This is a genomic window from Actinokineospora alba (assembly GCF_004362515.1).
Taxonomy (GTDB): Bacteria; Actinomycetota; Actinomycetes; order Mycobacteriales; family Pseudonocardiaceae; genus Actinokineospora; species Actinokineospora alba.
The window spans coordinates 748,126-805,796 of sequence record NZ_SNXU01000001.1; the positions used below are offsets into that span (position 1 = coordinate 748,126).

52 protein-coding genes (2 of these 52 only partly in view) are annotated in these 57,671 nt (G+C 70.6%); 21 read left to right on the forward strand and 31 right to left on the reverse strand.

Annotated features, from left to right (window positions below; genetic code table 11):
- A protein-coding gene (locus tag C8E96_RS03415; protein WP_091381614.1) for a WS/DGAT/MGAT family O-acyltransferase crosses the window boundary here: on the reverse strand, nucleotides 1-25 show its start. The gene continues 1,373 nt to the left of window position 1, outside the view; only the first 25 of its 1,398 coding nucleotides appear in the window; the start codon lies at nucleotides 23-25; its stop codon lies beyond the left edge, outside the window.
- Nucleotides 26-69: 44 nt separating this feature from the next.
- On the opposite strand from C8E96_RS03415, the gene C8E96_RS03420 reads away from it, so the two are divergent.
- Entirely contained in the window at nucleotides 70-852 is a 783-nt protein-coding gene (locus C8E96_RS03420) for a TrmH family RNA methyltransferase (RefSeq protein WP_091381612.1), read from the forward strand.
- Here the strand turns inward: C8E96_RS03420 and C8E96_RS03425 are convergent.
- The gene (locus C8E96_RS03425; RefSeq protein WP_091381610.1) at nucleotides 838-1,206 is read right to left on the reverse strand and encodes an HAD-IA family hydrolase; all 369 of its coding nucleotides are present in this window, start codon (nucleotides 1,204-1,206) and stop codon (nucleotides 838-840) included. The genes C8E96_RS03420 and C8E96_RS03425 overlap by 15 nt on opposite strands.
- Before the next feature lie 87 nt (nucleotides 1,207-1,293).
- Here C8E96_RS03425 and C8E96_RS03430 point away from each other — a divergent pair, with 87 nt between their 5' ends.
- Entirely contained in the window at nucleotides 1,294-1,764 is a 471-nt protein-coding gene (locus C8E96_RS03430; RefSeq protein WP_133794145.1) for an Rv3235 family protein, read from the forward strand.
- Nucleotides 1,765-2,050: 286 nt separating this feature from the next.
- On the opposite strand, the gene secA is transcribed toward C8E96_RS03430, so the two are convergent.
- The 8 genes from secA to ahcY form a co-directional block, all read right to left on the reverse strand.
- On the reverse strand, nucleotides 2,051-4,930 hold the full coding sequence (secA, locus tag C8E96_RS03435) for a preprotein translocase subunit SecA (protein WP_091381606.1): 2,880 nt from the start codon (nucleotides 4,928-4,930) through the stop codon (nucleotides 2,051-2,053).
- Between the two features lie 250 nt (nucleotides 4,931-5,180).
- The gene (gene hpf / locus C8E96_RS03440) at nucleotides 5,181-5,840 is read right to left on the reverse strand and encodes a ribosome hibernation-promoting factor, HPF/YfiA family (protein ID WP_091381604.1); all 660 of its coding nucleotides are present in this window, start codon (nucleotides 5,838-5,840) and stop codon (nucleotides 5,181-5,183) included.
- Between the two features lie 510 nt (nucleotides 5,841-6,350).
- Complete coding sequence (locus C8E96_RS03445; RefSeq protein ID WP_091381602.1) at nucleotides 6,351-6,992, reverse strand: ComF family protein; 642 nt, start codon at nucleotides 6,990-6,992, stop codon at nucleotides 6,351-6,353.
- 424 nt (nucleotides 6,993-7,416) lie between these two features.
- Nucleotides 7,417-9,147: an LpqB family beta-propeller domain-containing protein gene (locus C8E96_RS03450; protein ID WP_091381600.1), complete on the reverse strand. Its 1,731-nt coding sequence runs from the start codon at nucleotides 9,145-9,147 to the stop codon at nucleotides 7,417-7,419.
- Nucleotides 9,144-10,817 (reverse strand): MtrAB system histidine kinase MtrB, encoded by a 1,674-nt coding sequence (gene mtrB, locus C8E96_RS03455; protein ID WP_091381598.1) that lies wholly within the window; start codon nucleotides 10,815-10,817, stop codon nucleotides 9,144-9,146. The genes C8E96_RS03450 and mtrB overlap by 4 nt, the downstream gene beginning before the upstream one ends.
- A gap of 10 nt (nucleotides 10,818-10,827) precedes the next feature.
- On the reverse strand, nucleotides 10,828-11,505 hold the full coding sequence (mtrA, locus tag C8E96_RS03460; RefSeq protein ID WP_054056022.1) for an MtrAB system response regulator MtrA: 678 nt from the start codon (nucleotides 11,503-11,505) through the stop codon (nucleotides 10,828-10,830).
- 37 nt (nucleotides 11,506-11,542) lie between these two features.
- Nucleotides 11,543-12,184 (reverse strand): dTMP kinase, encoded by a 642-nt coding sequence (locus C8E96_RS03465; protein ID WP_091381596.1) that lies wholly within the window; start codon nucleotides 12,182-12,184, stop codon nucleotides 11,543-11,545.
- Nucleotides 12,185-12,477: 293 nt separating this feature from the next.
- On the reverse strand, nucleotides 12,478-13,968 hold the full coding sequence (gene ahcY, locus C8E96_RS03470; protein ID WP_091381595.1) for an adenosylhomocysteinase: 1,491 nt from the start codon (nucleotides 13,966-13,968) through the stop codon (nucleotides 12,478-12,480).
- 160 nt (nucleotides 13,969-14,128) lie between these two features.
- Here ahcY and C8E96_RS03475 point away from each other — a divergent pair, with 160 nt between their 5' ends.
- Together C8E96_RS03475 and C8E96_RS03480 are read left to right on the forward strand one after the other, a co-directional pair.
- On the forward strand, nucleotides 14,129-16,417 hold the full coding sequence (locus C8E96_RS03475; RefSeq protein WP_228770170.1) for an alpha/beta hydrolase family protein: 2,289 nt from the start codon (nucleotides 14,129-14,131) through the stop codon (nucleotides 16,415-16,417).
- Nucleotides 16,418-16,440: 23 nt separating this feature from the next.
- Entirely contained in the window at nucleotides 16,441-17,061 is a 621-nt protein-coding gene (locus tag C8E96_RS03480; RefSeq protein ID WP_091381590.1) for a DUF1345 domain-containing protein, read from the forward strand.
- Here the strand turns inward: C8E96_RS03480 and C8E96_RS03485 are convergent.
- From C8E96_RS03485 to C8E96_RS03520, 8 genes are all read right to left on the reverse strand, one after another.
- Entirely contained in the window at nucleotides 17,048-18,355 is a 1,308-nt protein-coding gene (locus C8E96_RS03485) for a glutamate mutase L (protein WP_091381588.1), read from the reverse strand. The genes C8E96_RS03480 and C8E96_RS03485 overlap by 14 nt on opposite strands.
- An 11-nt stretch (nucleotides 18,356-18,366) precedes the next feature.
- Nucleotides 18,367-19,890, reverse strand: a complete 1,524-nt coding sequence (locus tag C8E96_RS03490; protein WP_091381586.1) for an APC family permease — start codon at nucleotides 19,888-19,890, stop codon at nucleotides 18,367-18,369.
- 180 nt (nucleotides 19,891-20,070) lie between these two features.
- Entirely contained in the window at nucleotides 20,071-20,985 is a 915-nt protein-coding gene (locus tag C8E96_RS03495) for a cation diffusion facilitator family transporter (protein ID WP_091381584.1), read from the reverse strand.
- 39 nt (nucleotides 20,986-21,024) lie between these two features.
- Nucleotides 21,025-22,257 (reverse strand): mannose-6-phosphate isomerase, class I, encoded by a 1,233-nt coding sequence (manA, locus tag C8E96_RS03500; protein WP_091381582.1) that lies wholly within the window; start codon nucleotides 22,255-22,257, stop codon nucleotides 21,025-21,027.
- Nucleotides 22,258-22,300: 43 nt separating this feature from the next.
- Nucleotides 22,301-23,392: a phosphoheptose isomerase family protein gene (locus tag C8E96_RS03505; RefSeq protein ID WP_228770169.1), complete on the reverse strand. Its 1,092-nt coding sequence runs from the start codon at nucleotides 23,390-23,392 to the stop codon at nucleotides 22,301-22,303.
- Nucleotides 23,389-23,598 (reverse strand): Trm112 family protein, encoded by a 210-nt coding sequence (locus C8E96_RS03510; protein WP_091381580.1) that lies wholly within the window; start codon nucleotides 23,596-23,598, stop codon nucleotides 23,389-23,391. The genes C8E96_RS03505 and C8E96_RS03510 overlap by 4 nt, the downstream gene beginning before the upstream one ends.
- A gap of 68 nt (nucleotides 23,599-23,666) precedes the next feature.
- Entirely contained in the window at nucleotides 23,667-25,013 is a 1,347-nt protein-coding gene (locus C8E96_RS03515) for a phosphomannomutase/phosphoglucomutase (RefSeq protein ID WP_091381579.1), read from the reverse strand.
- Nucleotides 25,014-25,112: 99 nt separating this feature from the next.
- Entirely contained in the window at nucleotides 25,113-25,469 is a 357-nt protein-coding gene (locus C8E96_RS03520) for a DUF3499 domain-containing protein (protein ID WP_187220878.1), read from the reverse strand.
- Nucleotides 25,470-25,598: 129 nt separating this feature from the next.
- Between C8E96_RS03520 and C8E96_RS03525 the strand changes: the two genes are divergently transcribed.
- The gene (locus C8E96_RS03525) at nucleotides 25,599-26,060 is read left to right on the forward strand and encodes a metallopeptidase family protein (protein ID WP_091381575.1); all 462 of its coding nucleotides are present in this window, start codon (nucleotides 25,599-25,601) and stop codon (nucleotides 26,058-26,060) included.
- Nucleotides 26,061-26,233: 173 nt separating this feature from the next.
- Here C8E96_RS03525 and C8E96_RS03530 read toward each other — a convergent pair whose 3' ends face one another.
- Both C8E96_RS03530 and C8E96_RS03535 read right to left on the reverse strand, forming a co-directional pair.
- Nucleotides 26,234-29,566, reverse strand: a complete 3,333-nt coding sequence (locus C8E96_RS03530; RefSeq protein ID WP_228770168.1) for a glycosyltransferase family 2 protein — start codon at nucleotides 29,564-29,566, stop codon at nucleotides 26,234-26,236.
- 220 nt (nucleotides 29,567-29,786) lie between these two features.
- Nucleotides 29,787-30,098 (reverse strand): WhiB family transcriptional regulator, encoded by a 312-nt coding sequence (locus tag C8E96_RS03535; protein ID WP_091381571.1) that lies wholly within the window; start codon nucleotides 30,096-30,098, stop codon nucleotides 29,787-29,789.
- Between the two features lie 229 nt (nucleotides 30,099-30,327).
- Between C8E96_RS03535 and C8E96_RS03540 the strand changes: the two genes are divergently transcribed.
- From C8E96_RS03540 to C8E96_RS03560, 5 genes are read left to right on the forward strand one after another with little or no spacing between them, the layout of a single operon-like run.
- Nucleotides 30,328-31,077, forward strand: a complete 750-nt coding sequence (locus C8E96_RS03540) for a site-2 protease family protein (protein ID WP_091381570.1) — start codon at nucleotides 30,328-30,330, stop codon at nucleotides 31,075-31,077.
- Nucleotides 31,078-31,126: 49 nt separating this feature from the next.
- Nucleotides 31,127-32,128, forward strand: a complete 1,002-nt coding sequence (cofD, locus tag C8E96_RS03545) for a 2-phospho-L-lactate transferase (RefSeq protein ID WP_091381568.1) — start codon at nucleotides 31,127-31,129, stop codon at nucleotides 32,126-32,128.
- Nucleotides 32,129-32,130: 2 nt separating this feature from the next.
- Nucleotides 32,131-33,468, forward strand: a complete 1,338-nt coding sequence (locus C8E96_RS03550; RefSeq protein WP_091381566.1) for a coenzyme F420-0:L-glutamate ligase — start codon at nucleotides 32,131-32,133, stop codon at nucleotides 33,466-33,468.
- Nucleotides 33,465-34,004: an NUDIX hydrolase gene (locus tag C8E96_RS03555; protein ID WP_091381564.1), complete on the forward strand. Its 540-nt coding sequence runs from the start codon at nucleotides 33,465-33,467 to the stop codon at nucleotides 34,002-34,004. The genes C8E96_RS03550 and C8E96_RS03555 overlap by 4 nt, the downstream gene beginning before the upstream one ends.
- Entirely contained in the window at nucleotides 34,001-34,360 is a 360-nt protein-coding gene (locus tag C8E96_RS03560; protein ID WP_091381562.1) for a GntR family transcriptional regulator, read from the forward strand. Before C8E96_RS03555 ends, C8E96_RS03560 begins: the two co-directional genes overlap by 4 nt.
- Before the next feature lie 20 nt (nucleotides 34,361-34,380).
- Here C8E96_RS03560 and C8E96_RS03565 read toward each other — a convergent pair whose 3' ends face one another.
- From C8E96_RS03565 to C8E96_RS03575, 3 genes are all read right to left on the reverse strand, one after another.
- Nucleotides 34,381-34,944 carry a PadR family transcriptional regulator gene (locus tag C8E96_RS03565; RefSeq protein ID WP_091381560.1) on the reverse strand — a complete coding sequence of 188 codons (564 nt, stop codon included), beginning with the start codon at nucleotides 34,942-34,944 and terminating at the stop codon, nucleotides 34,381-34,383.
- Nucleotides 34,945-34,948: 4 nt separating this feature from the next.
- Nucleotides 34,949-35,338: a VOC family protein gene (locus tag C8E96_RS03570; RefSeq protein WP_228770167.1), complete on the reverse strand. Its 390-nt coding sequence runs from the start codon at nucleotides 35,336-35,338 to the stop codon at nucleotides 34,949-34,951.
- 87 nt (nucleotides 35,339-35,425) lie between these two features.
- The gene (locus tag C8E96_RS03575) at nucleotides 35,426-36,334 is read right to left on the reverse strand and encodes a DNA-3-methyladenine glycosylase family protein (RefSeq protein ID WP_133794147.1); all 909 of its coding nucleotides are present in this window, start codon (nucleotides 36,332-36,334) and stop codon (nucleotides 35,426-35,428) included.
- A 71-nt stretch (nucleotides 36,335-36,405) separates the two neighbouring features.
- Here C8E96_RS03575 and C8E96_RS03580 point away from each other — a divergent pair, with 71 nt between their 5' ends.
- Nucleotides 36,406-37,512 (forward strand): mannose-1-phosphate guanylyltransferase, encoded by a 1,107-nt coding sequence (locus C8E96_RS03580; RefSeq protein WP_091381557.1) that lies wholly within the window; start codon nucleotides 36,406-36,408, stop codon nucleotides 37,510-37,512.
- 79 nt (nucleotides 37,513-37,591) lie between these two features.
- Nucleotides 37,592-37,990 carry a hypothetical protein gene (locus tag C8E96_RS03585; protein WP_091381555.1) on the forward strand — a complete coding sequence of 133 codons (399 nt, stop codon included), beginning with the start codon at nucleotides 37,592-37,594 and terminating at the stop codon, nucleotides 37,988-37,990.
- Between the two features lie 555 nt (nucleotides 37,991-38,545).
- On the opposite strand, the gene C8E96_RS03590 is transcribed toward C8E96_RS03585, so the two are convergent.
- The 3 genes from C8E96_RS03590 to C8E96_RS33680 form a co-directional block, all read right to left on the reverse strand.
- A complete protein-coding gene (locus C8E96_RS03590; RefSeq protein WP_407642599.1) occupies nucleotides 38,546-39,400 on the reverse strand; it encodes a glycosyltransferase family 2 protein in 855 nt (284 codons plus the stop codon).
- A gap of 34 nt (nucleotides 39,401-39,434) precedes the next feature.
- Complete coding sequence (locus C8E96_RS03595; RefSeq protein ID WP_091382001.1) at nucleotides 39,435-40,565, reverse strand: glycosyltransferase family 4 protein; 1,131 nt, start codon at nucleotides 40,563-40,565, stop codon at nucleotides 39,435-39,437.
- 61 nt (nucleotides 40,566-40,626) lie between these two features.
- Nucleotides 40,627-41,718, reverse strand: a complete 1,092-nt coding sequence (locus C8E96_RS33680) for a glycosyltransferase family 4 protein (protein ID WP_091381550.1) — start codon at nucleotides 41,716-41,718, stop codon at nucleotides 40,627-40,629.
- A gap of 45 nt (nucleotides 41,719-41,763) precedes the next feature.
- Here C8E96_RS33680 and C8E96_RS33685 point away from each other — a divergent pair, with 45 nt between their 5' ends.
- From C8E96_RS33685 to C8E96_RS03615, 3 genes are read left to right on the forward strand one after another with little or no spacing between them, the layout of a single operon-like run.
- The gene (locus tag C8E96_RS33685) at nucleotides 41,764-42,675 is read left to right on the forward strand and encodes a glycosyltransferase family 2 protein (protein ID WP_091381548.1); all 912 of its coding nucleotides are present in this window, start codon (nucleotides 41,764-41,766) and stop codon (nucleotides 42,673-42,675) included.
- A 52-nt stretch (nucleotides 42,676-42,727) separates the two neighbouring features.
- On the forward strand, nucleotides 42,728-45,259 hold the full coding sequence (locus C8E96_RS03610) for a glycosyltransferase (protein ID WP_091381545.1): 2,532 nt from the start codon (nucleotides 42,728-42,730) through the stop codon (nucleotides 45,257-45,259).
- Nucleotides 45,252-46,328: a glycosyltransferase family 4 protein gene (locus C8E96_RS03615; protein WP_091381544.1), complete on the forward strand. Its 1,077-nt coding sequence runs from the start codon at nucleotides 45,252-45,254 to the stop codon at nucleotides 46,326-46,328. The genes C8E96_RS03610 and C8E96_RS03615 overlap by 8 nt, the downstream gene beginning before the upstream one ends.
- Here C8E96_RS03615 and C8E96_RS03620 read toward each other — a convergent pair.
- Nucleotides 46,325-46,591, reverse strand: a complete 267-nt coding sequence (locus C8E96_RS03620) for a nuclear transport factor 2 family protein (RefSeq protein ID WP_166657864.1) — start codon at nucleotides 46,589-46,591, stop codon at nucleotides 46,325-46,327. The two genes, C8E96_RS03615 and C8E96_RS03620, sit on opposite strands and share 4 nt — an antisense overlap.
- Nucleotides 46,592-46,709: 118 nt before the next feature.
- Here C8E96_RS03620 and C8E96_RS03625 point away from each other — a divergent pair, with 118 nt between their 5' ends.
- On the forward strand, nucleotides 46,710-47,159 hold the full coding sequence (locus tag C8E96_RS03625) for a MarR family winged helix-turn-helix transcriptional regulator (protein ID WP_091381540.1): 450 nt from the start codon (nucleotides 46,710-46,712) through the stop codon (nucleotides 47,157-47,159).
- Here the strand turns inward: C8E96_RS03625 and rfbD are convergent.
- Together rfbD and rfbB are read right to left on the reverse strand one after the other, a co-directional pair.
- The gene (rfbD, locus tag C8E96_RS03630; RefSeq protein ID WP_176926818.1) at nucleotides 47,149-48,054 is read right to left on the reverse strand and encodes a dTDP-4-dehydrorhamnose reductase; all 906 of its coding nucleotides are present in this window, start codon (nucleotides 48,052-48,054) and stop codon (nucleotides 47,149-47,151) included. The genes C8E96_RS03625 and rfbD overlap by 11 nt on opposite strands.
- Before the next feature lie 2 nt (nucleotides 48,055-48,056).
- The gene (rfbB, locus tag C8E96_RS03635; RefSeq protein ID WP_091381538.1) at nucleotides 48,057-49,034 is read right to left on the reverse strand and encodes a dTDP-glucose 4,6-dehydratase; all 978 of its coding nucleotides are present in this window, start codon (nucleotides 49,032-49,034) and stop codon (nucleotides 48,057-48,059) included.
- 159 nt (nucleotides 49,035-49,193) lie between these two features.
- On the opposite strand from rfbB, the gene C8E96_RS03640 reads away from it, so the two are divergent.
- The 3 genes from C8E96_RS03640 (at nucleotide 49,194) to C8E96_RS03650 (ending at nucleotide 52,778) form a co-directional block, all read left to right on the forward strand.
- Nucleotides 49,194-50,825, forward strand: a complete 1,632-nt coding sequence (locus C8E96_RS03640; RefSeq protein WP_228770166.1) for an LCP family protein — start codon at nucleotides 49,194-49,196, stop codon at nucleotides 50,823-50,825.
- Between the two features lie 67 nt (nucleotides 50,826-50,892).
- The gene (locus C8E96_RS03645) at nucleotides 50,893-52,080 is read left to right on the forward strand and encodes an LCP family protein (RefSeq protein WP_228770165.1); all 1,188 of its coding nucleotides are present in this window, start codon (nucleotides 50,893-50,895) and stop codon (nucleotides 52,078-52,080) included.
- Nucleotides 52,081-52,094: 14 nt separating this feature from the next.
- Nucleotides 52,095-52,778, forward strand: coding sequence for a TIGR03089 family protein (locus tag C8E96_RS03650; RefSeq protein ID WP_091381533.1), 684 nt, complete (start codon nucleotides 52,095-52,097; stop codon nucleotides 52,776-52,778).
- Nucleotides 52,779-52,793: 15 nt separating this feature from the next.
- Here the strand turns inward: C8E96_RS03650 and C8E96_RS03655 are convergent, their stop codons facing one another.
- The gene (locus C8E96_RS03655) at nucleotides 52,794-54,008 is read right to left on the reverse strand and encodes an MFS transporter (RefSeq protein ID WP_324187056.1); all 1,215 of its coding nucleotides are present in this window, start codon (nucleotides 54,006-54,008) and stop codon (nucleotides 52,794-52,796) included.
- Between the two features lie 65 nt (nucleotides 54,009-54,073).
- On the opposite strand from C8E96_RS03655, the gene C8E96_RS03660 reads away from it, so the two are divergent.
- Together C8E96_RS03660 and C8E96_RS03665 are read left to right on the forward strand one after the other, a co-directional pair.
- On the forward strand, nucleotides 54,074-54,946 hold the full coding sequence (locus C8E96_RS03660; protein WP_091381529.1) for a winged helix-turn-helix transcriptional regulator: 873 nt from the start codon (nucleotides 54,074-54,076) through the stop codon (nucleotides 54,944-54,946).
- A gap of 34 nt (nucleotides 54,947-54,980) precedes the next feature.
- Nucleotides 54,981-55,793 (forward strand): SDR family NAD(P)-dependent oxidoreductase, encoded by an 813-nt coding sequence (locus C8E96_RS03665; RefSeq protein WP_091381527.1) that lies wholly within the window; start codon nucleotides 54,981-54,983, stop codon nucleotides 55,791-55,793.
- Here the strand turns inward: C8E96_RS03665 and C8E96_RS03670 are convergent.
- Nucleotides 55,782-57,671, reverse strand: partial view of a molybdopterin-dependent oxidoreductase gene (locus tag C8E96_RS03670; protein WP_091381526.1) — the 3' portion only. Its footprint extends 69 nt past the window's final position; 1,890 of the gene's 1,959 nt are visible here — the last part of the coding sequence; the start codon falls outside the window, past its right edge; its stop codon occupies nucleotides 55,782-55,784. The genes C8E96_RS03665 and C8E96_RS03670 overlap by 12 nt on opposite strands.

The window sequence follows — 57,671 nt, forward strand, 5'->3', positions numbered from 1 at the left end:
CGAGGGCGGAGAGGCGCTCGGGCATACGACCGATCCTGACACATCGCGATGTCGCGGAGGTGACGTGCGATGCTGGTCGCTGTGTCCCGCGATTTCTCTGGCCCGTCCCCCAAAGACCGGTTCGTCACCGTGTACGGCCGCAAGCCCGTGCTCGAGGCGCTCGCCGACGACCGGCTCTCGGTCGACAAGGTGGTGCTCGCCGACAACGCGCACGGCGCCGCCGCCCGGGAGATCCTCGACGCCGCCCGACACCGCGGCGTGCCGGTCCAGCGGGCCACCGCGCAGCGGGTGAAAGTGTTGGCGGGCAACGGAAAGCAGGACCAGGGCGTCCTCGCCGACGTCGTCGCGCCGCGGATGCGCCTGCTCGCCGACGCCCTCGCGGGCCGCTCCGCGCCGCGCTCGGTGCTGCTCCTCGACGGCATCACGACGCCGGCGAACGTCGGGATGATCCTGCGCACCGCGACCGCCGCGGGCCTCGGCGGAATCGTCGTCCCCCGGCGCGGGGTGGCCACGATCGACCCGATGGTCGTGAAGGCGTCCGCCGGTGTGGCGTTCACCGCACCCGTCCTGCGCTGCGCCACCGCGGCCGAGGCGGCGGCGGACCTGCGGGCGGCGGGCTACACCCTCTACGGCATGGACGCGGGCGCCCGGCGCACGGTGTTCGACGCCGAACTGCCGCAGCGGGTGGCGTTCGTGCTGGGCAGCGAGACGTCCGGGGTGACCGACGACGTGCGGCCGCACATCAACCGGTGGGTGTCGATCCCCATGGCGGGCGGAGTGGAGTCCCTCAACGTGGCCAGCGCGGCGGCGGTGCTGTGCTTCGAACTGGTGCGGCGGTCACAGGTCCAGTAGGACCGCTAACTCGTCCATTGTGGACTCGACGGTCCGGTGGTGGATGCCGGTCATCCCGGCCTCGGCGGCGCCGCGCACGTAGCGGGCCACGTCGTCGATGAACACGCAGCGGTCCGGCGTCGTGTTCAGGGACTTGGCCGTCAGTTCGAAGATGGCGGGGTTCGGTTTGGCGACACCGACTTCCCCGGAGACGATCACCGCGTCGAAGAGGTCGGGGAGCCCGTAGGGCCTGCGGTCGGCGTTGGACAACAGGGCCGTACGCAACCCCTTGGCGCGGGCGGACCGGACGACGTCGACGATCGCGGGGTCGGTGAAGACTCCCGCGTAATCCACGACCAGGGCCTCGTACCTCACAGGTTCCGATACTGCCTTGGTTTGCCCGGGATTCACCACAAGTGGTGACGTGTGTCCTGTTTCGCCTACCGAGACGCTCTGTATCGCATGCGGATCAGTGCGTTGGCGGAATACGAACCGCCGCTGTGTGGCGAAGCCGAGGAGAACCGGTGGATCACCCCGGCACCCCGGCTGGTGTCAGTCGTTGCCGTGCCATCACCGACCCCGGGACTCGGGCGGGAGGCGCTCGGGCGGATGTTCGGGCTGGTGCTGGAGGCCCTGGACGGGCGGCGGCCGGTCGCCCAACTTCGGGGCACGATGTCGGCTGGGGTGTACGAGGCGATGGTGACCCGGGTTCGCTCGTCCTCGGGGTGGACGCATCGGCTGGCTTCGCTGCGGTCGTGTGCGGTTTCGGAGTCGGTTGTGGAGGTGTCGGCGACTGTGCGGGTGTTTCGGCGGGGAGCGCCGTGGCGGGCGGTGGCTGTTGTGGGGAGGGTGGAGTTGCGGGAGGAGGGGTGGGTGTTCACGTACTTGCGGGTGATCACTCCGGCTTCGTCGGCTGGTCGGCGGTCGGGCTGACCGCTTGGGGGTGCCTGTTTGGGTGGTTCGCCTTGATTTGGGGACCCCGCCAAATGGGCCTGTGCGGGTCAAAAGGCGAGGCGAAGGAACCTCACCCGCACCGCGAGTTTAGGCCCATTTGCCCCAAATCAAGGCGAACCACCCAAACAGGCCGTTGGGATCGGCCCGTTGCGAATCGGGGTCGTTGGGCAGCCGGGCACGCGGCCAGGACGAGGGAGTCCCACCAAACAACGGAGAGCCCCGCCTGATCAGACGGGGCTCTCCGCAAACAATCAGTGCAGATCAATCAGCGACGCGGCGGCTTCTTCTTCTTCGCCTCAAGCCGCGCTGCCTCGCGACGTTCGCGGCGGGTCGGGCCGCCCGGTGCCTCACCGGTGCCATCGCTGTGCGACTCGACGCCGCCGTCTTCGGCGGGGCCGCTGTAGCTCAAACGCTGCTGCTGCGGTGCGTCCAAGCCCTTGCCGCGGAGCGCGACCGGGACCTGTTCGGTCTTGGTCGCCGCCGCCGCGCGTTCTGCCTGGGCTCGCTCCTGGGCGGCGATGGCCCTGGCCTGGCGCTGCTCCAGCTCCGCCTGGCGGGCGGCGGCGGCCGGGTCGAGGGGCTGCTGGGCCACCGCGGGCAGGGCCGTGGGGGCCACATTCAGCTGCACCTGGGGGGCCGGTTCGACCTCCACCGGCAGGTTGAAGAGGAAGCCGACCGACTCCTCCTTCAACGCGTCCAGCATGACGGTGAACATCTCGAAGCCCTCGCGCTGGTACTCGATCAGCGGGTCGCGCTGGGCCATGGCGCGCAGGCCGATGCCCTCCTTGAGGTAGTCCATCTCGTAGAGGTGCTCGCGCCACTTGCGGTCGAGGACCGAGAGCATGACCCGACGCTCGAGTTCGCGCATGGAGCCCTCGCCCGCGCGGGTGTCGATGTCGGTTTCGCGGTCCTTGTACGCCTGGAGGGCGTCGGCCACGATCTCCTCCTGGAGGAAGTCGTGGTCCATGTCGCGGCCGGTGTTCTCCGCCTTGTCGACCAGCTCGTCCCAGGTGACCGTGATCGGGTAGAGCGTCTTGAGGGCGGTCCACAGCTTCTCGTGGTCCCAGTCCTCGGCGTAGCCGTCGGCGGTGGCGCCGTCGACGTAGGCCGTCACCACGTCGGTGATCATGTGCTCGATCTGCTCGCGCAGGTCTTCGCCCTTGAGGACGCGCAGGCGCTCGGCGTAGATCACCTTGCGCTGCTTGTTCATGACCTCGTCGTACTTGAGGACGTTCTTGCGGATCTCAAAGTTCTGCTGCTCGACCTGGGTCTGCGCGCTGCGGATCGCGCGGGTGACCATCTTGGCCTCGATCGGCTGGTCCTCGGGCACCTTGAGGGTGTCCATGACCCGCTCGACCATGCCCGCGTTGAACCGGCGCATGAGCTCATCGCCCAGCGACAGGTAGAAGCGGGACTCGCCCGGGTCGCCCTGGCGGCCGGAGCGGCCGCGCAGCTGGTTGTCGATGCGGCGGGACTCGTGGCGCTCGGTGCCGAGCACGTACAGACCACCGGCGGCCTGCACCTCGATCTTCTCCGCCTTGACTTCCAGCTCGGCCTTCTCCAGCGCCGCGGGCAGCGCGGCGCGCCACTCGTCGGGGGTTTCCACCGGGTCGAGGCCGCGGGCGCGCAGCGCCTCCTCGGCGATGTGCTCCGGGTTGCCGCCGAGCACGATGTCGGTACCGCGGCCCGCCATGTTGGTCGCGACGGTGACCGCGCCCCGGTGGCCCGCCTGGGCGACGATCTGCGATTCCTTCTCGTGGTGCTTGGCGTTGAGGACGTTGTGCGGAATCCCCATCTTGACCAGCAGCTTCGACAGGTATTCCGAGCGCTCGACGCTCGTGGTGCCGACGAGGACCGGCTGGCCCTTCTCGTGCCGCTCGGCGATGTCCTCCGCGACCGCGAGGAACTTCGCCTCCTCGGTCTTGTAGATCAGGTCCGCCTGGTCCTTGCGGATCATGTTCCGGTTGGTCGGGATGGGGACCACACCGAGCTTGTACGTGGTGTGGAACTCCGCCGCCTCGGTCTCGGCGGTACCGGTCATGCCGCCGAGCTTCTCGTAGAGCCGGAAGTAGTTCTGCAGGGTGATCGTGGCCAGCGTCTGGTTCTCGGCCTTGATCTCGACGTTTTCCTTCGCCTCGATCGCCTGGTGCATGCCCTCGTTGTAGCGGCGCCCGGCCAGGATGCGGCCGGTGAACTCGTCGACGATCAGGACCTCGCCGTTGCGGACGATGTAGTCCTTGTCCTTCTTGTAGAGCTCCTTGGCCTTCAGCGCGTTGTTCAGGTAGCCCACCAGCGGGGTGTTCGCGGCCTCGTAGAGGTTCTCGATGCCGAGCTGGTCCTCGACCAGCGACACGCCCTTCTCGGTGATGCCGACGGTGCGCTTGCGCTCGTCCACCTCGTAGTGGGTGTCCTTCTTCAGCATCGGCGACAGCCGCGCGAACTCCTGGTACCAGCGCGAGGACTGGTCGGCCGGGCCGGAGATGATCAGCGGCGTGCGGGCCTCGTCGATCAGGATGGAGTCGACCTCGTCGACCACGGCGAAGTGGTGGCCGCGCTGGACCATGTCGTCGAGGGACCACGCCATGTTGTCGCGCAGGTAGTCGAAGCCGAACTCGTTGTTCGTGCCGTAGGTGATGTCGCAGTTGTAGGCCTCGCGGCGCTCCGCCGGGGTCATGTCCGACAGGATCGCGCCGACGGTCAGGCCGAGGAAGCGGTGCACCCGGCCCATCCACTCGGCGTCCCGCTTGACCAGGTAGTCGTTGACGGTGATGACGTGGACGCCCTCGCCCGCGAGCGCGTTGAGGTAGGACGGCAGCACGCAGGTCAGGGTCTTGCCCTCACCGGTGCGCATCTCGGCGACCTGGCCGAGGTGCAGGGCGGCGCCACCCATGAGCTGGACATCGAAGTGCCGCTGGCCCAGGACCCTCTTCGCACCCTCCCGCGCCACGGCGAACGCCTCGGGCAGCAGGTCGTCGAGGGTCTCGCCCTCGGCGTAGCGCTTGCGGAACTCCTCGGTCTTGCCGCGCAGCTCGTCGTCGGTCAGACCGGCGACGTCGTCCTCGAGCGAGTTGATGTGCGCTGCGATGTTGCGCAGTCGCTTGAGCATCTTGCCCTCGCCCGCGCGCAGAATTCGGGACAGCACCATCCGGTCGACCTCGCTAGCTGATAGTCGTGCGCCCGCTGCGGACGCTCCTGTACGTCATCGTAGGCAACCGACGCCGCAGCGTGCACCGACGCTTGTCGGCAGCGCGCAGGGTACCCGGCTCGGCTCCACCCCCGGACAAACGGCTCAGCACCCTCGAAGGTTCCGCAGCCGGACCGTGAACGTTCCCAGACACGCCGGTGCCCCGGAGCCGACACGCTCCGGGGCACCGATCGGTCGTTGGCGGGCCGGATCAGACCAGCTTGATCACGCCATAGTCGAATCCCCTGCGGCGGTACACGACGCTGGGCGTCCCGGAGTCCGCGTCGGCGAAGAGGTAGAAGTCGTGTCCGACCAGTTCCATCTCGTAGAGGGCCTGGTCGACGGTCATGGGCTTGGCCGGGTGCTCCTTTTCCCGGACTACGCGTCCTGGCAGATTGTCGGCAGCCTGGTCCTCCCAGCGCTGCTGCTCGGGGAGTTCGGGCATCCCCTCGAATTCGGGCGCGTCCAGCACGGCGAGCTGCGCCGCTCGCCTGCCGTTGGTCTCGCGCGGGCCGTTCATGACGGCGGATGTCGCCTCGGCGACCGAGGCCGGGCTGCGTCGCCCGTGGTGAACCCGCCTGCGGTCGTGCGATCGGCGAAGCCGGTTCTCGAGTTTTGCCACGGCTTGGTCCAGTGCGGCGTAGAAGTCGCCCGCACTCGCCTCGGCGCGAACCGCCGGGCCCTTGCCCATGCCGGTGATCTCGACCCGCTGGCAGTTCTTCGACTGCCTGCGGTTGGGCTCATGGAACAGCTCCACGTCGAAGCGGATGACCTTGCGGTCGTACCGCTGCATGCGGGTCAGCTTGTCCTCGACGTGCACTCGGTAATGCTCCGGCACCTCGACGTTACGGCCCTTAACCACGATGTCCATACACGACCTCCCTCGCTGCTTGCGAGCTTTGGATCCGCCGAAACTTGGGCGCCGGTATGTCTGGATTCGACGTCCAGAACGGGAGGCTGACCTGGGGAGAGACGTCTCCGGGAGGTTCAGCGCTCCACCGGCGCCAGGGTCATGGGCTGATCGCCTCCTCCCTGCGAACGGGAACGCTGATAGCGCTGAACGCTAGCTCGGGTTTCGGTTCTGCAACAGCCCCCGAGGCGGGGGACATCCCTGAGCGACCGAGAATCACCGCGTGCGACGACCCCGCAGGTAGCCAAGGCCCTTGGTTCCGACACGCCGCCGGATGGGTGGTGCAACGTTCACCCACCTGGCGCAAAGTGGCCCACTGAGCGGCGTAGAAGGTTGCTGCGAACGCTTGAAGCGCACGTACCTCCGATGGAGTCTCGGCTCGGTTCGCGTAACGCCTCATACATGGCCAACGGCTGTCGGCGCGGCTTGGTTCCCGGACCCAGTTTCACCCGTGTGGGTGTATTGCTCGGCTCAGACCGTGGCGGTGAAAGCGAGGATGGCGGTCACCGGAATGTCTGCTTTGTCGAGAGCGCGCACGCAGGCTGCCGCTGTCGCACCGGTGGTGATCACGTCGTCGACGAGGATCGTGGGGGTGCCGGGCGGGGGTGCGTTGCGCGGTTTGACCGTGACGGCGCCGCGGAGGTTGGCTGCTCGCTGGTTCCTTGTCAGGCCCACTGAATCCCTGGTTCCTGTCACTTGGAGGGCGGGCGCGACGTGGGCGTTCATGCCGTGCCTCGCTAGCTCCCTCGCGGTGTGGGTGGCGGCTCTCAGCATGTGGTTGCCGCCTCTCCTCGCTGCTGCTGATGCTCTGGAGGGGGCGGGGATGAGCCAGACGTCTTCGGCCCATGGTGGGCCGTCCTCCGCAAGTCGGATTACCGCTTGGGCGAGGGATTTGCCGAGGACTTCGGCTAGTTCGCGTCTGTTGTCCTTGTATTGGAGGACGAGTCTTCTGGCTGGGCCCGCGTAGGGGGATAGGGCGTAGGTGGGGGTGGTGAGGGTGCTTCTTTCTATGGATCTGAGGGTTGTGGTTCGGGCGCAGTAGGGGCACCAGCGGGTGTTGGGGGCTTCGCAGCCTGCGCAGGTTTTGGGGAGGATCAGGTCTAGGAAGTTCATGGGTTGACGATCGCTTCTTGGACCGTCAGGAGTGGTGCATCTCCGCTGGGTTGTCCACAGGCTCCGCCGTCGGCGCCCAGGGGGCGGGTCTCCCTCTGGCTTGATTGTTTAACTCTCGGTCGGCGGTATCAAGGGCGGCGCAAGCGCCGTCGCTGCGCGATCGGCAAGCCGACCCTTGACACCGCCGACCGAGAGTTAAAAGCGGCCAGGACGAGGGAGCAGGGGGAAGTGCAGGGATTAAGAGCATCGTGGGGGTTTGCTCGTCCGGGGTTGGTGCGCGGGACGGGTGGGGGTGCGGTGTGGGAGTGCGTGTGCGGTGGGGCGGTGGCATACGAGTGGCCGGATCGGGGCGTTCTTCGGACGTCCTGGTTGATCCGGTGGGGCGGCCGTGGCCTTAAGGGATGGGCTCGGCAGGGGTGTTCTGTCAGCCGGGGAAGAAGGGTTGTGAGCCGGGGCCCTGGCTGTGTTGGTGGGCCTGCCAGACCTTCCCGGCCTCCTGCGTCGACCACATGCCGGAGCCGTCGGTGACGATCGCTGGTCTGCTCGGTGCGGCCGTGATGGCGGTGACGGGGAGGGTCAGGGTGGAGCTGTTGTACGGGTTCACCGTCAGGCCGTCGATGGGCAGGCTCGCCACGGGCATGGTGTTCACTTCGGTGGCGACGATCAGGGCCACCTTGTTGAGCCAGTCGACGCTGATGACCTCTTTGACCTTTCCGCCCTGCAATGTGCGCGGGAGGCGGATGGCCACGGCGTCGTTGGTGCGGACTACGGAGGCGACCTTGACCTCGCCGTTGACCACGGCGGCCACTCGGACGCCGTCGCGGGACAGGCGGAGTTGGGTGATGGTGCCGCCGTCCGCCGTCAGCTCCGACGCGTCCACTGAGAGGTCTTCCCAGGTGCCCTGGGAGGTTCTTACGGCTCTCACCACCACGGTCCCGTCCAGGACTGTCCAGACTTCGCCGCCGCCGTTGGCGTCGCCCAGCAGCCAGGTGGGGCGGGTCAGGGTGGCCGCCGGTGGGAGATCGATGTCCGGGAGGTCCGCGTTGATCTTGCCGATGCGCAGGCCCATGCCCTTGGGGGTCCGGTGCACCACCGCGAGCTGGCTGCCGTCTAGGGACTGGGCGGCGCTGACGATGTCGTAGGCGCCCGCGCCCGCCGGGCCTTCGATGGGTTTGCCGTCGCGCATCGAGCGGATGGTTCTGCCCGCGACCACCAAGCCCAGCAAGTCCGGTTTCGGGTTCGCCAGGACGTCGTACGAACCGACGTCGGCCTGGCGCCAGTCGCCGTGTTGGGGGACGAGTTCGCGGCCCTCGGTGTTGAGGCGCAGGGGGCTGGTGGTGACCTCGGAGACCGACTTGACGATCTGGGCGGCCATCCGCTGGCGGTCCTCGATCGACTTGTCGACCTGGGTCAGGTTGATCAGGACCGCGCCGTCGTTCTCGCGGACGACGTTGGTGCGCAGGTCCACGCCTTCGAGCTGGCTGCGGACCGCGCCCTTCAATGAATCCGACGGGCCCGCCAGCAGCAGGCGCATGACCCGGCCCTCGATGCCCTCGCTCGGCTCGATTTCCACGTAGCGGGGGTCGGAGACCATGACCCGCTGCTCCGGGTCGAAGAACTGCAGGTTGACCCGGCGGTAGGCGGCGTCGAACTTTGTCTGCTCGATGACGAGCACATCCGGCGGCGTCGAGATGCGCCACTGGCCGTCGGGCTGGCGGCGCACGACGATGCGGTACTCCACCGGCTGTACCAGCGGGTAGAACGCTCGGTCGGCGATGAGCCTGCCGATCTGCGTCGCCGTCAGCAGCACGACCTTTTCCTGGGCGTCGGCGCCCGGGACCAGCTGGTTCTCCTGTACCGGCGCGGGCGGGGTCTTGATGCCGTCCTGCAGGATCGTCAGCCGCTCGGGATTGCGCGGCCAGTGCTGCTTGGCCTCGTCGGTGAGGTAGGTCCGGGCCGCGTCCGGGGTGCCCGCGCGGAAGACGAACTCCTGCACCAGCGACAGCGGGTCAAGGTCCGGCGTCGGCTTGCGGACCTGCCGCTCCTGCGGGCCCGGGGCGTCGAGAACCACCTTCGGCGGGGTGCGGTCGGGGATGTTGGCACAGCCGGTGAGCAGGCCCGCGAACACCATGACGACTACGAGCAAGCGGTTCACGGCGAGACCTCCTCCGGCACGCTCTGCGGCGGCGGCGCGGCGGTCGACGGCTCGACCGGGGGCAGCGGCAGCGGACTGTTCGAATATTCCTCGTCCTGGCGTCGGGGCAGCGTGAGCCGGAAACAGGCCCCCTCCCCCGGCTCGCCCCAGGCGTCGAGGCCGCCGCCGTGCAGGCGCGCGTCCTCCAAGCTGATCGCCAGGCCCAGGCCGGTCCCGCCGGTGTGCCGGTTGCGTGAGGGGTCGGCCCGCCAGAAGCGGTTGAAGACCAGTTCGGCCTCGCCGGTGCGCAGGCCGACGCCGTGGTCGCGGACGGTGATGGCGACGGCGTCGTCGTTGGCGGCCAGGCACAGCTCGACCGGCCTGCCCTCGCCGTGGTCGATGGCGTTGGCGAGCAGGTTGCGCACGATGCGCTCGACCCGGCGGGGCTCGACCTCGGCGACGATCTCCTCGTCGGGCAGGTCGAGGACCACCTCGGAGCCGGAACGCCGCGCGATGACCCGGACGGACTCGACCGCGCGCCGGGCGATGGCCCGCATGTCGGCGTACTCGGACACCAGTTCCTCGACGCCCGCGTCGAGCCGGGAGATCTCGAGGAGGTCGGCGAGGAGCGTCTCGAACCGGTCCAGTTCGTCGACGAGCAGCTCGGTCGAGCGGGCCAGGCCCGCCGGGAACTGCTTGCGTGAAGCGTGCAGGACGTCGGCGGCCATCCGGACGGTGGTCAGCGGGGTGCGCAGCTCGTGGGAGACGTCGGAGGTGAAGCGGCGCTGCAGCTGGCCGAACTCCTCGAGCTGGCGGATCTGCCGCTCGATGCTCTCGGCCATCTCGTTGTAGGACTGGGCCAGCCGGGCGACGTCGTCCTCCCCGGCCACGACCATGCGCTCGTCCAGTTCGCCGTCGGCGAACCGCTCGGCGGCGCGGGCGGCGCGGCGCACCGGGAGCACGACCTGGCGGGTGACCAGGTTGGTGATGCCCGCGAGCAGCAGCATCAGCACCATGCCGCCGACCAGCAGAGTGCTCTGCACGACGCCGATCGTGCGCTGCTCGGCGGTCAGCGGGTAGAGCATGTAGAGCTGGACCGCCGGTGAGGCGCTGGTGACCGGGGCGCCCACCATCAGGAACGTGACCGCCTCGCCGCCGCGGTCGACGGTGAAGATCTGCGAGACGGTGTTGTTGTTGCTCGACAGCACGAACTCGCGCAGCGACTTCGGCACGTCGTCATACGGCCCGGCGACGTCCGGGCCCGCCGCGGTGGAGCCCAGCGAGTCGCTCACCAGCACGGGCTCGAACGCGCCTGCCGAGCCCGAGGCGGACTGCTGGTCGGGCGCGATCGTGGTCAGCTTGTTGAGCGCGCCCTTGAGCCGGTTGGTCACGTCGGACGTGGCGCTGATGCCGACGAGTTCCCGCTCGGCGATCTGCACCGCGGCCCGGGTCTGCTCGACCGCGGCCGTCTCCTTGGCGCCGACGAGCCGCTCGGTGATCTGGCTCTGCAGCACCATGCCCAGGACGAACACGACCGCCGAGCCGAGCGCGAGCGTGCTGACCACGACACGCAGCTGCAGCGAGCGGCGCCACAGGTCGCCGAACGCGGCGGAACGGCGCCTGCCCGTCGCGACGAGCCTGGTCGCCGCGACGACGAGCGCGCGCAGCTGCCGGGTGAGGAACGCGCTCAACTCAGCGCTCTCACGGAGGGCCCGCCTTGTAGCCCACACCTCGGACCGTCAGTACGACCTCGGGGTGCTCCGGGTCGCGCTCGACCTTGGAGCGCAGGCGCTGGACGTGCACGTTGACCAGGCGCGTGTCGGCGGCGTGGCGGTAGCCCCACACCTGCTCGAGCAGCACCTCGCGGGTGAACACCTGCCGCGGCTTGCGGGCCAGGGCGACGAGCAGGTCGAACTCCAGCGGGGTGAGCTGGATGGCCTTGCCGTCGCGCAGGACCTCGTGGCCGGGGACGTCGATGGTCAGGTCGCCGATGCCGAGGGTCTCGGCGGGCTCGGACTCGGTGCGGCGCAGCCGGGCGCGCACCCGGGCGACGAGCTCCTTGGGCTTGAACGGCTTGACGACGTAGTCATCGGCGCCGGACTCCAGCCCGAGGACGATGTCGACGGTGTCGCTCTTGGCGGTCAGCATGACGATCGGCACGCCGGACTCGCCACGGATCGCCTTGCACACGTCGATCCCGTTCATGCCCGGGAGCATCAGGTCGAGCAGCACCAGGTCGGGTTTGAGCTCACGCAGCGCGGGCAGCGCACGGGAACCATCGGCCACCACGGCGGTGTCGAAGCCCTCGCCGCGCAGCACGATGGTGAGCATCTCGGCCAGAGCCGGGTCGTCGTCCACTACCAGCACACGTGCCTTCATGTGCACATCGTCGCATTGCGCACGGTCAGCGCGTGGATCAGGGCTCAAGCAGGGTCGCGGCGAGGGCGGCGAAGTCGGTGTCGGCGGTCCCGTCGAGGACGTGCCACGGGGAGAGCCAGCCCTTCGCGGCGAGCCCGTCGTAGACCGCCGCGCAACGCGCTTGGAGCCCGCCGTCGGCCTCCCACTTGTCCCGCGCGCGGTCCTCGGTCTTCTCGCGGTGCTCCGCGCGGGCGACCGCGAGCTCGGCCGGAACCCGCAGCAGCAGTTGCGCGTGCGGGACGGGCAGGGCGAACCGGTCGACCTCGAGGGCCCGGACCCACTCGACGAACTCGCCGTCGGCGTCCTCGTGCAGGCGGGCGGCGCCGTAGGCGGCGTTGGAGGCGATGTAGCGGTCGAGGAGGAGGACGTCGGAGGTGTCGAGGGCGAACTGCAGGTCGGCGGCGGCACCCTGACGGTCGAGCGCGTAGAGGACGGCGGTGCCGTAGACGGACTCGCCGAGCTTGCCGAGCCTGCCGTGGAGGCCGTCGTGGACGAGATCCGCGGTGACGGACTTGCCGTAGCGGGGGAACGCCCTGCTGATGACCTTGGCTCCGCGCTCGGTGAGAGCGGCGGTCAGCTTCTCGGCCAACGTGCGCTTGCCCGCGCCGTCCAGCCCCTCGATGACGATCAGTCGACCCACGCCGGAAACCCTACGTGGCCTGCGGTGTCGGGATCGTGTCAGCCCCGCTGTCGCCACGCTGAACCTGGACGCCGGTGGACGAGACGTTCCCCGTACCCCAGTCGTGGAATGTCCCCTCCACCGGCGTCATCCGCCCGCGGGCGGCAGGTGCTCTGGCCCACCCCTCGCTCAGGCCAGAACTTTGCATGATCGCTACGGCGGCCCGCCGCGTTACACCTTGATCGGGTTTTTCTTCCGGACAGACGCCGGCCCCGGCACGCGGGTCGCGTGTCGGGGCCGGAAAGCGCCGTGACTCAGTAGCGGTAGTGCTCCGACTTGAACGGGCCCTCGACGTCGACGTCGATGTACTCGGCCTGGTCCTTGGTCAGCTTGGTGAGCGAGCCGCCGAGTGCCTCCAGGTGGATGCGGGCGACCTTCTCGTCGAGCTTCTTCGGGAGGCGGTAGACCTCGTTGTCGTATTCCTCGCGCTTGGTGTACAGCTCGATCTGCGCGATGACCTGGTTCGAGAAGCTGTTCGACATGACGAACGAGGGGTGGCCGGTGGCGTTGCCCAGGTTCATCAGGCGGCCCTCGGACAGCACGATGATCGAGCGGCCGGTCGGGAACACCCACTCGTCGACCTGCGGCTTGATGTTGATCCGCTTGACCCCCGGGTAGCGGGTCAGGCCCGCCATGTCGAGTTCGTTGTCGAAGTGGCCGACGTTGCCCAGGATCGCCTGGTGCTTCATCCGCGCCATGTGGTCGACGAGGACGACGTCCTTGTTGCCGGTCGTGGTGATCACGATGTCGGCCTTCTCGATGACCTCGTCGAGGGTGCGCACCTCGTACCCGTCCATCGCCGCCTGCAGCGCGCAGATCGGGTCGATCTCGGTGACGATCACCCGGGCACCCTGGGCGCGCAGCGACTCCGCGGAGCCCTTGCCGACGTCGCCGTAGCCGCAGACGACCGCGACCTTGCCGCCGATCAGCACGTCCGTGCCGCGGTTGATGCCGTCGACCAGCGAGTGCCGGATGCCGTAGCGGTTGTCGAACTTCGACTTCGTCACCGAGTCGTTGACGTTGATCGCCGGGAACAGCAGCGTTCCCTGGGCGGCCATCTGCGTGAGCCGCAGCACGCCGGTCGTGGTCTCCTCGGTGACACCCATGATCTGGGAGCCGATCTTCGTCCACTTGCCCGCGTCGGCGGCGAGCGAAGCCTGGAGCAGCTCGAGGAAGACGTTCCACTCCTCGGGGTTCGCCTCGTCCGTGCCGGGCACGACACCGGACTTCTCGAACTCGGTGCCCTTGTGCACGAGCATGGTGGCGTCGCCACCGTCGTCCAGGATCATGTTCGGGCCCTGGCCGTCGGGCCAGGTCATCATCTTCTCGGTCGCCCACCAGTACTCCGGCAGCGTCTCGCCCTTCCAGGCGTAGACCGGAACACCCTTGGGCTCCTCCTCGGTCCCGTGCGGGCCGACGACGACCGCGGCGGCCGCGTGGTCCTGGGTGGAGAAGATGTTGCACGAACACCAGCGCACCTCGGCGCCGAGGTCCACCAGTGTCTCGATCAGTACGGCGGTCTGCACGGTCATGTGCAGCGAGCCGGAGATGCGCGCGCCGCGCAGCGGGTACACCTCCGAGTACTCGCGGCGCAGCGCCATCAGGCCCGGCATCTCGTGCTCGGCCAGGCGAATCTCCTTGCGGCCGAATTCGGCCAACGAAAGATCGGCTACCGCGAAATCAATGCCGTTGCGGGTCTGCGCGTAGCTCGCCCCGGTAGTGGTCCGCGTGTCTTCTGCGGTCATCGAGTGAATCCTCCAGACTCTGGTTCCAGCCGAACACTACCGTTGTGGGCAGTGGCGGGGATCGCCCAAAGGGCTGTTCGGCGTATATAGGCGACCTGGGAGAGAAGTGCTGCTGACTGGCACGGAAACGCGCGTTGTCGAATTACGCGTGCACGGGAACATGGGCACCAGTGCCGAGTCGCTGGTTTCCGCCGTCGCCGCGGTCGACGTGGCCGGAGACGGGGTGGGCCGCATCGTGCGCCCGGCCGACCGGCTGCTGCGGCCGGCGCCCGGGCCGGTGCTGCGGGCCGAGGGCAGATCCGTGCCGCGCATTGTCGAAGGATACGTCTGGGGCGCGATGACCTCAGGCGGGTGGGCGAAGGCGACGTGGGCGCTGCTGTTCCCGTTCTCGCTGGCCAACGTCGCGCACTGGATGCTGCCGCCGATCCCGAGCGGGAGCCGGGTGGGCACGCTGCTGGGTGTGCTGAACCGGTCGCTGCTGCGCTTGGCCGCCGTGCTGCTGACGATGCTGCTGGTCGGGCAGGCCGCCGTGGTGAGTCTCGACCTGCTGGCCGCGCAGTGCCTCGCGCCGGGTGCGGACTGCCTGACGTCGGTGCCCGACCTGGTGCGTGAGACCTACCCGATGCGGCAGGTCGCGGGGCTGCTGCCGGTGCTGCTGGCGGTCCTGGTGCTGCACCGCATCTCGGGTGTCGCCTGGGAGACCGCCGACTCGCCGAACCCGCCCGCGGCGCGGCCGAACACCAAGGTGGTCCTTCCCGGGCGCAACCTGGTCGCCGACCCGGACACCCCGGCCCTGCGGACGCTGCACCTGGTGTCGGCGCTGGGCACGGTGGCGCTGCTGGCCCTGGGCGGGCCGTTCGCGATGCCCGCGCAGCAGTCCGACCGGGTGCTCTGGTTCGGCGTTCTCGGCGTGCTCGGCTTCTGTCTGCTGGCGGTGCTGACCCTCGACGATCCGCGCGGCGCCGTGCCGGAGCGCGCGGGAAAGCTGCTGCGGGCGGTGCTGGGCCCGGTGAGCCGGGCGGTGCTGCTGGCGGTCGGCGTCATGCTGGTCCTCGGCGCGGGGGCGCTCGTCGAACTGCCCGCGACCGGCCTGCCGGGTGCGGGGGCGACCGTCGAGGCGGTGGCCGGGGCGCTCATCGGCGCCGTCGTGCTGCTCGGGGTGCTGTTGGTGCCCGCCGCCCTGATCGCCCGGCGCACGTGGTCGGGACTGCCGCGCGACCTGCGGCCGTGGGCGGGCGGGTGGATGTCGGCGCCGGTGCTGGCGGTCGCGGGGCTGCTGGGTGGCGGTTTCGGCGCGGGGCTGGCGATCTCGGTGCGCAAACTCGTCGGGACCGAGGGGATCCGGCTGCCGCCCGGGTATGAGCAGGTGACGCTGCTGTGGGGCGCGGGCGCGGCGATCGGTCTCGTCGTGGCGCTGCCGGTGGTGGCCTGGGTGGTCATCAGGTACCTGCGCAGGCGCGGGCAGCACGAGGTCGACCTGCTGCACCAAGGCAGGCCGCGCGACCGGGTCCGCGCCGACCGCGCGTGGCACACCGCCACGTGGCAACGCCGAAACCTGCACCGCCTGCTGCTGACGGGGGCGAGCGTCCTGGCGCTCGGCGCGGGCATCGCGGTCACGACCCGCGTTCTCGGCGTGCAGCCGCCGGTGTGGATGGAGCCGTTCTCCGCGGTCGGGATCGTCGCGCTCGGCCTGCTCGCGGTGTCGCTGCTGCGCGCGGTCTACACCGCGGCGACGGACCCGGCGCTGGGCAGACGGCTGGGCGTGGTGGCCGACCTGGCCTGCTTCTGGCCGCGTGAGGCCCATCCGACGGTGCCGCCGTGCTACGCGCTCAAAGTCGCCCCGGAGCTGGCGGCGCGGGTGAGCTACCACCTGCGGGACCCGAACACGCGGGTCGTGCTGACCGGCCACAGCCAGGGCGGGCTGCTGGTGGCGGTCACCGCCGCGCGGCTGCTGGAGTCGCTCAACGAACCGGAGCGACAGCGGGTCGGGATCGTGACGGTGGGCTCGCAGCTGCAATGGGCTTACTCGCGCGCGTTCCCCGCCGTGGTCCCCCACAGCTCGCTGAGCACGCTCGCGGGCGAACTCGGCACCCGCTGGCGCGCCCTGTGCCGCGGCACCGACGCGGTCGGCGGCGCGGTGACGACGTGGGGCAGGCAGGTGTGCGGCGACCGGCTGCTCGGCACAGGTTTCCGCCCGGACGGCACGGTCGGACCGCTGCCCGCGGCCACGCGAAGCCCGACGGGCGCCTTGGTTCTGGGCGGCGACCACTGGCTGCCGGACCCGATGCGCGGCCCGTTCCCGGCGCGGCGGTGGGCGGCGGGGGTGCTCAAGCACGGCAACTACACGGCGGACCCGGAGTGGGACCGCGCGGTCGCGATGGCTGCGGGGCTCGACCCGGAGGAACCGGAATCGTCGGGTCTGCCCTGGCCGAGCGCCGGGACGCGCTGAGGCTTTCCCTGGAAGGAGCGGTCTTGGCGACAAAGGTGTCATTCCTGGTGGCCCGGCTGATCGAGGGCGCGCTGATCGTCCTCGGCGTGCTCGTCTTCGTCTCGGACAACATCACCTACATCGCGCTGTGGGATCTGCTCGCCTTGGTCTACCTGGGAATCCGCGTCGCACGCCTGATCCGCGACAAGCGGGCCGGGGCGGAGAACCTCGACTGGCTGCACAGCATCCTGGGACGGCGGGCGGGTTCGTTGTTCACGCTGTTCACGAGCCTGGTCGGGATCACCGCCGGGCTGACCATCGTGATCGGCACCGAGGACGCGGACACCGCTCTGGTGGCGAAGGTGGTCGCCGTTCCCGCCGTACTGCTCGCGTGGGCGATCCTGCACTTCGGCTACGCGGAACGCTACGCGCAGGCCTACTACGCGGCGCTGCCCGAGCGGATCCTGGTGTTCCCGGCCACCGAGCAGCCCAGGTTCCTGGACTTCGCCTACTTCTCGTTCACCGTCGGCACTTCGTTCGCCGTGTCCGACGTCGAGACGCGGACTCCCGCGGTGCGGCTGCGGATCCTTGCCCACAGCGTCCTGTCGTTCATCTACAACACCGCGACCCTGGGTATCGCGGTCGGCGTGATCACCGGGAAGTGACCTGGACCAGGCTGGACTCCAGCAGCCGGTCGGCCGCCTCGCCACGCCCCACGTCGGTGAGCAGTCCGGCGGGTGCCAGGACGTAGTCGCGGTCGACCACCACCCGCGCGGTGCGCAGGACCGGCCGCAGAATCGGGTCGGCGCGCAGTGTCTCCTCCACCCGCGCGAGCCCATCGGCGGTGGCGTGCCGGAAGACGCCGCCGGAGAGCACCAGCAGGCCCGCGCCGCGCGGACCCAGTTGCCCGTCGACCAGCCTCAGGTGCCGCCGGACGGCGAGGATCGCCGCCAGCGACGCCAACCGCAGGTCCACTTCGGACTCTTCATCGGTCGACGGGATGAAGTCGACGTCGGCCGCCCGGTGTTTCGCCGCCGCGGCAAGGTCTTCCGAACCGCTGACCAGCCGTTCCACGACCGCCTCGGCGACGATCCCGGGCGCCGACCAGCGCATGCCGATGTCACCCTCGACCGTGCGCCGGTCCGCGGGCAGCGCCACCGTCGTGACCCGCTCACCCTCCACAGTGGACACTGCGGAGTACACGTCGGTCGTCGCGCCACCCACGTCGACGACGAGGACCGCGCCCTGTTCCTCCTCGCGCGCCAGCACTCCCGCGAGCCGCGAGACCCCGGTGAGCACCGCGTCCGGGGTGACCGTGCGGACCAGCGACCGGAACCGCGGCCCACGGGAGAGCCCCTTGCCGCCGATCACGTGACTCAGGAATGCCGCCCGGATCGCCTTGCGTGCCGGTCCGGGGGCCAGCTCTCCCACGTCGGGCAGGACGTTGTCGGTCGCCACGACGCTGCGGCCCGCCAGCAGCGCCAGCGCCTCATCACGTGCTTCGGCGTTGCCCGCGAGCACGATCGGCACCGTGATCCGGTTGACCGCCAGCTTGCGCGCGTTGTGCAGCAGCACCCGCTGGTCGCCGCCGTCGGTCCCGCCGACCAGCAGCACGATGTCCGGGCGGTCCGCCCGCAGCGCCCGGATTCCGGCGCCGTCGAGGTCGCCGCTGGAGACGTGGACAACCTTCGCGCCTGCCGAAAGAGCCACCCGGTAGCCGGCTTCGGCGCTCACCAGCCGCTCCTGGCCGACGACCGCGAGCCGCAGGCCCCCACCCGCCGACGAACACGCGAGCACCTCCGCCTCCGCCGCGCCGAGGGCCGACGTCACCGCGGCGACGCCGTCGAGCACCTCCGGGGGCGTCGTCTCATGCTGGGCGGTCCCCAGCAGGTCGCCGTCGGGCGACACCAGGGCGCCTTTGGTCCACGTCGAGCCGACGTCCAGGCAGAGCAGGGGCACGAGCGCGAATCCTACTTGTCGACGAGCTCGCGCTTCCCGAGCACGGAATTGCGCCTGCTGTAGACGAAGTAGACGACCACGCCGAGCGCCATCCAGATGCCGAAGCGCAGCCAGGTCAGGACGGTCAGGTTGAGCATCAGCCACAGGCACGCGCCGATCGCGAGCAGCGGGACGAGCGGCACCCACGGGACGCGGAACGCGCGCGGCAGGTCGGGCCGGGTGCGGCGCAGGACGATCACCCCGGCGGAGACCAGGATGAACGCGAACAGCGTCCCGACGTTCACCATCTCCTCGAGCTTGTCGGCCTCGAAGAACGTCGCGGCGATCGCCACGAGGGCCGCGACCGCGATGGTCGCCCGCGCGGGGGTGCCACGGCTGCCGGTGTGCGCGAGGCCGCGCGGCATCAGGCCGTCGCGCGACATCGCGTAGATGACCCGGATCTGGCCGAGCATCAGCACCATGACCACCGTCGTCAGACCGGCGAGCGCGCCGACGGAGATGACCTGGGCGGCCCAGTCGACGTCGTTGAGGGCGAACGCCGTGGCCAGGGTCTTCTTGTCCTCGGTGCCGTCGGGCTTCACCGTGGTCGCCAGCTGCTGGTAGGACACCATGCCGACGAGCACCAGCGACACGGCGACATAGAGCACGGTGACGATCGCGAGCGACCCGAGGATGCCGCGCGGCACCGACCGCTGCGGGTTGACTGTCTCCTCGGCGGTGGTGGCCACGATGTCGAACCCGATGAACGCGAAGAACACCAGCGACGCGGCGGCCAGCAGCCCGAACCCGCCGAACGCGCTGCCCTCGTGGCCCGCGATCAGCGAGAACAGCGACTGCTCCACACCCCCGCCCGACCCGTCCGTCGGCGGCCGCGCCTCCGGGATGAACGGTGTGTAGTTGGCCGCCTTGACGAAGAACAGCCCCAGCACGATCACGAACAGCACGATCGCGACCTTGATCCCGGTGATCACCATGCTGACCCGCGAGGACAGCTTGGTGCCGATGCCGAGCAGCATGGCCAGGGTCACCACGAGCAGCAGCGCACCCCAGTCGACGGCGAAACCGGCGATCTTGACCACGGTCGCCGTCGTCGCCGAAGAGTCGAAGCCGACGACGTAGCCGAGGACGGTGTTGAGGTACACCGACCACCCCTTGGCCACCGCCGCCGATCCGACCGCGAGTTCCAGCACCAGGTCCCACCCGATGATCCACGCCATGAACTCGCCGAACGTGGCGTAGGAGAACGTGTACGCACTGCCCGCGACCGGCACCGTCGAGGCGAACTCGGCGTAGCACAGGGCCGCGAGCGCACAGGCGATCGCGGCGAAGACGAACGCCAACGAGGTCGACGGGCCCGCGAGGTCACCGGCCGTGCGGGCGGTGAGCGTGAAGATCCCGGCACCGATGACGACAGCCACGCCGAAGACCGTGAGGTCCCAGGTGGAGAGGGTGCGGCGGAGTCTGGTGTCGGGATCGTCGGTGTCCGCGATCGACTGCTCCACCGACTTCGTGCGCCACAAACCGGTCCCAGGCATGCCCACGAGGCTAAGCCGGCGCGAATGCGGTTGCAGGATGGTGGGTCCGGCTTGTGATTCTGGCTACGGGCTTTGCGGGGGGCCGGTCGGGCCGTTCAGCTCCGCCCACTCCCACCCAAACGCAACGGGCCCACGAAAGCGCCCGTTGCGTTATGGCGGTCGAACTACCCCGACCCCGGGTTAGACGGGGGCGCGGTAGAGGTCGGGCTCGAGGTAGATCAGGCGGGCAGCGGGAACGGCGGCGCGGATGCGGGCCTCGGCCTGGTCGATGGCCTGGGCGATCTCGGCCAGGGTCAGGTCCGCGGCGAAGCCGATCTTGGCGGCGATGAGGAGCTCGTCCGGCCCGACGTACTGGGTGCGGATGTGGATGACCCGCTCGATCTTGCCGCTCACCAGGCTGGCCTCGATCGTCTCGGACTCCGACGCCGTGGCGCCCTCGCCGATCAGCAGCGACTTCATCTCGATGATCAGGATGATCGCGATGATCCCGAGCAGCACGCCGATGCAGATCGTGCCGATCGCGTCCCAGACCGGGTCTCCGGTCAGGACCGTCATGCCGACGCCGAAGAGGGCGAGGACGAGGCCGAACAGGGCGCCCGCGTCCTCCAGCAGCACGACCGGCAGCTCCGGGGTGCGCGACTGGCGGATGAAGCCCCACCAGGTCGCGTCGCCCTTGACCTTCTTGGACTCCACGATGGCCGTGTAGAACGAGTAGCACTCCAGGCCGATCGCGACCACCAAGATGATCACCGCGACGATCGCCGACTTCAGCGGCTCCGGGTGGCTGAGCTTGTGGATGCCCTCGTACAGCGCGAACGCCGAACCGAGGGTGAACAGCATCAGCGCGACGATGAACGAGTAGAAGTACCGGTCGCGGCCGTAGCCGAACGGGTGCATCTTCGTGGCGGCGCGCTGGGAGGTCTTCTGCCCGAGCAGCAGCAGGCCCTGGTTGGACGTGTCGGCCACGGAGTGCACGGACTCCGCGAGCATCGACGACGATCCCGTCACCAGGAAGCCGACGAACTTCGCCACGGCGATACCGGCGTTGGCGAACAGCGCGGCCAGAATCGCCTTGGTGCTACCCCCTGCGGACACGGGCTCTCCTCAAACTAAGTCCGGTATGTCGGGATGAGACTAAAGCGTGTCGTGCGCCGGTGACTCGGCACCCACGGTCGCGATGAAAATCTGTGCCCGACCCGTCCCATCGGGACGCACCTTCAGTTCCGGGTCGGCGGCGGGCACCCAGATCGAGTGACCCCGGGCCAGGGTGATCTCGCCGCTGTAGCCCCGCACCGTGACAGCTCCCTCGGTGCAGACGACGATCTGCGGACGCCCGCTCGGCATCGCCACCTCCGCCCGGTCGTCGTCGGGCCATTCGATCCTGGACAGCTCGAACTCGGCCGCGTCCGTCCGGTACGTGCGCAGCTCGCCGTCGTGGTCGCCCGTCGTGACCGGCATGTCGCCGCAGCGGAAGTCGAGAACCCGCAGCAGTTCCGGGACGTCGACGTGCTTGGGGGTGAGCCCGCCGCGCAGGATGTTGTCCGAGTTGGCGAGGATCTCCACACCGGTGCCATGCAGGTAGGCGTGCAGGTTGCCCGCGGGCAGGTAGATCGCCTCACCGGGCCGCAGGACCAGCCGGTTGAGCAGCAGTGCCGCCAGCACACCGGAGTCGCCGGGGTAGCGCTCGCCGAGTTCGAGCACCGTCTGGCATTCCAGGGTGAACTCGCCGTGCTCCTTCATGTGCCGCACGCACGCGTCGAACAGGTCCGGCAGCAGGCTTTCCAGCGAGGTCTGCGGCAGCGTGATCCACGTGGTGAACAGCGCCCGCAGACCATCGGGGTCAGGCTGGTCGCTCAGCAGGTCGATGTAGGGCGACAGGCTGGGGGTGCGCACGGCGTCGAGGAGGGCGACCGTGCGGTGCGGGTCGCGGAAGCCCGCGAGCGCGTGGAACTCGGTCAGCGCGCACACCAGTTCCGGCTTCGCCGTCGGATCTGGGTAGTTGCGTTCCCCCGCGTCACGCGCGATGCCGAGGGCCTCTTCGCGCGCGTACCCGTCTGCGGCCTGCACGGCCGACGGGTGGGCCTGCAGGCTCAGCGGCTCCTCGACGGCGAGGATCTTGAGCAGGAACGGCAGCTTGTTGCCCCAGCGGGCGGCGTTCTCCGCACCGAGCTGGCGCTCCGGGTCGGCTTCGATGCAGTCGATCAGCGAGACGTCCGTGCGCGCCAGGTGCGACGGGTCGCCAGGGTGGGCGCCCATCCACAGCTCCGCCTCCGGATGCGGTGCGGGCACCGGCTTTCCGAGCAGCTCGGCAATGATCGTGCGCGACCCCCAGGCGTACGGGCGCACAGCATTGCGCAAAAGCTCCACTACGACTCCATCCTCATTCCACCAAGAACTCGCCTGATCCGAATCAGGCGTTAGTGGGCGCGTACGGCCCCGATCCCCCCGCGGTACCCGCCGCCAGGCCGAGATAGAGCGCGGCGAACTCGAATCTGAGCGCGAGCACGGCGGCGAGCGTCGGCTCGTCACCGGTCACCTCTTCGGCGATGGAAAGCAGGTCGGCCCCGGGCAGCGTCGCCGCGGCGTGGGCGCGCGCCGGGTCACCGGGGACCGAGCGGACCGCCAGGAGCAGCACGCGCAGCGCGGCGGCGGGGCCGTCGACGTCGTCCGGGTCGGCGAACACGTCGCGGCCGGAGGTGGCGGCGACGGCGGCGCGGTGCAGCGCGGTTCGGCTCATCGCCTGCGGGTAGCCCGCGACGTCGCACACCGCCTCGGTGTGGGTGGCCAGGACCTGCGCGGCGTGCCTGCCCACGGCGGACGCGACCGGGTCGAGTCCCCACAGCAGCGGCGTGTGGTCGGCCAGCCGCAGCGCGAGCGACTTGGCCGGGTTGACGAACGACTCGTGCTGCATGTGGTCGCGCTCGGCCTCTTTGTCGAGCTCATCGGCGAGGGCGTCGATGTCGACCTTGAGCAGGCCCAGCGAACGCAGCGCGAGCAGACCCGACGTGAGCGCCTTGGCGAACCCGAACCCCGGCGGCACGCTGATACGCGGGGTGATCAGCACCGCCTGGCCCGCCGCGGCGGCGGCGACCGGCCCCTCCTCGGGGGCGGTCAGCACGATACTCGCGCCGAAGCGGCCCGCGCGGGCGATCGACTCGGCGAGCACGGACTCACCCGCGTCGTCGGTGTGCGCGATCACGACGTCGAGCGGGCCGATCCAGTTCGGCACCTGGTCGGTGACCACCAGCGGCGCCGGGCACGACGGCAGCAGCAGCGCGGCGAGCAGATGCGACACGGCCGGACCCAGGCCGGGCCGGGTGACCAGCACGATCGCGCGGGGCTTGAACCCCTCCAGCTGCTCGATCTTCGCCTCGGCGGCGGCATCGGCGGTCGCGCGCACCTGGGCCCCCGCGAGCGCGGCGGCCCGCAGCAACCCGTGCGTGTCGACCTCGGCCAGCCGGACGGCGTCGTCCAGCAGGCTGTCGTCGGGCAGCGCGGTCACTGGTCCGCCGGCTGCTCGCCCGGCTCGATGGCCTCGTCGAGCAGCAAGACGGGGACGCCGTCGTCCACTCGGAACTGGCGACCGCACTCGGTGCAGGTCAAGGCGTCGGCGTCGGGGTCGGCGGGCGTGCCGACGACCAGTTTGGCGTGGTCATCCGACGGGCACGCGAGGATGTCGAGCAACTGCGGGTCCAGGTCGACTGCCATGGTGGTCCTCCTCGTGGTCTGAGTGTCCCAGGGCGGGGCGGCTCCCGCTCGGTCAAGATCAGCGCCGGTCAGGCCCGCACGATGGCCAGCACCTCGTCGCGCAGCGCGGCCACCGCGGCGTCGTCGGCGGCCTCGACATTCAAGCGCAGCAGCGGCTCGGTGTTGGACGCGCGCAGGTTGAACCACGCGCCGTCCGGCAGCTGCACGGTCAGGCCGTCGAGCTCGTCGAGCTCCACACCGTCGCGTCCGCCGAACTCGGCCTTGATCGCGGCGAGCCGGTCGGCCTGGTCGGCGACGGTCGAGTTGACCTCACCGGAGGCGGCGTAGCGGTTGTACTCGCGGGTGAGCGCCGAGAGCGGGCCGTCCTGCTCGCCGAGCGCGGCCAGCACGTGCAGCGCGGCCAGCATGCCCGTGTCGGCCTTCCAGAAGTCGCGGAAGTAGTAGTGCGCCGAGTGCTCGCCGCCGAAGATCGCCCCGGTGCGCGCCATCTCCTCCTTGATGAAGGAGTGGCCCACGCGGGTGCGGACCGGCTTGCCGCCGTGCTCGGCGACGATCTCGGGGACGGCCTTCGAGGTGATCAGGTTGTGGATGACCGTGCCGCCCGGGTCCTTGGCCAGCTCGCGCACCGCGACCAGCGCGGTGACCGCGCTCGGGGACACCGGCTGGCCGAGCTCGTCGACGACGAAGCAGCGGTCGGCGTCGCCGTCGAAGGCCAGGCCCGCGTCCGCGCCGACCTCGACGACCTTGGCCTGCAGGTCGACGATGTTCTTCGGGTCTAGCGGGTTCGCCTCGTGATTCGGGAAGTTGCCGTCGAGCTCGAAGTACATCGGGATGATCTCGATGGGCAGGCCCTCGAACACGGTCGGGACGGTGTAGCCGCCCATGCCGTTGCCCGCGTCCACCACGATCTTGAGGGGACGGCTGCCGGAGAGGTCGACGAGCTTGCGCAGGTAGACGGCGTAGTCGGCGAGCAGGTCGCGCGTCTCGACGGCGGCGGTCTTGCCGGAGCTCGGGGTCTGCGCCTCGACATCGCGGCGGATGTCGGTGAGGCCGCTGTCCTGGCCGACCGGGGAAGCGCCCGCGCGGCAGAGCTTGATGCCGTTGTACTTCGCGGGGTTGTGGCTCGCGGTGAACATCGCGCCGGGCAGGTTCAGGCTGCCGGAGGCGTAGTAGAGCATGTCGGTGCTGGCCAGGCCGATGTTGATCACATCGACGCCCTCGCCCGCCGCGCCCTCGGCAAACGCCTCGGCCAAACCGGGGGACGAGTCGCGCATGTCGTGACCGACGACGATGGTCGGACCGCCGACGAGTCGGGCGAACCCGGCTCCGGTGGCTCGGACGAGGTCGGCATCGATCTGCTCGCCGACGACGCCGCGGATGTCGTAGGCCTTGAAGACGCCGGACAGGTCACGCACTGATGCTCCCAGGGGTCGGATCGGCGGCGCTGCGCTGCCACCTACGATGCCTCCGGCAGCCTACCGGCGGGGAACATCCCGGCAGTACCGACCGCGAAATCAATCGTTGACTGGGTCCGGGAGGACGCGGAGGTGGCCGCGGCGGAAGCCCATGCCTGGGTCGGGGGGCTCGATGGGCCGGTCCACGCGACCAGCCTCGCGGACGGCCTCCGCCAACGCCGTCAGGTCGTCCACCGTCGGCTCCGGCAGGGCGAACTCGCCGTCATGCCGGACGACCTCCCACCCGCGCGGCACGGTCAGCCGCAGGGCGTGCTCCTCGCACAGGTCGTAGCTGTGCGGTTCGGAGTAAGTGGCCAGTGGCCCGACGACGGCGGTGGACTCCGCATAGGCGTAGGTCAGCGTGGCGACGGCCGGGTTGAGACACCCGGTTCGCGAACACCGTCTCACGCTCCGCACGATCGGTGACCATAGCGCCTCCGAGGGTTCGCACGACGCAGACGCGCCCACGACACGCCCTCCTACCCGCCGTCGTCGCCGCGGGCACGCCCAATCGGCGCAGTGGGGCGACCGCGTAACCTGCTCTCCGTGGTGACAGCTCGCAGTTCCCGGCGGCGCGGACGACGCAACCGCGATCGACATGGCCGCGGTCTGCGCGGTCCGCTGTTCCCGTCGACCCTGCCCGCGGCCAGCACGCGCGCGGAGAAGTTCGACGCGCTCGTGCTCGACGCGCTGGAACCGATCGAGGCCCGGTGGCGCACGGAGCTGACCAAGCTCGACGTGGCCGTCGACGACGTGCCCGAAGTCCCCGACGGCACCGCGCCCGACGGGGTGCTCGCCGACAGCGGCGTGCCGCTCGCGCGCCTGGTGGCCGCCGGTGTCGACCGGCGCGGACAGCCGACCCGCGCCCGCATCGTCCTGTACCGCAGGCCCCTGGAGGCCAGGGCGAAGGACGGCGCCGACCTGGCCGACCTGATCCACGACGTCCTCGTCGAGCAGGTAGCCAACTACCTCAACCTCGACCCCGGCGTAATCGACGGCGAATCCTAAGCTTCGCGAGTCGCCCGCTCCGGCAAGTGAGTCGCCCGCTCCGGCAAGTGAGTTCGACCTTCGTGAGTCGCGAATGTCGAACTCACTTGCCTGGCGGGGCGACTCACTTGCCTGGCGGGGCGACTCACTTGCCTGGCGGGGCGACTCACTTGCCTGGCGGGGCGACTCGCGGGTTAGTCGTCTTCTCTGCGGCCGGGGATGGCTGTCAGGAGGATGAAGAGGACTACGGCGCCCTGGGTTAGGAGCAGGACGCTGCGTAGGGCCGTGGGCTGCTCTATCCGGACCTCCGCTTCGCGGGTCGGGATCACGATGGCGACGAGGTGGCCCCAGGCCCGCACGATCGCGGCCTGCTTGCCGTCGACCGTCGCCTGCCAGCCCGGTTCCTCTTCGGCCGCCACCACCAGCAGCCTGCCCTGCGGACCATCGGAGACCCGCACCGCGACGCTGGGTGGCGCGGCGTCGACCGGGACCACGCCGCCCGCGTCGAGCCGGGTCGGGGGTTCGCCGCCGGTGACGGCCGCGCGGGCCAGTTCCGGTGAGAGCAGCGCGGCCGATCCCGCCGCCGGCTGCAGCCGGAGCACCGGCCGCCCGTCGGAGGTCTCCGGGGCGTCGGCGACGAGCTCACCCGCCAGCCTGCGCAGTTGCTCCCCCGCGACCCGGTCCGGCGGGACGACGAACAGCACACCGCCCGCGGCCGCGCGGACCACCGCGGACCGAACGGTCGGCGAGTCGGCGGCGCGCAGGTCCGCGTCGAGGTCGGCCAGCCGCAGCGGGGCGGCCGGGGTCGGCGCGTAGTCGTCGTCGCCGAAGCGCGGCGCGCGGGCGGCGATCTGGCGGACCGGACCGTCGGTGGCGCTGACCAGGACCGACCGCCGGGTATCGGCAAGTTCGTGGACGACGGTGTTCGGCAGCGCCATCCCGCCGCCCTCGCGCAGCGGACCTTCCCGGCCGGGGATCATCGCGTTGGCGACGAGGGCCGCGAGGATCAGCACGCCCACCACCGCCGCGGGCCGGGCGAGCGGACTGCGCGCGGCGGTCGGATCGGTTCGGCAGAGCCCGAGCATCGCCCACAGCAGTCCCCAGCCGACGATCAGCATCGGCGCGCCCGCCCAGCCGTGCGCGGGTTCGGTGGCGCCCAGCGGCGTGGCCGCGACGACCCGGACGAGCGCCACGGCGAGCACACCGAGCAGCGCGAAGGCCAGACCGGGCAGCGCACTGCGGTGCGGCCGGATCAGCAGACCGGCCAGGACCGCGAGGACGATCGCCCCGCCGACGTAGGGCCAGGCACCGGGTCCCCCCGCGTGGAGGGTGAGGAGCTCGGTCACCGACGCGGCCTGGTTCTCGATCAGCGTGCCGACGCCGTGCAGCACGACGGCGGGATGTTGGATCACCACGGCGGGCCACGGCAGCAGCAGCGCCAGCGGCATCAGCACCAGCAGGAACAGCGCCGCGCCGCGACGGGTTCCGTTGCCCGGCACCAGCACGAAGCCTGCGAGCGCGACGACCACGATCACCAGGTGCACCAGCGGCGCGAAGGCGCCGATCACGGCGATGCCCAGCGCCGTGCCCGCGGCGGTCGACAGCCAGGCCCGCCCGCCCGCGCTGGTGCGCCTGCGAACCAGCAGCGAGGCGATCCCGGAGACGACGAGCGGCAGCAGGACGTGCACGACGACGACGTCGAGCCTGCCCTGCGCGACGGCGGCCGTGGCGGGCGGGAGCAGCGCGTAGCCGAGCGCCAGGAGTGCGCGCACCCAGCGGCGCACCGGGGCCCGGCGGGTCGCGACGTAGGCGGCGAGACCGGCGAGCGGAAGGTCGGCGAGGAAGAGGAACGCGACGGCGGCGGGCGGCCCGCCGAGCGGCGCGAAGAGCGCACCCAGGGTGCCGACGACGGCCAGGGCGGCGGGAGCGGGTGCGGCGGTGCCGCCCGCGACGCCGTGCCAGGTGGCCACGTAGTCCGCCCACGTCTGGCCGAGGTCGCCGACCGGCAGCAGCCTGCCGCCCGCGAGGTCGTTGCCCCAGCGCGCCGAGTTGACCACGACGGCGAGCGCGATCAGGCCGAGCACGAGCAGCAGCGGTGGGGAGAGCGCGATCTGGCGCAGCACCGCGCCGCGGTTGACGTGCACGAGCATCAGGTCGCCCGCGGGCTCCGGGCCGCTGCCGTCGCGCGGCACCGGCGACGGCCGTGGCCGGGGACTCGGCCGGAGACCGCCCGGCACGTCGTCCGGGACGGCCACCGGCACCGCGATGGCGTCCGACGGCCTGCGCAGACCGGCCCGCTTGGGCCTGCCCAGCGCGCCCGCCGGGAGCCCGTCGGGGCCTAGCGGGATCCGGGGCGCCTGGCCTGCTTCCGGTGGGGTCCACACGACACCGGGGTCGGGCAGCCTGCCGAGCGCGGCGTCGGCGGCGACCCGCCTGCGGACCATCGTGGACAGCACGCCGCGCACGGCGTTGCGGAATCTGGTCAGCCTGCTGGTGAACAGCCCGCGGACGCTGCCGCGGCCCGCGGTGGCCGACCGCGCCGCGCGGGCCGCACGCAGCCGCGCGCCGCCGCCGAGGAGGTAGCCCACGGCGCGCAGTTCGGCCTGGCTCTCGGCGAGCCTGCGCTGCATCGCGAATCCGAGCGCGCGCAACAGGCACAGCGTGGCCAGCCTCGGCACGCCGATCAGGAACGACAGGGTCGAGCAGTTCACCAGGAAGGTACGCAGCCCGTGGGCGCGGTCGATCGCGCGCGGCGACGGGCCCACGACCGAGCGCGCGTCGACTCCGCGCAGGTCGCGGGCCGCGGCGCGGACATGCCGGATCCGGGCGGCCGGGACACAGAGGACGACTTGCCCCGCCCGGTTGACCCGCCAGCCGAAGTCGATGTCCTCGCGCATCATGGGGATGGCGCGGTCGAAACCGCCGAGCCGCTCCCAGACTTCGCGGCGGATCAGCATTCCGGCCGACGACACGGCGAGCACCTCGGTGCTCTGCTCGAACCGCCGACCGTCGTCGGCCGTCCGGCCCAGCGCGTTCCAGTCCACTTCGGACGGACCGATGCCGGTCTGCCGGTGGCCGGACGCATCCGTCGACAGGCCTGCCTCGATCACCAGACGCGGGTCCTGCCACTCGACGGCGAGCGGGCCGAGCACCCCCGCCGACGGCGACATCTCGGCGGCCAGCAGCAGCGTGGCGAGGCACTCCGGGTCGGGCGCGGAATCGTCGTGCAGCAACCAGATCCAGCCACCTGGGTCGCCCCAGCGCTGCACGGCGTGGTCGACCGCGGCGTGCACGGCGTCGCTGAAGCCGGTGTCGCGGTCAAGGGTGATGACGCCGTCGAGGATGCGATCCGCGCCTTGGGCCGCCGCGGCGAGCACGGTCGCCGTCTCGTCGCTGGAGCCGGTGTCGACCGCGATGATGTGCCGCGGTCTCGGCGTGGAATGGCGCAGCGCGGAAAGCGCCAGCCGCAGCCATTGCGCGCCGTCGTGACACACGAGCACGGCCAACACGGGTGCGGTGCGCAACACGGGGGCACCACGACTCAGCACCTGCCGCGACCGAGGAGGCACGACTGTGGACACCTCCCGTGGCATCGCGTGCGGACGAGCCGGTGGTCATGACGTTCGGCCACCGGTCACACACCGTACGATGCCACCGCGCGAAACCCGCGCAACCCAGCACAAATCGTTGCGCGTCCGGGTCAGGCACGCGGGGCGTGGATACCCGGGCGTCGAGACGCCCGGGTATCTACATCGCCTTTTTCAGACGCCTTCGCTCCCGTTCGGACAGACCGCCCCAGATGCCGAAGCGCTCATCATGTGCAAGGGCGTATTCGAGGCACTCGGATCGAACCTCACAGCCCAGGCAAATGCGCTTCGCCTCACGAGTCGATCCGCCCTTTTCGGGGAAGAACGCCTCCGGGTCGGTTTGCGCGCACAAGGCGCGCTCCTGCCACTCTTGTTCATCGGCCTCGTCGAAGAATCCGGCGAACACGTCCAGTTCCTCGGTCGGACGCTCGCCCCACTCCACGACGCGACCCCCGTCACTCAATCCCTGCATATCGCCCGCCTCCTCGCCTTCCGCACTCCCCGGCTGGCGGATGCCGTTACGCCGTCCCCCGGCGAATGACATCGATGTGATTACACCCGTGTCATGGCGGCGGGTCAAGCGGTGCCCCCAGGTGGGTGATGGGTTATGAGCAGCCTGTACCCGTTCGGGTACCGGCTGAAACTGTGCGCGTTCGCGGGGTGGCCAACACGCAACCGACGAACATTGCCACACTGGGTGTGTGCAGAGATCAGCGGTTCGCCCCTCGCCCATCTTCCTCGGCCTGATCGGTGTCACCATCGGTGGCGCTTTGCTCACCCTGGTGGAGAACCAGGCCGCCATCAACGCAGGCATCGTGCTGCTGGTCCTGGGCGGCTGGGTGGTCTCGCTGTGCCTGCACGAGTTCGGCCACGCGCTCGTCGCGTTCCGCGGCGGCGACCGCGAGGTCTATTTCAAGGGTTATCTCACACTCGATCCGCGCCGGTACACCGATCCGGTCCTGAGCCTGCTCATGCCGGTGCTGTTCCTGGCGATCGGCGGCATCCCGCTGCCCGGCGGCGCGGTCTGGATCAACCACCACGCGTTGCGCTCCAAGGCAGTGGAATCCACTGTCTCGCTGGCCGGACCGGCCGCGAACCTGATCGCCGGGATCCTGCTCGCGCTCTCCGTCGAGATCTTCGAACCCGCGCCGATGATGGCCGCGGGACTGTCGTTCCTGGCGCTGCTGCAGTTCGCGGCGTTCGTGCTGAACATGCTTCCGGTGCCCGGCCTGGACGGTTGGGGCGCGATCGAGCCGTTCCTGTCCTATGAGGCGCGCAGGTTCGGCGCGAAGGCCCGGCCGTGGGCGCCGCTGTTCCTGTTCGCCGCGCTGATCGGCATCCCGGGCGTCAGCCAGGCGTTCTGGGACGTGGTCAGCTCGCTGTACGCGGGTGTCGGCGGCAACGAACTTCTGGCCTATTACGGCCAGGACGCTTTCTTCTTCTGGCGCTGAACACTCCCGACCCCATCGGGGTCACCCGACCGTGCGAGGATCACTGACCGTGAAGGTTGCCGTAGTCGTCGGCGGAGTCGGCGGAGCCCGATTCCTGCTTGGCGTGAAGAAACTGCTCGGACTCGACCCGGTTGGGCCCGCCCCCGAGGGCTCCCCGCACGAGATCACCGCGGTGGTGAACACCGCGGACGACATCTGGCTGCACGGCCTGCGCGTCTGCCCGGACCTCGACACGTGCATGTACACCCTCGGCGGCGGCATCGACACCGAGCGCGGCTGGGGCCGGGTGGACGAGACCTGGGCGGTGAAGGCGGAACTCGCCGCCTACGGCGCCGACCCCGACTGGTTCGGCCTGGGCGACAAGGACATCGCCACCCACCTGGTGCGCACCCGGATGATGCGCGCGGGCTATGAGCTTTCCGACATCACCACGGCGCTGTGCGACCGCTGGAAGCCGGGAGTGCGGCTGCTGCCGATGACCGACGACCGGGTCGAGACCCATGTCGTCATCGACGAGCCGGGCACGGGCGAGCGCAAGGCGGTCCACTTCCAGGAGTGGTGGGTGCGCTACCACGCGGAGCCGAAGGCCCGGTCGATCGTGGCGGTCGGCGCCGACGAGGCCGCGCCCGGTCCGGGGGTGGTCGAGGCGATCAGCGAGGCCGACATCGTGCTTCTCGCGCCGTCGAACCCGGTGGTGAGCATCGGCAGCGTGCTGTCGGTGCCGGGGCTGCGCACGGCGCTGCGCAAGACCGAGGCCCCTGTGGTGGGGATCTCCCCGATCATCAACGACGCCCCGGTGCGCGGGATGGCCGACGCGTGCCTGAGCACGATCGGCCTCGACGTGTCGGCGGAGGCCGTCGGCAGGCACTACGGCTCGCGCGGGTGCTCCGACAACGGCATCCTCGACGGGTGGCTCGTGCACTCGGGCGACACCGCCGACGTGCCGGGCGTGCTGGTCCGCGCCGTGCCGCTGCTGATGTCCGATGTGGACGCCACGGCCGCGATGGCGCGCGCGGCGTTCGACCTCGGCGGAATCAGCACTGGAGAGTAGAGATGGACGGCATCGAACACGGCGCGCGCGGGTCGGTCGAGATCCTGCCGGTCCGGGGGCTGCCCGAGTTCCGGCCCGGCGACGACCTGACCGGGGCGATCGTCGCGGCGGCGCCGTGGCTGCGCTCGGGTGACATCGTGGTGGTCACCAGCAAGATCGTGTCCAAAGTAGAGGGTCAGCTGGTGTCGGTCCCGTCCGACCCGGAGGCCCGCGACGCGGTCCGGCGCAAGCTGGTGCTCGACGAGGCCGTGACCGTGGTCGCGCAGAAGTTCCGGTCGCTGATCACGCAGAACCGGCTGGGCATCGTGCAGGCGGCGTCGGGGATCGATTCGTCCAATGTGGCGGGCGACGAGCTGGCCCTGCTGCCCGCCGACCCGGACGCCTCGGCCCGCGCCCTGCGCGGCGGGCTCCGGGAGCGCCTCGGTGTCGAGGTGGCTGTGGTGATCACGGACACGATGGGCCGGGCGTGGCGGATCGGGCAGACCGACGCGGCGATCGGGTCGTCCGGGCTGCGTGTCCTGCACTCCTACGCGGGTCAGATCGACTCGCAGGGCAATGAGCTCTCGGTCACCCGGGTCGCGGTCGCCGACGAGGTCGCCGCGGCGGCCGACCTGGTGAAGGGCAAGCTCGGCGGCGTGCCGGTGGCGGTCGTGCGCGGCATGGAGATCGGCGACGAGACGTCCACCGCGCGGGACCTCCTGCGTCCGGTGGAAGAGGACCTGTTCCGACTGGGCACCGAGGAGTCCATCGCCCAGGGCAGGCGGGAAGCGGTGCTGCTGCGCCGTTCGCTGCGCGAGTTCTCCGGCGAACCGGTCGACCCGGAGGCGCTGCGCCGCGCGGTGGCCGCCGGGCTGACCGCGCCCGCGCCGCACCACACCAAGCCGGTGCGCTTCGTCCGGCTCGCCGAGCACCGCGACGCCCTGCTGGAGGCGATGCGCGAGGCGTGGAAGGCCGACCTGCGCGCCGACGGCAAGTCCGAGGAGTGGATCGAGCGCCGGGTCACCCGCGGCGAACTGCTCTTCGAGGCGACGGAGATCCTGCTGCCGTTCCTCGTGCGCGAGGGCGCCCACACCTACCCGGACCCGCGTCGGGCCGAGGCCGAGCGGACGATGTTCACAGTCGCGGGCGGCGCGGCCGTCCAGGGTGTGCTGGTCGCGCTGGCGGCGGAGGGCCTGGGCTCCTGCTGGGTGTCGTCCACCATCTTCTGCGCGGACGTCGTGCGTGAGGTGCTCGGCCTGCCCGCCGACTGGGAGCCCTTGGGCGCGGTCGCGGTGGGCCATCCGTTGACCGAGCTGACGCCGCGCGAGGTCCCGACCGACGAGGGCTGGGTCGAGAAGTGACCCTGCACGCGGACGCGGTCCGCACCATGACGGTGTGGAAACCGGCCGACCGCGGCCAGGAATCACTGCGCCAGGCGTACTTGGGTTTCCTGGCGGCCCGGCCGGACGCGTGTCAGCGCTCGTGCGAACCCGGCCACCTCACCGCGTCGGCGCTGCTGTTGGACCACACCGGCTCCAACGTCCTGCTGACGCTGCATCCCCGCGTGGGCCGGTGGCTGCAACTGGGCGGCCACTGCGAGCCGGGCGACGTGACCCTGGCGGGCGCGGCGCTGCGGGAAGCGACTGAGGAGTCCGGCATCGAGGGGCTGGAGATCGACCCGGTGCCGCTGCATGTGGACGTCCACCCGATCACCTGCTCACTGGGATTGCCGACCCGCCACTTCGACGTCCGCTTCGTCGTGCGGGCGCCCGTGGGGGCGGAAGCGGTGTGCAGTTCGGAGTCCCTGGACTTGCGCTGGTGGCCGATCGACGCACTGCCCGACGACCCGGATGGCAACGCCGGGATCGGGGAGATGCTGGCGGCGGTGCCGTCGTGATCACCATCGACCCGAACTCGGCGGTGCCGCCGTTCGAGCAGGTGCGGGGCGGGCTGGCGCAGCAGATCAACGACCACACGCTGGCGGTGGGGACGAAGCTGCCGACAGTGCGTCAGCTGGCCACGGATCTGGGGTTGGCGGCGAACACGGTGGCTCGCGCGTACCGGGAGCTTGAGGAAGCGGGCCTGGTCGAAACCCGCGGCCGCGCGGGCACTTTCGTCGGCGCTGCGGGTGATCGAACGCTGGAACGCGCCCGCAAAGCCGCCGACACCTACGCGGAAGCCATGCACAAACTCGGTTTGGACCACGACACCGCGCTCTCGATCGCCGAAGCCGCCCTGACCGCGCGTGGTTGAGGACCTGCCCCGAACTCCTCCTATTTCTCTCCCGCCATGCGGAAGGCGCCCTCCTGAAGGCGCACGAGCAGCCGCTCGGTCCATTGGACGCGCTCTTCGGCGGTGTGCAGCCACAACCCGATGACCTCGCCGACCGGGCCCCAGGTGTCCAGGTCGGCGTCAGGCGGGAGCTGCCCGGTGATGCTCGCCTGCCACTGCCGCATCGCCTGGACGCGTTGCCGCAGCAGGTCCATCGCCTCGGCGCGGGGTAGGTCGTCGATCAGGCCGACCGCGGCGGCGAGCAGGTCCAGCCGGGGATCATGGCTGGTAAGTGCCTTGCGGAGCAGGGTGAAATAGGCCTGCTCCCCCTTCACGGTGATCTCGTACTCCATCCGCGGCGGTCCGCCCGCTTCGCTGGGGACGGTCTCGTGGACGACAAACAGATCTTGTCCCGCCATGGCTTTGAGGGCGTGGTAGACCGAGCCCGAGGTGGCCGTGGCCCACTCGTGCGCGCCCCACGACTCGAGATCGGCCCGGACCTGGTAGCCGTGGGCGCGGCCGCGCCGCCGGACCGCGCCCAGCACCAGCAGTCGAACTGTCGACACGCGCTCAGCCCGGCGTGTTCGTGCTGAGCCACCACAGCGTCCCGAACGGGTCGATGACGCCGCCCATCCGGTTGCCGTCGCCCTGATCCATGACTTCCATGGCAGGCGTGGCTCCCGCGTCGACCGCCCGCGCGAAGGCTGCTTCGGGGTCCGCCATGGCGGCCCACAACTGGACGTGCACCGGTTCCGCCGGCGAACTCTGGCAGCGCATGCCCCCTTCGCCGGAGTCGGCGAAGAACACCACCCCGGTCCCGATCCGCGCCTGCGCGTGCATCATCCGCTCGGGATCTTCGGGCAGCGGGATCACGTTGGACACCTCGGCCTCGAACGCGCGCTCGAGGAATTCCTTATAGGCCTTCGCATTGTCGACCATCACGTACGGCGTAACTGACACGACGATCTCCCCACTGACCAAATTTGGCTACTGAACCAAGGTAGCACCACGGCAGGCATGTAGCCAAATTTGGCCAGTGAGGGGTGATCAGAAGCGGCGGTAGTCGCGCGGGGAAAACCGTGGTGCGAAACGGGGTTTGCCCAGGCCGGCGGCGAGCACGTACAAAGCCGCCCGGTGGCGCTGGGGTTCGTAGACCGCCAGCTCCTCAAGCATCTGATCATCGGTGATCCGCCGCCCCAGCAAGGCGTGCCCGATCAGGTTCGACAGGTGGTAGTCCCCGACGCTCAGTGCGTCTGGGTCGCCCCAAGCGCGTTGGGCTACCTCGGCCGCCGTCCAGACGCCGATCCCCGGCACCTTGCACAACAACTCCCGGCCCGCGGCGCCGCCCAACTCAACCGCGCGTTCCAAGCGGCCTGCCACCTGGGCGGCGGCGAGGACCGTTCGGCGGCGGGCGCCATCCAGGCCGGCCTTGTGCCACTCCCAGTCCTCGATCCCCATGACCGCCTGGGGCGTTGGCGGGGCGAACAAACCTGACGGCGCGGGTGTCCCGAAGCGTCGGGCCAGGTCGCGCCAGGTGCGGTGGGCCTCGGTGCCGGTGACCTTCTGCTCGATGATCGCCGCGAGCAGGACGTCCCACACGCGGCCGGTGGCGCCGAGCCGCATGCCCGGTCGCCTGCGCCGGACCTCCGCCACCAGGGGGTGGTGCGCGACGAAGTCCGAGTCGTCGTCCGAAGCTCCCAGCAGGGCGGGGAGGCCGTCGAGCAGCAGGTCGGCGCCTGGGCCCCAGGCCGACGCGTGGACCTCGCCCGCGATGCGCAGCCGCAGGGTGCCGACCCCCTCGGGGGTGTTCGCGGCGAGCCACAGGCCGTCGGCGTCCTCGCGGAAAGCCGGGTCGTGCGGGCCCCGCCGCAGTGGCCGTAAAGCGCCCGCGACGTCGTGCGGACCGTCGGGCACCCAGTGCCTGGTCCGCTCGGTTCCGGTCGGGATCGCGGTCATCACGACGACCGTACCGGCCGGTTGGCTAGAGTTGGCCCACCACTCACGCCGGGGACAAGGACACAGCTCACGTGACGCCACCCGAACTGCACATCGTCGTGCCCGCCGGTGGAAGCGGCACCCGCCTGTGGCCGCTCTCCCGCGCGGGGAACCCGAAGTTCCTGCACGCGCTGACCGGCACCGACCGGTCGCTGCTGCAGGCGACCTTCGACCGGCTGGCCCCGCTGTCCTCACCGGAGCATCTGCTGGTGGTCACCGGCACCGCGCACGCCGCCGGGGTGGCCCGCCAACTGCCGGACCTGCCGGAACGCAACATCCTGGTCGAGCCGCTCGCCCGCGACTCGTGCGCGGCGATCGCGCTGGCCGCCGCCGTGATCGAGAAGCGGTCCCCCGGCGCGGTGATGGCGTCGTTCGCCGCCGACCACCTGATCACCGACGGCGATGAGTTCGCCCACACCGTGGGCCGGGCCGTCGACGGCGCCCGCGACGGGCTGCTGATGACCATCGGCATCACCCCGACCCGCCCGGAGACCGGCTACGGCTACCTGCGGTGCAGCGAGCCCGCGCAGCGCTCGGTCATCCAGAAGGTGTTGGAATTCAAGGAAAAGCCCGCCAAGGACGTGGCGACCCGCTACGTCGACTCGGGCAGCTACCTGTGGAACGCGAGCATGTTCGTCTGGCGCACCGACGTGTTCCTGGCCGAACTCGCCGCGCGCCGCCCGGATGTGGCCAAGCCCATCCTCGCCATCGCCGCCGCCTGGGACACCCCGGAGCAGGAGGCGGTCGTCGCGGAGCTGTGGCCGACCGTGCCCAAGGTCGCCGTCGAGTACGCGGTGATGGAACCGGCCGCCGCCGACGGCCTGGTCGCCACCGTCCCCGGCGACTTCGGCTGGAGCGACATCGGCGACTTCGAGACCCTCGGTGACCTGCTCGGCACCGACGTCGGCGACGGCGGCAGGCTGTTCGTCACCGCGGGCGGCAAGGCGAACGTCGTGGTGGTCGACGGCGACGGTGTCATCGTGGTCCCGTCGCACCGGCTGGTCGCGACGCTCGGGGTCAACGACCTCATCATCGTCGACACCGACGACGCGGTGCTGGTCTGCAGGCGCGACCGGGCACAGGACATCAAGCGGCTGACCGAGATCCTGCGCGACCGGGGCGATCTCGACTACATCTGATGCCGTGGAACGATGACGCGGCGCGACTGGCGGGATACTCTGACCAGAGCACATCGAGCGACGCAGGAGAGGCCACCGTATGGACCCCCGTGAGCGCGCCGACGCCATCCTGGCCCGTGCTCGCGCACGCGGCTCCTACGTCGTCACCCCCGAGAGCGCCATCTCGCCGATGGACGCCTCCGCCACCCTGCAGATCCCCCGGGCTGTGGTGAACGCGCTCGATGAGGACCCGGACGTGACCATGGTCTTCCCGGTCACCCGGGCGCGCGAGGAACTTCCCGCGATCGCCCAGGAAGCCGCCACCACGTCGGTGGCGTCGCCGGGCAGGCCCACGGAGCGGCTGCCCGTGCAGCAGCCCAGGCCCCAGCAGGCGCCGCAGCAGCCGCAGGCACCGGAGCAAGTGGACGGTTTGGTGCCGACCATGAAGCCGCGCCCGCACCCGGACCGGCCCACGCTGGGCCAGCGGCTCGACGGCTAGAGCGCCCACCACCACCCAACACGTGGGCAGAACCCACCGAACACATGGCGCAGAGCCCACCCCACACAAGGCTCACGACACAAGGCGCACAACCCACCCGGCCAGACGCCGCCCGCGCGCGGTCGACCGCGATGCCGTCGGGGAACCCGTCTTCCGCGAGGCTCGCGATCTGCGAGCGGCCCTCGATGCTGCACCGCAAGTGCACAACTCACCCACCGCAAGGCGCACAACCCACCCCACGCAAGGCCCACAACCCACCCCAACACAAGGCGCAGAGCCCACCCAACGCAAGGGGCCCAACAGAACGGCCTGTTTGGGTGGTTCGCCTTGATTCGGGGGAAATGGGCCTAAACTCGCGGTGCGGGTGAGGTTCCTTCGCCTCGCCTTTTAACCCGCACAGGCCCATTTCGAGGGGTCCCCGAATCAAGGCGAACCACCCAAACAGGCACCACCCAACGCCAGCCCGCCACCACCCCAGCCATGCCAAGGCACCAGCCAACGCGGCCACAGCCATGCCAAAGCGCCAGCCGACGCGGCCACAGCCGCGAGCAGCGCCTAGCGGGTTTCCAGCTTCAGACGCAGAGCCAACCCAGCCTTGATCACAGCCCTAACCGGCGCCCACAGCGCCCCCTGATGCCGATCAGCAATAAACCGATAAGCACTCTCATGGTGCGCGGCCAACATCTTCGAAGACGCCTTCGCCGTAGACACCCCCTGAACATGCATCACCTTCGCCGAAGGCACATACACGTTCTGCCACCCCGCCCGGCCAAGCCGCTCGCCGAGGTCCACGTCCTCGAAGTACATGAAGTACCGGGAATCGAACCCGTCCACCGAGTCGAACGCCTCCCGCCGGATCAGGAAGCAGGAGCCCGAAAGCCAGCCCGCGACCCGTTCCCGCACATCGGAAGCGGACTGCTTGTACGCGCGAGTCCACGGGTTGCCGGGCCACACCTTCCCCAGCACCCCATGCCCGATCCCCTTGCCCAGCGACGGAACCTCGCGGGCCGACGGATAGACCGCGCCCGACGGTTCGGTGATCAGCGGCCCGAAAGCGCCGCCGCGCGGCCACCGGTCCGCCGCGGCGATCAGCTCGTCGAGGGACCCCGGCTCCCATTCCACATCCGGGTTCGAGATCACCACCCAGCCGTAGCTGGAGTCGAGCGCCGCAACACCGCGGTTCGCGCCGCCGCCGTAGCCCAGGTTGCCGCCGGTGCGCACCAGTTCGACGTTCGCGCGGGCCTCCGCGGCGGCCTCAGGGGCGCCGTCCGTCGAGCCGTTGTCGGCCAGGATCACGTGGACCGGCCGGGTGGTGGCCTTCTCGAGCGTGTCGAGGAACCGGTCCATGGTCTCGCCGGGCGAGTAGGTCACGGTCACGACGGCGATCTCGGCACCGTAGGTTTCGGTCACGACCAGACATTCTCCACGCCAACCCGGCCGCGACTCATCGACCCCTGCGGTGGAGGTGGTGGGCCCGCCCGTAGACCTCGCGGTGTCGTTCGGCGCTCAGGCCCCAGGAGAACTCCTTCGCCCGGCGCTGCGCCGCCGCCGACAGCGCGGCGCGGCGGCCCGGGTCGTCGAGGAGGTCGCTGATGGTGGCGGCGATGTCGCCCGCGCCGACACCGCAGTAGGCGACCGCGTCGCCGCCGACCTCGGGCAGCGACAGCCGCCGGGTCGTCAGGACGCACGCGCCCGCGGCCATGGCCTCCAGCACCGGCAGCCCGAAACCCTCGCCCAGACTCGGATACGCGACCAGCGCGGCGCCGCCGAGGAAGCCGGACAGGTGCTCGAACGGCAGGTAGCCCGCCCGGATGACCCGCAGCCGGTGCGGCGCGGCGTCGAGGGCGCGTTCGATCTGGTGGTCCCAGCCGGGCTGCCCTGCCAGCACCAGAGCGGGTGGGTCGGCCCGGCCCGCGCAGGCGGCGGCGAAGCCACGGATGAGGGCCGGGACGTTCTTGCGGGGTTCGAGCGCGCCGAGGAACGCCACGTAGGTCTGATCGCCCAGGCCGATGGCGGCGCGAGCGGCTTTGACCTCGGCCGGTGACGGCGGATGGAAGCGGTCGGTGTCCACGCCGTGCTGGATGACGTCGAGCGAGCGCGGGTCGGCGCGCACGACCCTGGTCAGCTCGGCCGCGGTGGCCTCGCTCGGCACGACACAGCGCGACGCCCGCACGAGGGCGGTCTTGGTCCAGGCGCGGAAGAAGCGGGCCTTGATCGAGTGGTGCAGGCCCGCGTCGGTGAAGAACGTCGCGTCGTGCAGCGTCACCACCGACGCCACCGGGTTGGCCAGCGGAATCGTGTAGTGCGGCGAGTGCAGGACGTCGACGCCGAGTCTTCGCACCAGCCGGGGCAGCGTGGTCTGCTCCCAGGCCAGCCGGGCCGTGCGGGTGGTGACCGACTCGGAGGTCGGCACGATGCGCGCGCTGGGCGCCAGCTCGCCGTACAGCCTGCTGTCGCGCGGCTGGCAGACGACACTGAGGGCGGCGCCATCGGAGGCCAGGGCCGCGACCAGCGAGTCGACGTAGCGTCCCACCCCACCGCGGTCCGCGGGCACCGCGGTCGCGTCGATAAGCACGGTGGGGTCGGACACGGCGATCAGCGTACGACGTGCGATTGCCGCAGATTTACCGAATGGATTAACTCGCGCCACCGAGCAGACTCCGGTGCAGCCGCCACAGCGACTCGGCCGCCCTCTTCCAGGTGAATTCCGCCGCCCGCGCGCGGCCCCGCTCCACCATCGTGGCGGCCAGATCCGGGGAGTCCAGCACCGTTCGCAAGGCGTCGGCGAGCGCGGCCGGGTCGTCGCGTTTCACCTGCGTTCCCGCACCGCCCGCGACTTCGACGAGGGCGGGCGCGTCGGAGTGCACGACGGGCACGCCCGCCGCCATGGCCTCCAGCACGGGGAGCCCGAATCCCTCGGCCCGGCTGGGCGCGGCGAGCACCGTCGCGCCGTGCAGGGTGGCGGCGAGTTCCTCGTCACTGAGCCTGCCGAGCACCCGAAGACGCTCGGGGGGCAACCCGTGCCGCGCGGCGAGGGCGGCAAGGTTGACCTCGCCCCAGCCCGCAGGACCGGCCACGACCAGCGGCACCCCCGGCACCGCCGCCATCGCCTCGACGAGCACGTCGAGCCCCTTGCGCGGCTCGACGGTCCCCACGGCGAGGACGTACGTGCTGGGAAGACCGAGTTCCACCGCAGGCGGGTCGCTGAGCACCGAGGACACCCCGTGGCCGACGACGTGGACCGGCGCGGGTCCCGGGGCGTGCAGGGCGAGGTCGTCGGCGACAGCCTGGGTGGGCACCACGATCGCGTCGGCGGAGCTGGCGGCGCGCCGGATGACCTTGCGGTGCCAGGCCGCGCCCCGGCTGGTCAGCGTCTCCGGATGGGTGAACGGCACGGTGTCGTGCACGGTGACGACGAGCCGCCTGCCGCGCCGGGCGGGCGGGGCGAGCGGGGTCGGCGCGTGCACGATGTCGCCGCCGGGCCACAGCGGCAGCCCGTGCTCCCAGGCGAGGGTCAGCGCGCGCCGGGGCAGCGCGAGGGCGCTCGGCCCGGCGACGCCGTCGACCATGGCCGGGGCGAGGTCGCCGTGGCGGGCGGTGACGCCGCGGACGGTCCAGCCCGCCGGCGCTGTCCGGGCCAGCGCGGCGGCCAGCTCCCGGGTGTAGCGGCCGGTGCCGCCCGGGACCGGCGCCAGCAGTTGCTCGGTGAGGACGACCAGCTCAGGCACGCGGCCAGAATCGCACGGCCCGCCGCGACCGGTAGCGTCGCGGCCGTGAACGCCCGCACGACGGTCGTCGTGGTCACCTGGCGTGGCCGCGCCCACCTCACCGCCTGCCTCGACGCCCTGGCCGCGCAGACCCGGCCGCACCGGACGCTGGTGGTCGACAACGCCTCCGACGACGGCACCGCCGACGTGCTCGCCCGGCACCCGAGCAAGCCGGAGATCCGCAGGCTGCCGGTCAACGTGGGCTATGCGGGCGCGCTGGCGGCCGTCGAGCCGGAGACCGAGTTCGTGGCGTGGCTCAACGACGACGCCGCCCCCCGCCCCGACTGGCTGGCCCGCATGGAGGACGCCCTCGACGCCGACCAGGGCGTCGCCGCCGCGAGCGCCCGCCTGCTCAGCCCCACCGGCGAGGTCCAGTCGGTCGGCGTCCGGCTGACCGCGGACGGGCACGGCGCCGACGCCGTCACCGGCCCGGTCTTCGGCTTCTGCGGCGGCGCCGCCCTGCTGCGCACGGCCGCGCTGACCGCCGTGGGCGGGGTTCCCGGCGACTTCTTCTGCTACTACGAGGACACCGACACCTCGTGGCGGCTGCGGCTGGCGGGCTGGTCGATCGTGCCGGTCGAGGCCGACGTCACCCATCTGCATGGCGCGAGCACCGCGCCCGGGTCGGCCCAGTTCCACCTGTGGAACGAGCGCAACCGTTTGCTCACCCTGCTGCGCTGCGCCCCGCTGGGCGTCGCGCTCACCCAGCTGGCCCGGTTCGCCCTGCTCACCGCGGTGCTCCCGACCAGGCGAAACGTGGGGCCGGAGCACAACTTCCGGGTGGGTCTGCGGCTGCGCGTGCTGGCCCAGGTGGCGGCCCGGCTGCCGCGCACGGTCATCGCCCGCTACAAGATCGACACCGACCGCGCCACCCGATCGCGGGTCTGGCGACACCAGTTCGCCAGTCGGGCGACATGAAGGCACCCCGATAAGGCACCCTGTCCCCAGGAGCAACCAGGGAGGAGGCAGCGTGGCGGAGGGGGCCTTGCCCATACTGTCGGTCGTACTCGTCAATTACCGAGGAGTCGACGACACCCTGACCTGCCTGCGGTCGCTGAAGTCGGACCTCGACTACCCGGCCGACCGCCTGCAGATCATCTGCGTGGACAACGCCTCGAGGGACGGCAGCGCCGAGAAGATCCGGGCGGTCGACGGCGTCGAGCTGGTCGAGGCACCGGACAACCTCGGCTTCGCGGGCGGCTGCAACCTCGGCGTGAAACACGCCAAGGGCTCCGTCCTGGCCTTCCTGAACAACGACGCCCGGCCCGATCCGCAGTGGGCCCGCGCGGCCGTGCGGGTGCTCACCGAGCAGCCCGACGTCGCCGCCGTGGCCAGCAAGGTCCTCGACTGGGACGGCGCGAACATCGACTTCGTCGACGCGGGCCTCACCTGGTTCGGCATGGGCTACAAGCGCCACGCGGGCACCCCGGACGACGGCAGCCACGACGACCCGCGTGACGTCCTGTTCGCCACCGGCTCGGCGATGTTCGTCCGCGCGGGCGTATACCGCGAGCTCGGCGGGTTCGACGAGAGCTTCTTCATGTTCTACGAGGACGTCGACCTCGGCTGGCGGCTGAACCTGCGCGGCTGGCGGGTGCGCTACGAGCCCGCGTCGCTGGCCTACCACCGCCACCACGCCTCGATGTCCGAAGTGGATACCAAGGACCAGTCCCGCGAGCTGTACCTGCTGGAGCGCAACGCGTTGGCGGCGCTCTACAAGAACCTCTCCGACGCCACGCTGGCCAAGGCGCTGCCCGGCGCGCTCGCGCTGTCGGTGCGCCGGGCGACCGCGCGCGGCGAGATCGACCCGACCCAGCTGGAGATCACCCGTCGCGGTGAGGGTGACGGCTCGCCGACAGTCCCGATCGCCCGCACAGCGCTCGCGGGGATGCTCGCCATCGACCAGTTCGTCGAGATGCTGCCCGCGCTGGCCGCGTCCCGCGCGGTCGAGCAGGCGGCCCGAGTGCGTTCGGACGCGGACCTGGTTCCGTTGATGCGCAAGGCGATGGAGCCCGCCTACCCGCTGCCGCGCTACCTCGCCGCGCATGAGGCGATCGTCGAGGCGTTCGGGCTGGAGCAGGCGTTCGGCGCGCGCAGGCGAATCCTGGTGATCACCGGCGACGCCGTGTCGGAACGGATGGCCGGTCCGGCGATCCGCGCGTGGAACATGGCCGACGTGCTGTCGGCCGAGCACGAGGTCCGGCTGGTCACGGTCAACCCGGTGTGCGCCCCGCCGCCCGCGTCATTCCCGGTGGTGCAGTCGAAGCGACGCGACCTGGAGTCGCACGTGGCCTGGGCGGACGTGGTGATCCTGCAGGGCCACGCGCTGGAACTGGTGCCCTCGCTGAAGAAGGCCGACTCCAGCAAGATCGTCATCTGCGATGTCTACGACCCGATGCACCTGGAACTGTTGGAACAGGGCAAAGACGAGATCGCCGAGCAGCGCGAACTCGACCTCGTCGGCGTCACGAAGGTGATGAACAACCAGCTCGACCGCGGCGACTTCTTCATCTGCGCCTCCGAGCGGCAGCGACACTTCTGGCTGGGCCACCTGCTCTCACTGGGCAGGCTCACCCCCGCGCTCTACGACAACGACCCGACGCTGCGCTCGCTGCTCGACGTCGTCCCGTTCGGACTGTCCGGCAAACCGCCGCAGCAGAGCCGCGCGCCGATGAAGGGCGCGATCCCGGGGATCGCCGACAGCGACAAGGTCGTGCTGTGGGCGGGCGGGGTCTACAGCTGGTTCGACCCGCTGACCCTGGTCAGCGCCATCGGCGTGCTCGCCCGGCGGCGCCCGGAGGTGCGGCTGATGTTCCTGGGCATGAAGCACCCCAATCCCGAGGTGCCGGAGATGGACATCGGCGCCCGGGTGCGCGCGCTGTCCGGGCAGCTCGACCTGACCGGCAGGCACGTCTTCTTCAACGAGACCTGGGTGCCCTACGAGCAGCGGCAGGACTGGCTGCTCGACGCCGACTGCGGTGTCACCACGCACTTCGAGCACGTCGAGACCACGTTCGCGTTCCGCACCCGGGTGCTCGACTACCTGTGGGCGGGCCTGCCGATCGTCACCACCGACGGCGACTCGTTCGCCGACCTGGTGCGCCAGGAGAAGCTGGGCGTGGTGGTCCCCGCCGAGGACACCGACGCGCTGGCCGACGCCCTGGAGCGGGTGCTCTACGACGCCGAGTTCGCCGCCGCCTGCCAGGAGCGCATCGCCGCCGTGCGCGAGCGGTTCACCTGGGAGAACGTGCTGGCCCCGCTGACCGCGTTCTGCCGGAACCCGCGGCCGGCCACGGACCGCCTGCCCGGCTCGGAACCACTGGTGCGCAAGCCCGCATTGGGCGCGGCGGGCACGGTTCGCCGCGATTTGGCGCTGGTCCGCGAGTACCTCGACGGCGGCGGCGCGACCGAGTTGGCCCGTCGGGCCGCGGGCCGGGTCCGCCGGGTCGCCCGTCAGCGCATGGCCGGACGCGGGGGGCAGGGAGATCACAGAGATGGCTGACAGACCGATTCGGGTCCTCATCGACGGCACCCCGCTGCTCGGCTCCCGCACCGGCATCGGCCGCTACACCGCCGCGCTGGCCGAGGAACTGGCGTCCTCACCCGACGTGGACATGCGCGCGGTGGCATTCACCCTGCGCGGCTGGCGCAAGCTGCGCCACGTCCTGCCCCACGGCTCCCAGGCCCGCGGGATGCCCGTACCCGCTCGCCTGCTGCGCAAAGCGTGGCTGCGCGGCTCCTTCCCGCCGGTCGAGCTGTTCGCCGGACTCACCGATGTGGTGCACGGCACCAATTTCGTGCTGCCCGCGGCGTTCCGGGCGGCGGGTGTGCTGACCATCCACGACCTGGCATTCCTGGACTACCCCGGCGACCTGCCACCGAGCGACGCCGAACTCCCGGAGCTGGTGCGGCTCTCGGCGAAGCGGGCGCATGTCATCTGCACCCCGACGAAGGCCGTCGCCGAACGCGTCGTCGAACGCCTGGGCGTCTCGGACTCGAAGGTCCGGGTCACCCCACTGGGCGTCGACCCGCAGTGGTTCGCCGCCCGCCCGCCGAATGAGTCGCTGGTGGAGCGGGTGGGCTTGCCTTCGGAGTACCTGCTGTTCGTCGGTGCGGCCGGGCCGCGAAAGGCGTTGAGCTGGTTGCTTGACGCCCACGCGGCCACACCGTCACTGCCGCCCCTGGTGTTGGCGGGCCCTGGTCACACTGTCGGCTCGGAACGGGTCATCTCCACCGGCTACTTGTCCGAAGTGGACCTTCGCGGTGTGGTGGCCGGTGCGAGCGCGCTTGTGCTGCCGTCGCGGGATGAGGGTTTCGGGTTGCCGGTACTGGAGGCGATGGCCTGCGACGTACCGGTGGTGTGCTCCGATGTCCCGGCGCTGCGCGAGGTCTCTGGCGGCCACGCCACCCTGGTTCCCTTTGGGGACAAGGAGGCGATGGCCGTCGCCCTCACCGCCGCACTCGAGAATCCGCCCTCGCCCGCGGTCATGTCCGCCCGGCGGACCCACGCGGCCGCACACACCTGGCGGCGCTGCGCCGAGCTGACGATCGCGGCCTACCAGTCCACTTAGGACTCGGTGCGCCAGATCCGGTCGACAGCAATGCTCGCCAACCGCCAGTCTCCGTCACGGCGAGCGGTGAAGCGGTAGATCCCGCCCATCTCCAGCACGACCCGAGCGGCCGAGTCGACGAAGGTCCCCAGCAGGTTGGCCCGCACAGCGGCGCGGTCTCCGTCGAGATCGACCACCACGTTGGTGATCAAGTGCTGGATACGGTGGTACTCGCCATGGTTCCTGGTCGCCTGTTCGATCACCGCGTCCCGACCCTGCGCCACGCCACCCGGCGTCGCCGCCGTGATGCTCCCTTGCGACAATTCGTTGGTATCACCAACGTTGGTATCGCCAACGTTAGTGAGTGGTCGCGGCAGCCGTCAAGCGTTTACCGTGTGCGGCATGGACACTCGCTCGGCACCGGGCAGGCTGCGTTCGCTGACGAGCTGGCTGATCAACCAGAACGCCGTCACCGCGCGCAACCTCGTCGCCGCCCACCTGGCGGGCGCCGCGACCCGCCGCTACCACTACTCGATGCTGGCCGCGCTCGACGAGTTCGGGCCCGCGAGCCAGGCGGACCTGGGCAGGCGGTGCGGGCTGGACCGCAGCGACGTCACGGCGTGTGTCACCGACCTCGCGGAGCGGGAGTGGATCGAACGCGCGCCGGATCCGCTCGACAAGCGGCGCAACATCGTGCGGCTCACCAAAGCGGGCCTCAAGCACCTGCGCGCCCTTGACCGGGTGGTCGCGGACGCGCAGGACGAGCTACTGGAGCCGCTCTCGGCCGCCGAACGCGCGCAGCTCAACGAGCTGCTGACCCGCGTCGCCGACCATCACGCCGCTACTGCTTGAACGCCGCCGAGTCCTCCCGGAACGCCCGGGCCAGGGACTCGCGCCACGGCGGCATCGGGGTGAGCCCGGCCGCCTCCCACGACTTGGCCGACAGCACGGAGTACGCGGGCCGCTTGGCCGGTGTCGGGTATTCCGCGGTCGTGATCGGCTGGACCCGGGCCGGGTCGGCGCCCAGTTCCTCGAAGACCGCGCGGGCGAAGCCGCACCAGGTGACCGTGCCCGCACCCGTGCAGTGCAGCACCCGACCCGCGGGCGCGTTCCCGGCGGCGATCTTGTCCGCCAGCTCGACGAGCCCACGCGCCAGGTCACCGGTCCACGTGGGCGAACCCACCTGGTCATCCACAACGGACAGCGTGTCGCGCTGGCCTTCCAACCGGACCATGGTCTTCACGAAGTTGTTGCCGTGCGCGCCATACACCCACGACGTGCGGACCACCCAGGCCCGCGCGCCGGACGCGAGGACCGCGTCCTCGCCCGCCAGCTTGGTGATCCCGTACACCGACTGCGGCCGGGTCGGACTGTCCACTTCGTACGGTTCCGTGCCGTCACCGTCGAAGACGTAGTCGGTGGACACGTGAATCATCGGCACCCCGCGTGACGTGCAGGCGGCGGCGAGCACCCGGGGGCCGTCGGCGTTGACCGCGACCGCCCGCGCGTGGTCGCTTTCGGCCTTGTCGACCGCGGTGTACGCGGCCGCGTTGACCACGACCGGCTTGCGCCCTTCCGCGCGGGCCCGGTCGGCCAGTTCGGCGACCGCCCGGATGACCGCACCGGTGCTGGTGACGTCGAGCGTCGCCGAGCCGGGGGCGCTCACGAACACGGAATCGCTTGCCAGCGCGGCGATCTCGGCGCCGAGCTGCCCGGTGCCACCGGGTACGAGCAGTTCCAGAGCCACGCTCAGCCTCCGGCCTTCAGCGGTTCCCACCAGCCGCGGTTCTCCGAGTACCACCGCACGGTCGCGGCCAGGCCCTCGGCGAACGGAACCCGCGGCCGGTAGCCGAGTTCCTCGGTGATCTTGGTGATGTCGACCGAGTAGCGCCGGTCGTGGGCCTTGCGGTCGATCACCGGCTGCACGAACGAGTCGTCGGCGCCGGTCGCCTCCAGCAGCAGGGCGGTCAGTTCCCGGTTGGTCAGTTCGGTGCCGCCGCCGATGTTGTAGATCTCGCCCGCCCGGCCGCGGTCGGCGACGAGCTGGATGCCGTGGCAGTGGTCGTCGACGTGCAGCCAGTCGCGCACGTTGAGGCCGTCGCCGTAGAGCGGGATCTTCTTGCCGTCCAGCAGGTTCGTGGTGAACAGCGGGATGACCTTCTCGGGGAACTGGTACGGCCCGTAGTTGTTGGAACACCGGGTGATGCACACCGGCAGCCCGTGGGTGCGGAAGTACGAGCGGGCCAGCAGGTCCGAGGACGCCTTCGACGCCGAGTACGGCGAATTCGGCTCCAGCGGGTGGGTCTCGGGCCAGGAGCCCTCGTCGATCGACCCGTACACCTCGTCGGTGGACACGTGGATGAACCGGCCGACCTCGGCCTCCAGCGCGGCCTGCAGCAGCGTCTGGGTGCCCAGCACGTTGGTGCGGACGAACTCCGCGGACCCGGCGATCGAACGGTCGACATGGGACTCGGCGGCGAAGTGGACGACCAGGTCCACTCCGGCCATCGTCTCGGCGACCAGGTCGCCGTCGCAGATGTCGCCCTGGACGAAGCGCAGCCGGTCACTGTCGGCGACGGGGGCGAGGTTCTCCCGGTTGCCCGCGTAGGTCAGCTTGTCGAGGACCACGACCTCGGCGTCGGCCAGCGTCGGATAGGCCCCGGACAACGCTTGCCGCACGTAATGCGACCCGATGAATCCGGCACCACCCGTGACCAGCACCCGCATGTCGCTCCCCATCTCTCCGTCGCCCTATCGGTGCCGAGTCTGTCATGAGAATCGGCATGAGCGCCCACTCGTGCGGGTAATCGACGCGAGGGCCAAGAGCCATCCGGGTGGCCTCTGGGTAATCTGAGGATGGACGGGATGGTTTGGGGAGGGCAGCTCGTGACCGAGCGTGCGCAAGGGGGCGTGGAGACCGTGGACAACGCTGCGGCGCCCACGGAGTCCCACGACGCCCAAGCCCCGGGCCCCTGGTTATGGTTCGGCACGATTCTCGGCCGGACCCTCGCGCTGCTGACCTCGATGGCCGTCCTGGCCGCGATGGGGTACGGCTGGTGGACCTTCGGCGACGTCGACGACAACACCGTCACCACCGATGTGATCGCCGAGAAGGTCGGCAACCAGCCCACACCGCTCGACGGCGCCATCGACATGCTGCTGGTCGGTATGGACAGCCGCACCGACGCCTACGGCAACCCGCTGCCGAAGGAAGTCCTGCAGCTCCTCAACGGCGGCAAGGTCGACGGTGAGCGCAACACCGACACGATGATCCTGGTGCACATCCCGGTCGACGGCAGGCGCGCGATCGCGTTCTCCTTCCCGCGCGACTCCTGGGTCGACGTCGGCGAGGGGTTCGGCAAGCACAAGCTCAACTCCGCGTTCGTCTACGCCTACACCGACGCCCGCAAGACGCTGAGCGAGCAGGGTGTCACCGACCCGAAGGAAATCGAGACCAAGGCGACCGTCATCGGCCGCAAGAACCTCATCTCCACGATCGAGCGGCTGGTCGGCAACGCGGTCACCATCGACAAGTACGCCGAGGTCAACCTGGCGAGCTTCTACGAGGTCACCAAGGCCATCGGCGGCGTCGAGGTGTGCCTGAACAACGCGGTCAGCGAGCCCAAGTCGGGGGCCAACTTCGCCGCGGGCCGCCAGGTCATCTCCGGCAAGGAGGCGCTGTCGTTCGTGCGGCAGCGCTACGAGCTGCCCAACGGCGACCTCGACCGGATCGTGCGCCAACAGGTCTTCCTCGCCGCCCTGGCCGACAAGGTGCTGTCGGCGGACATGCTCACCAACCCGTCGCGGGCCCGCGACCTCATCGGCGCGGTGCAGCGTTCGGTGGTGCTGTCGAAGAACTGGAACCTGTCCCAGTTCGCCTCGCAGATGCAGGGCCTCAGCGGCGGCAACATCGAGTTCCACACGATCCCCAACGACGGCCCGGCCAAGATCGGCGGCGCGGACGTCATCAAGGTCGACCCGGCGAAGGTGCACGAGTTCGTCGAGCGGCGCACCGGCGGCCCGACCCGGCCGACCTCGGGCAGGCCGACCGCCACCACCACCCCGACCAGCACCGACCCGTTCCCGGAGAGCACGTCGGCGGCGCCGTCGTCGACCAACGGCGTCATCGTCGACGTGCGCAACGGGTCGAAGACCAAGGGCCTGGCGTCCGACGTGCTCGACGAGCTGGCCGAGCGCGGCTTCGGCCGCGGCCAGGTCGGCGACAGCCCGGAGCAGATCGGCTCGGTCATCCGCTACCCGACCGGTGAACTCGCCACGGCCAAGAGCGTCGCGGCCGTGCTGGCGGGCCCGTTCGTGTTCGAGGAGGACCGGACGCTGGGCGCGCACCACGTGCGGATCGTGCTCGGCACCAGCTACCAGGTCGGCGACTCGCTGCGGCACTCGCCGATGCTGCGGCTGCAGCCCCCGACGACGACCGGATCGTCAAGCCCGTCAAGCACCTCCTCGACCGCGCCGCCACCGAGAATCGAGGCGGGCGGCCTCAACTGCGTGAATTAGGGGTCATCACGCTACGTGTCCATCTAGGCTGTGACCAGGCGCAGGGATGGTCGATGGGGGACACAAAGTGACGGAGCGGACGCGGCGACGGCCGTGGCTGGTGCTCGGCCGGATCCTGCTGGCCCTGGTGTCGACCGCGGCGCTGGTGGCCACCGGGCTCGTGTGGTCCCGGGTCGACGCGCTGCAGGAGAGCGTCAACACAACCGACGCGATCGCGGCCGCCGCGGCCGGGCCCGACGCCCCCTCGGCCGACGACGGCGCGAACGACATCCTGGTCGTCGGCAACGACACCCGGACCGACCTCAAGGGTCGTCCGCTGTCCGCGCGGATCCTGCGCGAGTTGCGCACCGAGGCGACCGACACGATCAACACCGACACCCTGATCCTGCTGCGGCTGCCGCGCAACGGCGGCAAGAGCTTCGCCATCTCGATCCCGCGCGACACCTACGTGAAGGTCCCGGACTACCGCGAAGAGAAGATCAACGGCGCGTACGGGGTCATCAAGGCCCGGCACGCGCAGCGGATGGTCGACGGCGGCGAGGGCGACCGGGAGAAGATCGAACGCGAGTCCGACAACGCGGGCCGCACTGCGCTGGTGCAGACCGTGCAGGGCCTCACCGGCGTGCGCGTCGACCACTACGTCGAAGTGACCCTCTACGGGTTCTACCTGCTCACCGAGGCCATCGACGGTGTCGACGTCTGCCTGAACCGCTCGACGAGCGACCCGGACTCCGGCGCGAACTTTCGCAAGGGCCCGCAGACCGTGCGCGGCGGCGACGCCGTGGCGTTCGTCCGCCAGCGCAAGGGCCTGCCGCGCGGCGACCTCGACCGGATCGTGCGCCAGCAGACGTTCCTGGCCTCGGCGATGAACAAGGTGCTCAGCGGCGGCACGCTCGGCGACCCGGGCAAGCTGACCGCGCTGGAGGGCGCGGTGGCCAAGACCGTGGTCATGGACCCGGGCCTGCACTTCCTCGACCTGGTGAACCAGGCGCAGGCGCTGGCGTCGGGCGCGGTGGAGTTCGTGACGATCCCGGTGACCGGTGTGGGCGCGCGCAACGACCGCGGGCAGAGCATCATCACCGTCGACCTCGCCGCCGTGCACGCCTACATCAGCGGCCTGGCCACGGCCAACCCGCCGCCCGCCCCCGCGCAGCCGTCGACCGTCGGTGAGAACCTTGGCGGGGGTCGCCTGCTCGACTTCGGCGCACCCGCACCGCGGCGCACCGCGCTCGCGGCGCCGAACTGCATCGACTGACCGGAGACGTTCCTGTGAGCCTGACCGACCTCCTGCTGCGCCCGCTGCGCGCCGCCTCGGCGAAGCCGCTGATCACCCACTACGACGACGCCGTGGGCAGCCGGGTCGAGCTGTCGGTGGCGACGGTGACGAACTGGGCGGCGAAGACGGCGAACTGGCTGGTCGAGGAGCACGATGTCGAGCCGGGCACACCGGTGTCGGTGCGGCTGCCCGCGCACTGGCAGACCGCGGGCATCCTGCTGGGCGCGTGGTGGTGCGGCGCGCACATCACCGACGAGGACCCGGTGGTCACCTTCGTGGCGCCCGGCGAGACGGGGGCGGGTGTGGTCGCGGCGGTGTCGCTGGACCCCATGGGGCGCGACCTCGGCGGGTCGACCGACGGGGTGACCGACTTCGTCGGTGAGGCCCGGATGTTCGGCGACGACTACTTCGGGTCCACTGTGGAGGGCTCGACGCCCGCGCTGATGGGGTCCACTGTGGACGAGGTGCTGGCGACGGCGCGGCGGATCGGCGCCGAATACGGTGCCGGGGCCCGGATTCTGTGCACGCGGGAATGGGCGATGCCCGATGGCCTGCTCGCGGCGCTGGTCGCGCCGCTGGCGGTGGGCGGCTCGGTCGTCCAGGTCAGCAACGCCGACCCGGCCCGACTCGACGCCCACCGCGCAGCGGAGCGAACCACCGTCGACCTGGTCGCCTGACACACCCCTCGCATGTCAGGCGGGAACCGGCTCGTCGGCCAGCTCGCGCAGGTGACGGACCTTGCTGAACCACAGCAACGCCGGAGCCAGCAAGGTCATTCCGCAGGCCACCAGGAGAGCGGTGCGGGTGTCAGTCAGCGACGCGAGGACACCGCCCGCGATCGCGCCGAGCGGAATGGCTCCCCAGGACACGAACCGCACGGTCGCGACGACCCGGGACAGCAGCTCCGGCGGGCTGGCGACCTGCCGGTGCGTACGGGCGCCGATGCTGAAGACCACCACGCCCATGCCGAAGCCGACGTTGGCCAGGGCGAACAGCGCCATCCCCCAGACCCCGGTGCCCAGCGGCATCAGCAGGGCCAGCAGGCCGCCGCCGAATGACGCGGCCATGATCGCCCGCGCGCTGCCCAACCGGTCGACCAACAGCGGCGCCAGGGCGGCACCGAGGAGACTTCCCGCGCCGTCCGCGGCGATGAGCAGACCGACCATCGCGGGTGAGGCGAGCAGGTCGCGGATCAGGTAGACCGGGATCAGCGCCATCAGGGCGCCGTTCGCCAAGTTGATCGACGTCGCGCCGAACATGCAGGTCCGCATGACGGGGTGGCCGATGACGAACCGCCAGCCCTCGCGGATCAGCGCGGCCATCCCGGGCCTGCCCTCCTCGCGTGGCGCGTCCGCCTTGGGGAGACCACGCAGCAGGACCGCCGAGGCCAGGAAGCTGACCGTGTCGATCAGCAGCGTCGGCACCGCGCCGAGCACCTGGATGACGAGACCGGCCAGGCTGGGCCCGCCGAGGCTGGTCGCGGAGTGCGTGCCGGAGACGAGGCTGTTGCGGGCGGTCAGCTCCTCGCGGCTGACGATCGAGGGCAGGAAGGTCACGTTGCCGACGTCGAAGAGCACGTTGGCCAGGCTGATCACCAGCGCGGTCACGACCAGGTGGGTCAGGGTCAGCCGGTCCAGCCACCACGCCACGGGAACCGAGCCGATCGCCACCGCCCTGATCAGGTCCATCGCCACCTGGGTCTCCCGCAGTGGCAGACGCTGGACGATCACCCCCGCGGGCAAGCCGATCACCAGCCACGCGAGGTAGGAGGCGGCGGTGACGAGACTGACCTCGAACGCGGATGCGCCGAGCGTCGTCACCGCGGCCAGCGGCAGGGCCACGGTCGTCACCGCCGTGCCCAGGTTGCTGATCGTCATGGCCGACCAATATCGCCAGAACACCGCCACCCCCAGTCAGTGAGTTTACATTCGGAACGCACTATAGTGGTGCCAGCATCCGCGAAGCGAGGAGCATGAAACACACCGAGCTGTCCGACGCCGACTGCGCGATCGCCCAGGCGCTCAGCGTGGTGGGCGACTGGTGGACGCTCCTCGTCGTGCGCGACATCGCGGGCGGCGTCACCCGGTTCGACGCCTTGCAGCGCGAGCTCGCGGTCAGCCGCAAAACGCTGACCGAGCGGCTCAAGTCGTTGGTGGAGCACGGAGTCGTCGAGCGGCGGCAGTACTCCCAGCACCCGCCGCGGTTCGAATACCTCCTGACCGACGCGGGCCGGGGACTGCTCCCGGTGTTGATCGCGTTGCAGGACTGGGGAACCCGGCACGTCACCGGCGACGGCTCGCTCACCGCGACCACCACGCCGACCTCGGCGGAGGCTGCTCGGGTGCACGGCCTGGTGGGCCGCAAGATCCCGGCGCTGACGCTGACTTCGGACCGCGGCGAGCCGGTGGAGCCCGTCGGCGGCCGCTGGACGGTCCTCTACTGCTTTCCCGGCGCGTTCGCCCCCGGCGGCCAGGGGTATCCGCCGGGGTGGGCCGACATTCCGGGCGCTGCCGGGTGCACCGTGGAGTCGACGACGTATCGCGACCGGTTCGCCGACTTCGATCGCCTCGGCGCCGTCGTCCACGGCGTGAGCACGCAGCGACCGGACCAGCTGCGCGCGTTCGCCGAGCACGTCGACCTGCCGTTCGCGCTGCTCTCGGACGAGAACCTGGCATTGGCGGCGGGGCTGCGACTGCCGACGTTCCGGGCGGCGGGGGTCGACCGGTTCAAGCGGGCGACGCTCATCGTCGACCCGGCCCGGACCGTGCGCGCGGTCCAGTTTCCGGTGGTCGACCCCGCGGCGTCGGTCGACGAGGCCCTTGCCCAGCTAACTTACTTCGAGTAAGTTACTCGAAAGTTAACAACTTCGGGAGGCATCGGTGAGGTCGTTCGCGGGCAAGGTCGCAGTGGTCACCGGCGCGGGCTCCGGCATCGGCCGCGCCCTCGTCGTCGCCCTGGTCGCCGAGGGCGCGAAGGTCGCCGCCTCCGACATCGACGTGGCCGGGCTGGCGGAGACGGCGACCCTGGCGGGCGGCGAGGTCCGCACGTACAAGCTCGACGTCGCCGACCGGGACGCCATCTACGCCCACGCCGAGCAGGTCGCCGCCGACTTCGGCAAGGTCGACCTGGTCATCAACAACGCGGGCGTGGCGCTGCAGGGCACCGTCGCGCAGATGTCCGACGAGGACATGCGCTGGATCATGGACGTCGACTTCTGGGGCGTCGCCCACGGTTCGCGCGCGTTCCTGCCGCACCTGGTCGCCTCGCGCGGGCACCTCGTCAACATCTCCAGCGTGTTCGGGCTGATCGGCGTGCCGACGCAGAGCGCGTACAACGCGGCGAAGTTCGCGGTCCGCGGCTTCACCGAGGCGCTGCGGCAGGAGATGCAGATCGAGGGGACCAAGGTCGGGGTGTCGTGCGTGCACCCGGGCGGCATCAAGACCAACATCGCCCGCAACGGGCGAGTGTCCAATCCGGACGACGCCGCCGCTTTCGTGAAGGCGCTGGACAAGGTCGCCATGACGTCGCCGGAGAGCGCGGCGCGCACGATCCTCAACGGCGTCAAGCGCGACAAGGCCCGCATCCTGATCGGCGCGGACGCCTACGCGATCGACGCGCTGCCGCGGATCTTCGGCTCGTTCTACCAGCCGCTCGTGCGGATCGCGTCGAGCCGGATGAACTCAGGCCGCTGACACGGTGACGGGAACGCCGTTGAGCACGGCGTTCCCGCTCACGTCGAGCACTGCGGGGTCGGTCAGGTCGTTGGCACTGGCCGCCGCGTAGCCGTGCGGGAGGCTGACGACGCCGGGCATGAGGTCCTCGGTGGCGGTGACCGCGACGGTGACTTCGCCTGCGGCGGAACGGATTTTGACTGTGTCGCCGTCGCTGAGGCTGCGCGCCTTGAGGTCGTCGGGGTGCATGAGCAGGTGGTTGCGCGCCTTGCCTTTGGTCAGGCGGGGGAGGTCGTTCATCCACGAGTTGTTGGCCCGAAGGTGGCGGCGTCCGATCAGCAGAAGACCTTGCGGCACGGGCATTGTCGCGACTTCACGGGCGGCGTCGGCGAGGAACTTCGGCGCGATCTCGATCTTCTCCAACCCGCGCGGGGTCAGCGGCCCGAGGTCCAGGCCGTGCGGGTGCTTCTTGAGCTTGTTGATGGATAGATGGTGCGATCCCGTTCGCAGCAACAGGTCCACGATCCGCGTCGGCGAGAGCCGCAGCAGCTGCGCCTTGAACCACTTGTCCCGGAACCGCTTCGCGTAGCGCAGGCCGAGTTCACGGAAGATCTCCCAGTCGTGTCGACTGGTCGCGGGCTTGGGAAACAGTGCCGGGGAGAACTTCGTGGTGTTGCGGACCGCGAGGGCGTGGAAGACCAGGTCGTAGTGGTCGCGTTCCAGGGCGGTCGTCGGCGGCAGGATCACGTCGGCGTGTTTGGTCGTCTCGTTGATCTTCGGGTCGATGGCGACCATGAAGTCGAGGGTGGCCAAGGCTTTGTCGAGTTTCCTGCCGTCCGGAGTGGACAGAACGGGGTTGCCCGCGGACACCACCATCGCCCGAATCCCGCCGATCTCCTCGGCGAGGGCGGCCACTGGCAACTCACCGGCGAACTCCGACAACCCTCTCACCGAGCTTCGCCACCGGTCCCGCCCGCCCGCGCTTGTGAGCCGCAGCAAGTCCACCGCGGGTTTGGTGAACATCGCACCGCCGGGCCGGTCGAGGTTGCCGGTGATGAGGTTGAGGACCTGGATCGCCCACTGGCACACCGCGCCATGGGCCTGGGTCGACACACCCGTGCGGCCGTAGGCGACCGCGGTGTCCGCCGCCTGGAAGTCCTGCGCCAGCTCGCGGATTCCCCGCACACCCGTGATGGATTCCGCCCACTCCACGGTGATCGGCTCGACGATGTCCCGCACCTCGTCGTAGCCCTCCACCTTCTCCAGGACGACCTTCACCATCGCCAGCAGCAGCGCGGCGTCGGTCCCCGGCCGAATGAAGTGGTGCTCGTCGGCGATCTTGGCGGTCTCGGTGCGCCGAGGGTCGACCACCACCATCCGCCCACCCCGCTCCCGCAACTCCGCCCGGCGACGGGCGAAGTCGGGGACGGTCATGATGCTTCCGTTGGACACCATCGGATTCGCGCCGATGACGAGGAAGAAGTCGGTGCGGTCGATGTCCGGGATGGGAATCAGGAACTGATGCCCGAACATCAGCGACGCGACCAGCTGGTGCGGCAACTGGTCGACGGAGGTGGCGGAGAACCGGTTGCGGGTGCGCAGCAAGGACAGGAACGTCGTCCCGTGGGTCAGCGCGCCAAGGCTGTGGACCGTCGGATTCCCGAGATAAACCCCGACCGCGTTCCGCCCGTGCTCGTCGCGGATGGCGGCCAGCCGGTCGACAACCAGGTCGAAGGCGTCATCCCAGGAGATCTCCTCCCACCCGCCGTCGGTCTTTCTGACCGGCGTCCGCAGCCGGTCCCCTTCGTGGATGTCTTGCAGAGCAACCCCTTTGGGGCAAATATGCCCCCGCGACAACGGATCCCGGGTATCACCCTTGATCGACAGCACCCGCCCGGA

Excerpts from the sequence above, each read along its gene's own strand:
- C8E96_RS03625 (WP_091381540.1), top strand. The coding sequence starts at position 46,710 with ATGGACACTCGCTCGGCACCGGGCAGGCTGCGTTCGCTGACGAGCTGG.
- C8E96_RS03510 (WP_091381580.1), bottom strand. The coding sequence starts at position 23,598 with ATGGCAGTCGACCTGGACCCGCAGTTGCTCGACATCCTCGCGTGCCCG.
- C8E96_RS03490 (WP_091381586.1), bottom strand. The coding sequence starts at position 19,890 with ATGCCTGGGACCGGTTTGTGGCGCACGAAGTCGGTGGAGCAGTCGATC.
- ahcY (WP_091381595.1), bottom strand. The coding sequence starts at position 13,968 with ATGACCGCAGAAGACACGCGGACCACTACCGGGGCGAGCTACGCGCAG.
- C8E96_RS03615 (WP_091381544.1), top strand. The coding sequence starts at position 45,252 with ATGGCTGACAGACCGATTCGGGTCCTCATCGACGGCACCCCGCTGCTC.
- C8E96_RS03535 (WP_091381571.1), bottom strand. The coding sequence starts at position 30,098 with ATGCAGGGATTGAGTGACGGGGGTCGCGTCGTGGAGTGGGGCGAGCGT.
- C8E96_RS03585 (WP_091381555.1), top strand. The coding sequence starts at position 37,592 with ATGGACCCCCGTGAGCGCGCCGACGCCATCCTGGCCCGTGCTCGCGCA.
- C8E96_RS03660 (WP_091381529.1), top strand. The coding sequence starts at position 54,074 with ATGAAACACACCGAGCTGTCCGACGCCGACTGCGCGATCGCCCAGGCG.
- C8E96_RS03430 (WP_133794145.1), top strand. The coding sequence starts at position 1,294 with ATGCGGATCAGTGCGTTGGCGGAATACGAACCGCCGCTGTGTGGCGAA.
- C8E96_RS03420 (WP_091381612.1), top strand. The coding sequence starts at position 70 with ATGCTGGTCGCTGTGTCCCGCGATTTCTCTGGCCCGTCCCCCAAAGAC.
- secA (WP_091381606.1), bottom strand. The coding sequence starts at position 4,930 with ATGGTGCTGTCCCGAATTCTGCGCGCGGGCGAGGGCAAGATGCTCAAG.
- C8E96_RS03445 (WP_091381602.1), bottom strand. The coding sequence starts at position 6,992 with ATGAACTTCCTAGACCTGATCCTCCCCAAAACCTGCGCAGGCTGCGAA.
- C8E96_RS03550 (WP_091381566.1), top strand. The coding sequence starts at position 32,131 with ATGGACGGCATCGAACACGGCGCGCGCGGGTCGGTCGAGATCCTGCCG.
- mtrA (WP_054056022.1), bottom strand. The coding sequence starts at position 11,505 with ATGAAGGCACGTGTGCTGGTAGTGGACGACGACCCGGCTCTGGCCGAG.
- C8E96_RS03575 (WP_133794147.1), bottom strand. The coding sequence starts at position 36,334 with ATGACCGCGATCCCGACCGGAACCGAGCGGACCAGGCACTGGGTGCCC.
- rfbB (WP_091381538.1), bottom strand. The coding sequence starts at position 49,034 with ATGCGGGTGCTGGTCACGGGTGGTGCCGGATTCATCGGGTCGCATTAC.
- C8E96_RS03475 (WP_228770170.1), top strand. The coding sequence starts at position 14,129 with ATGGGCACCAGTGCCGAGTCGCTGGTTTCCGCCGTCGCCGCGGTCGAC.
- hpf (WP_091381604.1), bottom strand. The coding sequence starts at position 5,840 with ATGGACATCGTGGTTAAGGGCCGTAACGTCGAGGTGCCGGAGCATTAC.